We start from the raw sequence: 57671 nt of genomic DNA on the forward strand, positions 1-57671 counted from the left end.
GCGGGAAGCGTAGCCCTCTCGCGCCAGGCACAGGCGACCCGGAAGCAGGAGCTTGAACTGATCAAGTCCTCGGACACCACGTTCGTCGTGAGCGACTACGAACGAGCCCTGCTGGCCGACATCCTTCCCGCGGCCCGCATCGAATTACTGTCGAATATCCACGAGGTCCACGGGCGCCACGGTGGATACGCGGGGCGCCGCGACCTGGTCTTCGTCGGTGGATACGGCCACCCACCCAACGCCGATGCCATGCGCTGGATGGCCGAAGCCATCCTGCCAGCGTTGCGCGAACGCTGGCCCGACGTACGCATCCTCGTTGCCGGCGACGTGCCGACGGCGGAGCGCGAAGCGCTGGCGGCGCTTGGTCTGGACATGCTTGGGCGCGTGGAAGACCTCGCGCCACTCATGGCGTCGTCGCTGGCGTCCATTGCACCGTTGCGCTTCGGCGCAGGCGTCAAAGGCAAGGTGAACATGGCGATGAGCCACGGCTTGCCCGTCATTGGTACGCCCGTGGCCACCGAAGGCATGCAACTTGTCGATGGGGAGGACGTGCTGGTCGCCGAATCGCCGGCTGGCTTCGTCGCCGCGTACGCACGACTGGTTGGCGACGAGGCGCTTTGGCTGACGCTGTCCGACGGCGGCCTGTCCAACGTCAAGGCACATTTCTCGGCCGACGCGGCCCGTGATGCGCTGCGGCGCGCGCTATCCTGAGCCATGCCCAACATACGCTTCCAATCCCTTGTATTCCGGGCGCTTCGCACGGCTTTCCGCATGACGCCGATGACGGCCGCCACGCGCGATCGCTTGCGCCAGTCGTTCCTCGATCGCCACGCGTCGATGGTGCCTGCCGGGCCCGAAGGGCAGCCGGCCACGGCCGGCCTGGCGCGCCGCGCCTACCACCATGCCGGCCAGCGTTTGCTTGGCTACAAGGCGCTTGCGCAGAAGCCGCTGCCGGCCACGCTACCCGCCACGATCGTCGCCTTCTACCTGCCCCAGTTCCATCCCACGCCGGAAAACGACGCATGGTGGGGCACGGGCTTCACCGAATGGCGCAATGTGACGCGAGCGCTGCCACAGTTCGAAGGCCACGCTCAGCCGCGCCTGCCCGGCGACCTCGGCTTCTACGACCTGCGGATCGCCGATGTCATGCGCGAGCAGGCACGCCTGGCGCGCATGCATGGCGTCGGGGCGTTCTGCACCTATTTTTACTGGTTTGCGGGAAAGACGCTGCTCGAATCGCCGCTTCGCCAGTGGCTTGCCGATCCATCCATCGATATACCCATCGCGCTGTGCTGGGCCAACGAGAACTGGTCGAGGCGATGGGATGGCCGTGCCGACGACGTCCTTATCGCGCAGGACCACAGCGCGGACGACGATCTTGCCTTCATTGCCTACGTCGCCCCCTACCTGCGCGATCCCCGCTACCTGCGGGTGGATGGAAAGCCGATGCTCATGGTCTACCGGCCGGGCCTCCTTCCCGATGCGCGCGCGACGGCGCGCCGATGGCGCGGGTGGTGTTCTGACAACGGCATCGGCGACATCCACCTCTGTTACGTGCAAAGTTTCGACAACGTCGACCCCGCGTCGATCGGGTTCGACGCGGCGGCCGCATTCCCGCCGAACAACACCTCCCTGGCACCGGTGACCGCCGCGCACCGGCTGATCAACCCGGACTACAAGGGCGAAATCCTCGACTGGCGGGAACTGGCGCGACAGGCCATGGCTGCGCCGGAAGTCTCCTACACGCTTTATCCGGGCGTAAACCCGGGCTGGGACAACGAAGCGCGTCGCAGCGGACGGGGACGGACTTACCTGCATGCGACGCCGGCGGCCTTCGCCCACTGGACGCGCCACGCGATCGCAACGGCACGCCGGCGGTCGCCGAACGCGCCCCTCGTGTTCGTCAACGCGTGGAACGAGTGGGCGGAAGGTGCGGTGCTCGAACCGGACGCCCGGCTAGGCTACGCATGGCTGGACGCGATCCGCTCCGCCCTCACGCCACCCGTGCAGGTCCAGTCCCGTCCGTGCGCCGTCATCCACGTCTGGTATCCCGACCTGCTCGGCGAAGTCATCGGCGCCCTGCGTGCGACGGGACGTGAGTTCCGGATCGTACTCACCGTCCCTGCCGAGCGTGAATCCGCCGTGCGCGACGAGGTGGCCCGCCTGTCAGTGGATGCCGAGATCGTCGTGGCACCGAACCGCGGACGCGACATCCTGCCCTTCCTCCGGGTCGCGGCGCGCCTGCGCGATGAAGGCGAGGACGTCGTGCTGAAGCTTCATACCAAGCGATCCACCCATCGCGACGACGGCGCCACGTGGCGCGCCGAGCTGATCAGCCGGCTGGTAGCCCCTGATCGCGCCATCGTGGTGGAACAGGCGTTTGCCGATGACGCCACGCTTGGCCTGGTGGCGCCCGAAGGCCACGTGCAGCCCCTGGCGTATTACTGGGGCGCGAACGAGGCCAACGTGCAATACCTCTGCGCGCTGATGGGCGTGGCGCCGCCTGACGTGGACAACGACCACTTCATCGCCGGGAGCATGTTCTGGTGCCGGCTCGGCGCCATCGAGGCGTTGATCGACAGCCCCCTGGCCGAAACGGATTTCGAGCCTGAGTCGGGGCAGGTCGACGGCACACTCGCGCATGCGATCGAGCGGGTCGTCAGCAAGGCAGCGCTCGACCGGGGCTTCCGCGTCACGACCGCCGCCGCCGTCGCAGGGGATGCTGAGCCTCCCGCGACCCCCTACGCCTTCGCCCGCAAGGGATAAGACCACTTCCCGCGTAGTGCCCGCCGGATTTGGCTAGAATGGCAGGCCAACTTCGACGTCCGTTCAAGTGAACGGGCATTCACACAGGAACCGAGAATGAAGATTCTGGTCGGCTACAAGCGCGTCGTGGACTACAACGTCCGCATCCAGGTGAAACCAGACGGCACCGGCGTCGTCACCGACGGCGTAAAGCTTTCCGCCAATCCGTTCGACGATATCGCCCTGGAAGAGGCCCTGCGCCTGCGTGAGAAGGGCGTGGCCGAGGAAGTCATCGTGGTCGGCATCGGCCCGGCCGACCTCACCGCCCACCTGCGCAACGGCCTGGCCATGGGGGCCAACCGCGCCATCCACGTGCAGACCACCGACGCCGTCTCGCCGCTGACCGCGGCGCGCACCTTCCTCAAGCTGGTCGAGAAGGAACAGCCGGGCCTGGTGATCCTCGGCAAGCAGGCGATCGACGACGACGCCAACCAGACGGGCCAGATGCTGGCCGCGCTGTGGGACCGGCCGCAGGCCACGTTTGCCGGCAAGGTCGAGATCGCCGATGGCAAGGCCACGGTCACCCGTGAAGTGGACGCCGGCCTGGAGACCATCGAAGCCGACCTTCCTGCGGTCATCACCACCGACCTGCGCCTTAACGAGCCGCGCTTCATCAAGCTGCCGGACATCATGAAGGCCAAGTCCAAGCCGATCGACGTGGTCGAACTGGGCTCGCTCGGTGTCGATGCCGCCGACCACATCAAGACCACCCACTACGCCGCCCCGCCCAAGCGCAGCAAGGGCGTGATGGTGAAGGATGCCGCCGAGCTCGTCGCGGCCCTCAAGCAGAAGGGCCTGCTGTAAGGCAGCCGACCGGAGAATCGACATGACCAAGATCCTCGTTATCGCCGAGCACCTAGACGGCAAGCTCAACGGCGCCACCGCCCGCGCGGTCAGCGCCGCCTCCGCCGTCAAGGCCGAAGCCATCGACGTCATCGTGCTGTCCGACGCACCGGACGCCATCGCTGCCGAAGCCGCGAAGATCGACGGCGTCAGCAAGGTGCTGACCGTCGCCCGCGCCGAGAACGCCCATGCGCTGGCCGCCGTCCTGGCACCGCAGATCGCGAAGGCCGCGGCGGGCTACTCGCACGTGTTCGCGCCCTCGACCACCTTCGGCAAGGACCTCGCCCCGCGCGTGGCCGCCCTGCTGGGCGTGTCGCAGGTGAGCGACGTCATGACCGTGGAAGGCCCGCACAGCTTCAAGCGCCCGATCTACGCCGGCAATGCCATCGTCACGGTGGAAGTGGACGCGGCATCGACCGTCGTCGCCACGATCCGCACGGCCTCCTGGCCTGCCGCCGCGTCGAACGGCGCCGCGCCGGTCGAAGCACTGGCCATCGACGCCACCCTGCCCTCGCACACCCGATTCGTGAACCTGCAGCAGGGCAAGAGCGACCGCCCGGACCTGCAGGGTGCAAGCAAGGTCGTGTCCGGTGGCCGCGGCGTCGGTTCGAAGGAAAACTTCGAGATCATCTACAAGTTCGCCGACAAGATCGGTGCCGCCGTGGGCGCATCGCGCGCTGCCGTGGATGCCGGCTACGTCCCGAACGAGATGCAGGTCGGCCAGACCGGCAAGATCATCGCCCCCGAGCTGTACGTCGCCGTGGGTATCTCGGGCGCGATCCAGCACCTGACCGGCATCAAGGACGCGGGCACCATCGTCGCCATCAACAAGGACGGCGAGGCGCCGATCTTCGAGATCGCCGACATCGGCCTGGTGGGTGATCTGTTCAAGCTGCTGCCGGAGCTGGAAGCCGCGCTTGGCTGAATCCGTGACCGGGCGCGTTACGCCGCCCGGTCATGTCGTCGTGCCAACCTCACGCCGGTTGGTTAACACGGTTTACCTTGAGGGAACATATGGCCATTAGCGCGGACCACGCGACCAAGACCGGGGTTCCCCTCTGTGTCGACCTGGATGGCACGCTCATTCGTTCGGATCTCCTGATCGAATCGGCGCTTGCACTGTTGGCGAAGAATCCGCTGTCGATCATCTCGATGTTCGCCTGGCTGCTGCGCGGAAAGGCTTACCTCAAGAAGCAGATTGCCTTGCGCGTCGAGATCGATCCCGTCGCCCTGCCTTACAACACGGAGATCCTCGGCTGGCTTGTCGAACAGCGCAAGGAGCGCCTCGTCGTGCTTTGCACCGCGTCGGACGTCAAGCTGGCGGCCCCGGTGGCCGCGCATGCGGATGTCTTCGATGACCTGATCGCAAGCGACGGCGACGTCAACCTGTCCGGATCCAACAAGGCAAACGTATTGGTCGAGCGTTTCGGCGAAAAGGCGTTTGACTACATCGGCAACGCACCGGTCGACCTTGCCGTGTGGAAACACGCGCGAGCCGCCCTCGTCGTCGAAAGCGGGCACGCGCTTTCCGATGCAGCGGCCAAGGTAGCCACGGTCGAGCGTCGATTCGAAGTGCGCCGGGGCGGCCTGCGCGTCTGGGCAAAGGCCCTGCGCGTGCATCAGTGGATCAAGAACGTTCTCGTCTTCTTGCCACTACTGGCATCGCACCGCATTTTCGACGTCGACGCCGTCGTAGCTACTGCGCTCGCCTTCTTCTGCTTCGGCCTGTGCGCTTCGAGCGTCTACCTGACGAACGACCTGCTCGACCTCGCCGCCGACCGCCAGCACCACCGTAAACGGAACCGTCCGTTCGCGGCGGGAACCCTGCCGCTCATCGCCGGCCCCATCCTGACGGTCGTGCTGCTGGTCGCAGGCTTCAGCCTGGCTTTCGCCGTGTCGCACCAGTTCGTCGCGGTCCTGCTTGGGTACTACGTGCTGACGACGGCATACTCGTTCCAGCTCAAGCGGATGATGATGCTGGACGTCGTCGTACTGGCCACGCTGTACACCACGCGCATCCTCGCCGGCACGGCCGCCATCCACAGCAAGCCATCGTTCTGGCTGCTGGCTTTTTCCATGTTCATCTTCCTCAGCCTGGCCATGGTCAAGCGATACGTGGAGCTGCTTGCCCTGCAGGCCAGCGGCAAGGTGAAGGCAAGCGGCCGTGGCTACGACGTCGAAGACATCCCGCTGGTCCAGTCGCTCGGCGCATCCAGTGGCTACCTCGCCGTGCTCGTCCTCGCGCTCTACGTCGACAGCACGGCCAGCATGAAGCTTTACGAGCATCCGCATTACCTGTGGATGCTCTGCCCACTGCTCCTCTACTGGATCAGTCGCACCTGGGCCATTGCACATCGTGGCGTCATGCACGACGACCCGGTGGTCTTCGCCGTGATGGACCGCACCAGCCGGATCATCGGCCTGATCGCCGCGGTGATCGTCGGGCTGGCCGTCTGATGGGAGTCACGGGGCGCTCGTGGGGTCGTTACCCCGTGACACACGAGACGGTGCTGCCACTGTCGGACAGGCATGCACCGTTGCCTGCCAGCGAGCGAAAAATGCTCCCGCTGGGCAATGCCCGTAGCTACGGCGACAGCTGCCTGAACGATGGCGGGGTCCTGCTCGCCACCCGGGGCCTGGACCACTTCATCGCGTTTGACCCGGCGACCGGCGTCGTCACGTGTGAAGCGGGCGTCCTTTTCTCGGACATCCTCGACCTGGCGGTGCCGCAGGGTTGGTTCCTGCCGGTCACGCCCGGCACGCGCTTCGTGACCGTGGGCGGTGCGATCGCCAACGATGTCCACGGCAAGAACCACCATCGCCTGGGGACCATCGGCCATCACGTCCTGGCATTTGAATTGCTGCGCACGGACGGAAGCCGGCGCCTGTGTTCTCCCAGTGAGAACGTGGACTGGTTCCATGCCACGCTGGGCGGCCTGGGCCTGACGGGTGTCGTGACGTGGGCGTCGATACAACTGCGGCGCATCCCTGGGCCGTGGATTGCCACTGAGTCGCACAAGTTCGGCGATCTCAACGGATTCTTCGAACTATCCGGTGCGTCCGACCGCGACTATGAATATACCGTGGCGTGGATCGACTGCCTTGCGCGCGGAACGGCATTGGGCCGCGGCCTTTTCAGCCGCGCGAACCATGCGCCGTCGTTCCCGGATGCGCGCCCGTCGGCACCCGCGGGCCACCTGGCGATGCCGGTGACGCCTCCGTTTTCGCTCGTCAACAACCTCTCGCTGCGTGCCTTCAACCAGCTGTATTTCCACAAGCAGCGCAGGAAGCTGGTGCATGCGACCACGCACTACCAGCCATTCTTCTACCCGCTCGATGGCATCTCCCAGTGGAACCGCATGTACGGCCCTCGCGGGTTCCTCCAGTATCAATGCGTCGTGCCACCCGCCGTCGCACGCGATGCCGTCCGGAACCTGATCGCGGCGATAGCACGCGCGGGCGCGGGCTCGTTCCTCGCGGTCCTCAAGCAGTTCGGCGACAGGCCATCGGTGGGCATGCTGTCATTCGCGCGGCCGGGTGCCACGCTTGCGCTGGACTTCCCGTTCCAGGGGAAAAAGACGCTCGACCTGCTCGACCGTCTCGATGCCATCACGGCCGAAGCCGGTGGCGCCGTCTATCCCGCGAAAGACGCACGCATGTCCGCCGACCATTTCCGGGCCTACTTCCCGGCCTGGGAGTCGTTCCAGGCATTCATCGATCCAGGCATGTCGTCTTCGTTCTGGCGACGCGTCGCAGGATGATTCCAGCGATCGGCGACAAGGCGGCGCGCGCCGTCGCCGTCATCGTGGCCGCCGGCATTTTGACCCTGCTGCTGGCAGGCATGGTTCGCCACTACGATCCGGTGCCATTCTTCGATGCGTGGGATGGTGACGTCGGGTTTTACCTTCGGCTCGGACAGGGCGATGGATCGGCGTGGTGGGGCTTCCATAACGAGCACCGCATCGTCCTGACGCGCTTGTTGTTCTACGCCGATAACGCATGGGCAGGCGGCGTCGGCATCGTACCGCTGTGTGCGAACGTCGTGCTCGCCGCCGCCATGGCCGGCGTCTTCATGGTATGCATCGGAACGCTCACGCGCCGATGGGCGCGTTGCGAACGCCTTCCCTGGATGGCGCTCGTCGTGGGCCTGGGCGCCTTCTGGTCGCAGGCACAGAATTTCACCTGGGCCTTCCAGCCGCAGTTTTTCCTCGCTTGCCTGTTGCCGCTGGCGGCGTGCCATGCCATCGCGCAGGCGTCCGCCAGCGCGCATCGCCTCGGCTGGTTCACGGCAGCGTGCGGTTTCGGCGTGCTTGCCCTGGGCAGCATGGCCAATGGCGTGCTGGCGTTGCCGATGGTTGCCGTGCTTGCCACATGCTTCGGCTTCGAACGCCGGTACATCATGGTGGCCGCCCTGCTCGCCGTGATGGGGCTCGCGACGGCGAGGCTGGGATACCCTCCGGGCGGCAGCATGCCGGCTTTTCCCTGGCGACATCCCGTGGGCCTGGCGGAGTTCGTTGCGCTGTACCTGGGCAGCCCACTGGGCGCGATGTTCGAAGTCAGCCACGCATCGCTCCTGATAGCGGCGCTCGCCGGCACATCGCTGGTGGCGGCCGTACTGGTCGCGTCAGCCCGGGCATGGCGCACCCGCGCGACCGAGCCGATGCGACTGGCGCTGGTCGTTTTCACCGCCTACGTGCTTGCTTCGGCCCTTGCCACGGCAATCGGCCGATTCGATCTCGGGCCCGTCAGCGCGATGTCGGGCAGGTACTCGACACCCGTGCTCGCGGCGTGGAGCGCCGTGACCATCGCGCTGCTACCGGCCGCCGCGCCGGGGCGTGCCGTGGCATGGCTTCCCGCTTCGTGCCTCGTCGCGCTGCTTCCGATGCAGGCCACCTCCCTGCACCGCGACGGCGCCTCGCTCCACGCCAGGTCCCTTGCCGCGCTGGCCATCGAACTGCAGGTGGATGACCCCACGACGCTCCAGTCGGTGTATCCGCGACCAGCCGATGTCCTAGCCACGGGACAGGCGGCCAGCAAGGCGCGCCTTGGTGTTTTCGGCCGTTGGCCGCTCGATGGGCTCTCGGCGACGATGGGTGCCCACGTGCCTCGCGACGCCTGCCTGGGGCGGGTAATGGCCATGCACGGCCTGCCCGGCACCCTGTTGACCCGTTTCTCCGTCGCTGGTGACGGCGCTACCGCTGCGCTTCCCGCCGCCGTGGTGCTGGCGGATAGTCAAGGTACAATCGTGGGTGCGGCCTTGCGCGTGCCTGAAGGCACCACGTCGACCGTCGATTACGACGGGTATCTACCAGGGCCTTCCACCCTTGCCCAGGGGCCGGCAAACGCCTGCCAGCCCCCCACCGATCGTTAATTATTGTCCGGAGCGACTATGCAGCGTGTCCTCATCATAGGCGCCACTTCCGCCATCGCGGAAGCCACCGCCCGCATCTACGCGGAGCGTGGTTCGCGCCTTCACCTCGTGGCGCGCACGCCCGCCCGCCTGGACACGGTCGTGGAAGACCTGCGGATCCGCGGCGCGGCCGACGTGGGGCGTGACGCGCTCGACATCAACGATCTCGGCCGCCACGCCGCAGTGCTGGACTCGGCATGGGCGGCGCTCGGCGATGTCGACGTCGTGCTCGTTGCCCACGGCACGCTGCCGGACCAGAAGGCCTGCGAGACATCCGTCGACACCGCGATGGCTGAATTCGCCACCAATGCCACCTCGACCATCGCCCTGCTTACGCTGCTCGCCCAGCGAATGGAGGGCGCGGGCCACGGCAGCATCGCCGTGATTTCTTCGGTGGCAGGCGATCGCGGCCGTGCGAGCAATTACCTTTACGGCTCTGCCAAGGCTGCCGTCAGCACGTTCTGCAGCGGCCTTCGCCAGCGCCTCTCCAGGCGCGGCGTCGACGTGGTCACGATCAAGCCTGGGTTCGTCGACACCCCGATGACGCGGGAATTCAAGAAGGGCGCACTGTGGGCAAAGCCCGATGCGGTCGCCGCCGGGATCGTCAAGGCCATCGACAAGCGCAAACCGGTCGCCTACCTGCCCTGGTTCTGGTTCGTCATCATGACGATCATCCGCTCGGTTCCCGAATTCATCTTCAAGCGAGTCAGTCTTTAAGCCATGCCAGCCAAGCACGAAAAAATCGTCCTGACCGGTGCGGCCGGCCTCGTCGGCCAGAACCTCATCGTCGAGCTGAAAAGCCAGGGGTTCACCAACCTGGTGGCGATCGACAAGCATGCCTACAACATGGGCATCCTCCGTGAACTGCACCCGGATGTCGTCGCGATCGACGCGGACGTCGCCGAGCGCGGGCCCTGGGAAGAGGCATTCGACGGGGCGGCTTGCGTGGTCCAGCTGCACGCACAGATCACCAGCAAGTACCCCGAGGAATTCGTCCGCAACAACATCGACGCCACGGTGATCGTGCTCGACGCCATCAAGCGCCATGCCGTGCCTTACCTCGTGCATATCAGCTCGTCGGTCGTGGTGTCGGTCGCCAACGACGATTACACCAACACGAAGAAGGCCCAGGAGAAACTGGTCGTGGAGTCGGGCATCCGCCATTGCGCGCTGCGCCCCACGCTGATGTTCGGCTGGTTCGATCCGAAGCACTTCGGCTGGCTTTCCCGCTTCATGGCGAAGACGCCGGTGTTTCCGATCCCGGGCGACGGCCGCTACATGCGCCAGCCGCTCTATGAGCGCGACTTCTGCCGCTGCATCGCCGACTGCATCGTGCGCGAACGCAATGGCGAGATCTACGATGTCGTGGGCGACACGCGCATCGACTACGTCGACATCATCCACACGATCAAGAAGGCGAAAGGCCTGCGTACCTGGATCCTGCACATTCCCTATGGTCTGTTCGGATTCCTGCTTCGCGTCTACGCCCTGTTCAGCGGCAAACCGCCGTTCACCGCAGACCAGCTCAAGGCGCTCAGCGCAGGCGACGATTTCAAGGGCGTGGATACCGAGGCCACGTTTGGCGTCCGGCAGACGCCGTTTGCCGACGCCGTCCGGGAAAGCTACTGCGACCCACGCTATTCCAGCATCGTATTGAAGCGCTGAGGCGCTCCTGACCGGATCATCGACATGACCCAGCCACAACGCATCGCCGTCCTCGGCGCCGGCCCGATGGGCCTCGCCGTCGCTTATCAGCTAGCCCGCGACGGACACCACCCCGTGGTCTTCGAGGCGGATGACCGCGTCGGCGGCATGACGGCGTGCTTCGACTTCAACGGCCTCAGCATCGAGCGCTACTACCACTTCCATTGCATCTCCGACGCAGGGTTCCTCACCATGCTCGACGAGCTTGGCCTCGCCGACCGCATGCGCTGGACCGAGACGAAGATGGGTTATTGGTACGGCAAGCAGCTCCAGCCGTGGGGCAACCCCATCGCCCTGCTGAAGTTCAGGGGCCTGGGCATGGTGGCCAAGGTGCGCTATGGCCTGCACGCCTTCCTGTCCACCAAGCGCAGGCGTGAAGACTGGCGTCCGCTCGACCACGTCGAAGCGACCAGCTGGATCCACCGCTGGGTGGGCGACGAAGCGTGGCGCGTCCTCTGGAAGCGCCTGTTCGACTACAAGTTCTACGACTACAGCGATAACCTCTCCGCCGCGTGGATCTGGAGCCGGATCCGGCGCATCGGCACGTCCCGCTACAGCATGTTCCGCGAGAAGCTGGGCTACCTCGAAGGCGGTTCCGACACGCTGCTGAACGGCATGAAGCAGTGGATCGAAGCCCATGGCGGCGAGATCCGCCTGTCGACGCCCGTCCGGAAGGTCGTGCTTGCAGGTGGACGCGTCCAGGGCGTCGAGACCGCCGCCGGCATCGAAACGTTCGACAAGGTCGTCAGCACCGTGCCGCTACCCTTCGTCCCCCGCCTGATCCCCGATCTCCCGGCCGACATCAGCAGTCAATTCGCCGCGCTAAAGAACGTCGCCGTGGTTTGCGTGATCGCCAAGCTAAGGAAGCGGGTCACGGAAAACTTCTGGCTGAACACCAACGACGACGACATGGATATCCCGGGCCTGGTGGAATACACCAACCTGCGCCCGCTCGATCACCATGTGGTGTACGTCCCTTTCTACATGCCTGGCGAACATCCCAAGTACGGCGACTCGGACGACGTGTTCACCGACAAGGTCCGCCGCTACCTCAAGATGATCAACCCCTCGCTGGCGGATGACGATTTCATCGACATCCGGGCCAATCGCTATCGTTACGCGCAACCGATCTGCCCGCCTGGCTACCTGGAAAGTATTCCGCCGCGGAAGCTGCCCATCGATGGGCTCTGGGTCGCAGACACGTCGCATTACTACCCCGAAGACCGCGGCATCTCGGAAAGCATCGATTTCGGCCGGATGATGGCGAAAGAGGTTTCGGCGTGACGTCCGCATCGCCATCACCTTCCAGGAACGGCAGCCCGTTCAGGTCACAGTTCGTGCTGTTTATCCTGGTCGGTGGTACGGCGGCGGCGGTCAATTTCTTCTCGCGCATCATGTTCAGCTTGTGGCTGGACTATGCGACTGCCATCGTCCTCGCCTATCTGCTCGGCATGACGACCGCATTCATCCTGAATCGGCTTTTCGTATTCCGTGCCACCACGACGGCCCTGCATCACCAGATGATGTGGTTTGCCATCGTCAACCTATTGGCGATTGCGCAGACACTCGCCATCAGCCTGTTGCTGGCGCGCTGGCTACTTCCCGCCATCGGCTGGACATGGGAGCCTGAACTATGCGCACATGCCGTTGGCGTCGCCGTCCCGGTCGTTACCAGCTACATCGGGCACAAACGACTTTCTTTTCGTTGACCAAGACAGACGCCCCAAGACGATGAGCCATCCCGCAATCCAGCCCTCGAACCACCGAAGCGCGTTCCCCGCGTTCGTGCTGCTATTCCTGGTGATGGCCTACAAGGCGAACGATGCCTTGACCATCCCCCAGTTCTTTGCGGAAGACGTCTCGATCTTCTTCAAGGGCCAGCTGGGTCACGTCTTGCCCCAGGTTTGGGTGCCATACGCGGGATATCTTCACTTCATCCCACGCGTCGTCGCCTGGATAGGCTCATGGTTTGGATCGGCCAAGGCACCGCTGGTCTATAACCTGGCCGCCGTTGCGCTGTCCGCGGGCGCCATCTCGTACACCTGCCACCGGTTTCGGGATATCGTGCCGCTCCCGCTGGCGATGCTTACCTTCATCGCCGTCCCTGTCAGTGGCGAAATCCTGGGCACGATTACGAATGCCCAATGGTTTTTACAGTTCGTGATCGCCGCTGCATGCCTCACCGAACCCAGCACCGCGGCAAGCGGACGGAGACGATGGCTGCGAGACGCTTGTCTCCTGGCCATCGCGCTTACGGGCCCATTCTCGATCATGCTCGTCATCCTGTTGGGCGGCATCGCGCTGGCCTCCCTGGTCGATCGGCGAGCCGGGTGGTCCATGTTCGGTGGGCAGCTCGCCAACTGGACGGCACGGGTGGACCGACGCGCTGTGGCGGCCGTGGCCGTGGGTGCCGTTGTCCAGGTTGGCTTCGTGCTCGGGCACGCGCCTGAGAAATCAGAAGCGCAGAGAGGTGTTCTCGAGCTTCTGCGGATCACCCTGACCGATCTCGCCCCGATCCACACGTTTGGCAAGGATTTCCTCACCGGCAACGGCTGGCTGGTGGTCTACGCGATCGGCGTGGTGGCCCTCGTGCGCGGGGGACGCATGGAGGGAAGGAAGCGGCTGGCGGTACTTGCGATGCTCGCCTTCGCGTGTGCGGAGATGTTCGCGCCTGTCCGACTCAAAGAGGTCGAGCCGCTGTATCAGTTCCTGCTATCCGATCGATATTTCTACGTATTCAAGGTCGTATTCTGGTGGGCCGTTTATGCCGCCATAGTGACCCAGGGCAGCCTCTCGCGTGCGGACGCGGCGCGCATCGTTACCTTGTTCGTCGCACTCGTCGCTGCGGGAAATATCGACCATCTTCGTCGACCGCCTTTCGCGGACCTGCATTGGAAGCAGACTGCCCGCGAGCTCCGGTCACCAGGGCCGCATACCGTGTTCACCAATCCTCCGGGCTGGGGAGTCATCATCGACGGACCGCCGGCCGATCCCTCCAAGACCCAGCCCTGACGCTCACCCACTACCCGGATACCTCCATGTCGCAACGGCACAACAACTTCGACGCTCTCCGCCTTGGAGGGGCTCTCCTCGTTGCGCTCGGACATACGATGGATATCGTGCTGGGCTACGACGGATTAGGCGCCGCCACCAACAACCAGAGCTTCGGTGGCCTGGGCCTGAACATTTTTTGCACGATCAGCGGATACCTGATCATGCGCAGCCGTCTTCGCAACGATGTGCGCCCCTTCTTTACATCGCGCGCACTGCGCATTTTCCCCGCGCTATTGATCGCCGTACCCTTGATGGCTCTCGTGCTGGGGCCAATCTATACGGCACTGCCGTTGCGCGATTACTTCGCCGCCGGCGGCACGTGGCGCTTCCTCGCGTCGATCTTCGTTTACCCACTGAACCCGGGTCTCCCCGGGGTTTTCGGAGGGGCCGGCATCATTGGACAGCTCTATTCACTCACGGCCGAGCTCACTTTCTACGTATTCATCGGCCTGTTGGGCAGGTGGCGACACTTCCCTGCGTTGCTAATCGCGCTCCTGGTCGTGACGTGGTGGATCTTCCTGCGCACGGACTACAACTCGCTGCCCTTCTCGCATGTTTTCAGCGTCCAGGTCGGCGGCACGACGACGTTCTTCTATCCGGTCCGCCTTGCCACCCTGTGCGTCTTCTATCTCTTCACGGGTGCGGCAGTGGCCCTGGCAGCCCCCTCGCCCACGGCGTTGACCAGGCTCGCGTGCTGCCTGTTACCGGTATGGATCATTGCGCTCTACGGGCCGGACCGTCGCGTTTACGACATGATCGAGATGACGATGCTGCCTCTTATCGTCCTCGGCGTGGGCCTGGCCAGTCGCTACACCATCCGGATCCCGGAGCGGTTCGGCGACATCTCGTACGGCGTCTACGTCTACCACTTTGCGATCGCCGAAGCGGTATTCACATCGTGGCCGAGTGCTCACAAGGGCTGGCTTACGATTGGCGTGGCCTTGCTGGTGTCCATCCTGGTGGGCTGGCTTTCGTTCCACCTGATTGAAAAGCGAGCGCTGGCGCGAAAAGCCGCGACATCGAATGCGGCAGTCGAAGACGTCTCCGTCGCAGCACAGGCCGCCACGCACGCGTCCCACCATGCCACACAGGAGAGCACCCCATGATCCACGGCACGACCCGATTGGTTGCCCTATCCATGCTCAGCTCCTTCGCCCTTGCGGCATGCCAGGTATCCAACAGCGGAACCGGGCAGGCCCAGGCACCGGGCCCCGCCCCGAAGGTCCAGGCGGCTCCCGCATCGTTGCCGGCCGACGTACCTGCCGCCGGGGCGAAGTGCAAACTCGACCTCGTGTCCGGCAAGGCTGCCACGCAGCAGGTTTCGATCGCGCACGGGGCAGGCGCGGCATTCGAAGGTTGGGCCTACACCGAAGGAAAGGGGCCCTTCCAAAAGCTGGCGCTAACCTTCCAGGGAACAGACGGCCATCGCTTCACCGTGCCGCTGGTGACAGGCGTCCAGCGCGACGACGTTGCCCAGGGCATGGGCAACAGTGCATTGGCGACGGCGGGCTTCGCGGTGACGGCGGATATCGGAGAGCTTCCGTCCGGCACCTACCAACTCGGGCTCAGGTCCGACGCACCGGATGAGCCCGCGTTCTGTGACCTCGCGACGCGCGTCGAGGTCCGCTAAACCGAACTCGTACGTTCACGCCGACTGGCGTGAACGTACGAGTGCTTTCAATGCCTCGAACCGGCCATCCACGCCGACCTTGAAGTCGCCATGGAAATCCCGGGCGTGGCCCGCAGACGCAACGCGTCGGCGAAGTGACGCATCGGTGACCAGGCTCTCCAGCGTATCCAGCCAGGTGCTGGCGTCGTCTTGCACGAGGAAACCGTCCACGCCAGGGCTGACCGCGTCCTGGTAGGGCTCAAGGTCGGACACGACCGCGGCGATGCCAAGCGCGGCATAGTCGAGCACCTTGATCTCGCTCTTGCATCGATTGAAAGGCGTCGCGCGAAGAGGCGACAGGCCGATGTCGAAGCGTGGCTGCTGGGTTAGCCAGGTCACGAACGCAGGATAGGACGCGCCCACCGAGGCGGGCGGTACGAGGACGCGGACGTGGCCATCGTCGACGTCGTCCGCACTGACGCCAATCAGCGTAATGTCCACCTTATCCGTGTATTTCCGCTTGAGCGCTTGCAACGCTGGAGAAATCATCGCGAGGTCATCGCCATGGGTACGCGTGCCCATGTAAACGATTCGCACAGGGCCCCGGCCGTCGTGCTCGACGAGCGCGGGCCCCATGGCATCACCCCAAAGCGCAGGGTCTAGCTGGTTGCGATGCACCTGCACGTCGCGCGCGCCGACGTCGCGAAGCCGGGTGGCCAGCACAGGCGTCGAAACCCAGATTTCCGCTGCCTGCTCGACAAAGGCATGCACGATGTCGAGGAGCGTCCGATACTTGCCGCCCTCCGCATTGGGATCCAGGTCGTAGAGGTTATCGTCCAGGTCATAGACGAGGGGGATTCCCCTGGCTGCCGCCATGGTAATCAGGGCCTGCGCGTCAGCGAGGGTTTCGACAGGGACACGGTGCGTGATGATGACGTCCGCGTCATAGAGATCGATCTCGGCGGCCGTGACGTACCTGACCACGGCATCGCCCCTGGCCTGCATCGCTTCGAGGAACGGAACCAGCCGGATATGCGCGCAAGGGCTTGGCACGTCGCCTTGCGATTCAAGCACCGCAAGGACACGCATCTGCCGGCCCGTGGAGGTCACCGCAAGTGCCTGGACACCAGGCGCATAGCCGTCCTCGGGCAGCAGGGCAGCCTGGAGGTCGGCACCCGCTACGAAAGGATGGACGGTCTCGCCGGCAACGAAGTACTTGTCGCGCAAGCCGACGATATGCTCCGCAAGCGCCTTTCCGGCCATCGCGAAGTCAAACATGAACGACCAGGGGCGGCCGTGGATGCGTTCACCGAACGCACCCACATCGGGCACCAGCACGGGTAACCCAGCCTCGAAGGCGGCGCTCAACGTGTAGCTATAGGTTTCGGGCCACTGTGAGGCAAACAGGACAAGGTCAGGCTGTTCGGACGCAAGCAAGGCCTGCAGATCTGCTTCCTTGTACCTGCCAGTCGTACGGATCGATGCAATCGAACCCGCCGGCAGTGGACCAAACGGGTCGCCGATGACAATGAACTCGATGTCCATGCCCATGGCACGTGCGTGGGTCGCTGCATCAATGACGAGGTCGCGTCCTTTGTGTGGCGCCAGCACCCCGATCACGGCAACCCTCAACACATCGCGATCGTGCAGGCGACGGGGTGCGCTGGCCTCACGCCAGAGTGACGGCACGGACTCGTGCAGGATGGCCTGCGTGTTCGCCCCCGGTGCATAACGCTCGATACGCACGGAAGCATCGACACTCGGCGTAATCACACGTTGAGCATCGCGAAGCGCCCACGCGTGCTGGCTGCGCCACGAACGAATATCGCGTGCACCCATTTTCGGATTGGCGAGGATGCAGGCGTTGCAGCCATCCTCGGCCGGCTCGCCGCAGTAGTGTGCCCCGTCTCGCGCGAGATTAATCTGAGGGCAAACCGTGAAGTAGTCGTGGACCGTGAAGTCGAACGGAATGCCCGACCGCCGTATCGCGGCACCCAGCTCCGGTCCGAAGCCGAACAGGTGATGCACGTGGATTCGGTCGATCGGGAACGCGCCCAGCAACGCCAGCAACGACGCGTCGTCGGTAGCATCGACGTTCACGGAGAACGAATCGTAGTCGTCGACGGCATGCAAGGCGACGCCGGCAGTCGAGAACGTGCCCGAGGGGCGAAGCACCAGCACGCGGGAATGCTTTGCATATCGGGCCGCGAGATCCTGGACGTGGCGCTCGGTGCCGCCGCCCAGGCTATGGGTTACCAGCAAGACCACCGGCTTGTCGCCACCACGCCAGATCTGCGAGGTAATCGCCGCACGATACGCGCGGCCGGGGTCTTCGGAAACATGCGCCGCCACCTCCAGCAGGTAGCGTGGATGCTTGGCCAGCAGCGCATCCATGCCGCGAGCCTTGCCTGCGGAACTATCGGCAGCGAAGCTCACCTCGCCCGCGTGGTAGACGAACGTATCGAGGATGAGGATGTTTTCCCAACCCTCCTCCGCCGCGCGCATGCAGAAGTCGTTTTCCTCGCCGTAGCCCTTGCCGAACGCCTCGGCGTCGAACAGGCCCAGCTGGCCCAGGGCCGCACGCCGGATGAGCATGCAGAAGCCAACACCCGTCGGTACGTCGACGTAGCGTCCTGCGTTGGCAGCTGCGCACGCCTTGTCCATCCGGTCCAGCGAGACCCCCGGCGACAATGTCCTGCGTCCCTGGAAATCGGGATAGCTGCAAATCGTGGCGTTGTTCGAAAGCGGAGTGACGGTGGCGATACGCGGCCGCGCATACGCCTGCGCCATCATGCGGTCGAGCCAGTCGTTCGCCACCTCGGTGTCGCTGTTGAGCAACAGCACGTCGTTGGACTCCGACAGGGCCATTCCCCTGTTCACCGTGCCGACGAATCCGAGGTTCTGCTCGTTGACCAGGAGCATGAACCCGTGGCGCGCTGCCGCCTCTTCGAGGTAGCCGTACATCTCCGGCTCCGGCGAACAGTCATTGATGACAATCAAACGGAACGGTGTCGACGAGCGGGAAGCGTAGACGCTTTCGATACAGCGAGACGTCTCTTCGATGCCTCGGTAAACAGGAATAATGACGTCGACCATCGGCACGCCGGACGGCACGGCCAGTCGAACCGTCGACGGAAGGAGCTCAGCGACCGCGTGCCGGCTGACCGGCTGGGCGCGCTGCTCAGCGGCGCCAGCGCGGAGGAAATGCTCCAGCGGATCGATGTTCGCCTGCGCGATATCCGGATGCTCGGCCAGGTAGCGTTCGGCGTCGAAATTCGGGCCGGGCTTGAAACCCATGCGCCAGCCCTCGTTGGCGTAATGCTGGAGGGGGTTCATGCCGGCCTTGGCGACCTGTGGATATCGCGACAGATACCACGCGCTGCTGAAGTACGGATTCGGGTCGCGGCCTTCGTATGCTCCAGAACCGATGTAATGGACCAGCGGATTCAGCCCCGCCGTGGCCACGTCCTGGTATTGGGTCAGGTAGAAGAGGCTCGAAAACAGAGCGCACGGATCCCGGCGCTCCGCCACGCCGTAGCGAAGGAAGTGGGCAAGCGGATTGGCGCCGCTGGCCGCTACGTCCGGATAGACGTTCAGGTACCACGAAGAATCGAACAAGGCCGTCGGGCGGCGACCCTCGCGAGCACCGAAGCGAATGTAATGAGCGAGCGGATTCAGGCCCATCGCGGCAACGTCGGGCGCGCTCTTCAGATACCAGGCGGTATCGAAAAGCGCGTTGGGCCAATAGCCGAGCCGGTAGCCATCCTTCATGTAATGCGTCAGGGGATCCATTGACGCGGGCACGGAACTGCCGTATCGGCCCATGTAAAAAGCCGGATCGAAACAGTCACTATCTCGTACCATACGCAGGTCGCGCGCAGTCGATCGCATGAATCCCGCGCCGAGATGCAATGCGGCCATCAGGTGCCATCGCGCCTGCCGCAGCCCGAAATAAACCTTTCTCGCAAGCGGCGATCGCGCCGCACGTCGGCGCAATGCCATTCGCAGAATCGCTGCGCGGCGCTCCAGCGCCGTCCTATCCAATCTCATAACACCTCTGCCCGGTACACGCCTTTCCACCCCTTTAGCGCCCAACCATTACCAGAACCGGCGCCTTCGCTTGAGCGAACCCAGTACTTCGGATATCTCGCTGCGCACGCCCTGAAGCGCCGCGTCGTCACTTACCAGGGAGTCACCCACGCCACCCAACTCAGCCTGGATACTCGCCAGCGATTCACGGATGCCCGCGAAGTCTCCGGCCTCGATTCGCTCTTCCAGTCTCACAAGGCGGTCGCGAAGGTCAACCAGGCCGAAAATCGACTCTCGCTGTCCGTCGCTCACATGGAAGCGGATCTCGAATGCGGCCGATCTCTCGTCGCCATCGATATCGGCGAAAAGATCGGCGACCGAAAGCTCGACGAACGGATCGTCGCCACTCGCAAGCACCTTCACAGGCATCTTGCCGGGCTCGGAGAAAAGCCTCTCGCCACATCCCACCACGCGGCCGCCTACATCATAAAGTCGAGTCAGCGCATGGTGTTGCGTAAGTGTCTCACCTGCGGCCACGGAACCCCAGCTTGAAGATGTGAAGACATACGCCCCCTCGACCGACGCAGGGTCGAACCTCAGCGCCGCTGGCCGAACGCCGGCAGGCAGCTTGAAACGGGCAACGCGTGTATCGCCATCGCGGGTGGCCATGCAGAGGATGGTTCGTTCTTCGGCAAAAAATTCACCGTCGCAACGATAATAGAGCTTCGAGACCGCATCTTGCTCGGCGCTGGCGTGGCGGAACCTGTGCAGGAGCGCGCCAACGACGTTGGCTTCGCGGATGAATGAGCGAATCGCATCCATTCCGTCGGCCAGGACGGGCGTTCGCGCGTAGGCCGCGACGTGGCGAGCCATGATATCTGACTCCGACGGATTACCCAGGCGGAATCGAATATAGCTTGCGGTGAACACATCGTCGAACGGCGCGAGATAGCCGAAGAGATAGAACATCAGTCGGCGCAATGCCTCGCGATCGTCAGCTGCGCCAGCGATAAAGGCATAAGAGCTGTCGCCAAGCACCTCCACTGGGACGCCGTAGAGGAGCGCTTCGAGCCCGACGCTGGAATTGATGGTGACGACGCGCGAACAGTGCTGCACAAACACCGCGCTATTTGGCGACGTGTCAACGAGAAGCGCCGGGTCGGCCAGTGCGAAGCGACTACCAGGGTGCGTCCTGACGCGGATATCGCCGCTACCCGACTCATAAAGGACCCGGGCGATAAGGGATGTATTATCAAAGCCATTGCCATAACACAGCAGGTTGGAATCATCTTCCACCTGGAGTACGACACCCACGTTGCAATGGTGGCGATTAGGATCCATCGGTACGTCGTCAAGCGACATGCTGCGACGGACGGCTTCCAGCGACAGGTCGGCGGGAATGGCTTCCAGCGGCAGCGCCTCGTAGCGGGCACGCGCCTCGGTGTTCCCGTTGACGCCGCGGAAATCGAAATACGCGGTGCTGCGGTAGAGCGGGTCTCGCAACGGCCCCATCTCGAGATAGGCGACACGCACGCCACACGCGGCGGCGGCTGCCGCCAGCGAGGGACAGTTCGTCCATGAAAGGACCACTTCAGGTAACGACGGCAGGCTTCGCAGGTGCCCTTCCAGCTCGGCGCGTAGCTGGGGAATCTCCTCTTCCAGGAACGCCCTGAAGAACGACAAGGGATTGCCCTGGTAATGGGGAAGCAGCGAGTCCATCAGTCCCGTGTCCATCAGCCGGTACACGTGCCTCTCCAGGGAGGCTGGGTCGGGCGTGACATAGCCCAGGGCGCGTTGACGTGCCAGGTCCAGTTCCGGTCGCCCCTTTGCATCCAGTGCGAGCCCTGACTCGAGGTAATCCGACGAGAGAAGGAACGCCATCGGCTCGCCGATCGAATGCAACAACCGGTAGAACACCCAGAGGTACGGTGCCGGGAGGCCGCGAAACGCGTAAGGAGGAAGGAACGCGGCGATCATGGTCGCCCCTCCGTCACGGTCACGGGCGCGTAGACCACGCCAACCTGCTCGCGCGCCGACCAGAACTTGAGGGACTGGATCGGGCGGCGCTGGTCGAGCTCTTCGCGGACGCCATTCTGGATACACGACAACCCGCAATGGACGAGGTAGTCGCCCGCGCTGACGGGCAGCTTGGCCGCGTACTCGAAGACCTGGCGACCCGGACGCAACGCCATGGGGAAGCCCGCCCGGATATTGTTATCGCCCCAGACATCGCCACCCTGGGTCTTCGAGATCGAGATCCCCAGGGCAACCTCGTCGATTGGCTCGGCGGCTGTGATCGTAAAGCGGAAAAGGACCTCCTCACCCGAGCGCAGCACCGGCCGCTCTTCCAGCGTCGTCCCGTCCGGCCGCAGGACCTCCATCGACTCGATGATTGCCCGCGCAGACCCGAAGCGCTTCTCGGAAATCTCGGCATTGATCGAGCTTGCCTGCATGTCACGAAGCTGCTCGACATCGATCGCATCGCCCAGTGCATCCGGCTGAATCGCCGGGGGCCTGGCACGCGAGGCCATCATGCCCTTCTCGTAGGTCAGCACGGCCGCAAGGACGTCGCGCGTATCCGTCGTGATGCGCCCTCCGTCGATCACGATGCATCGATCGGCATAGTCGAGGATGTTGCCCGTGGAGTGGGTGACCATGAGGATGGTGACACCGCGGCGGCGAAGCTCCTCCATGCGCTTGAAGCACTTGTACTGGAACCCGATGTCACCGACCGACAAGGCTTCGTCGACGATGAGGATCTCGGGGTCGACGCAGGCCTGCACGGCGAAGGCCAGGCGTACGTACATACCGCTGGAGTAGGTTTTCACCGGCTGGTCGATGAATTCGCCAATGCCTGCAAACTCCTCGATCTCCGCGAACCGGGCTTTCATTTCCTCGCGGGAAAGCCCGAGCAGCTCGCCGTTCAGGAACACATTTTCCCGACCCGTGAAGTCAGAATTGAAACCGGCACCGAGCTCCAGGAGCGCAGCAACCCGGCCATTGACTTCAACCGTGCCATTGGATGCAGCCAGCGTGCCGCAGATGATCTGCAGAAGCGTCGATTTCCCCGCGCCGTTGCGGCCGATGATGCCGACCGTCTCACCCTTTGCAAGGGTGAACGATACGCCACCGAGGGCATTGAACTCACGGTAATAGCGTCGAGGGGTCAAGTGGAGCAGCCGCTGGAGGCGCGGGAGAAAGAACTGCTTCAGACGGTCCCGCGGCGACTCGTATATCTCGAACGCCTTGGTAACGCCGTCGACCCGGATGGCGATTTCAGAGGACATCGGCGAATCCCTTCCTGGTCTTCTGGAACCATGAATAACCCAGCCATGCGATGAGCACTCCACCCAACAGCTGCAGCAGGTAGGTCTGCCAGTCAGGGACCACTCCACTGATCAGCACGCCACGGACCTGTTCGATGACCGGCGTCACGGGATTGAGCTTCATCACCGATTGGTATTGCGCGGGCAAAGCTGAAACGGGATAGAAAATCGGCGAAAGAAACATCATCGCCGTCACCAGCAAGCCGACGAACTGAGCCACGTCGCGGAGGTAGACGCCCAGCGAGGCCAGAAGCCAACCCAGCCCCAGCAGCATGAACATCAGCGGCAGCAGCACCACGGGGAACAGCCACGCCGTAAGCGGCGGCAGGCCGAAGAACGCCACGTAGAAAACGAACCACACCACGAAGCTGATCAAGCCGTGGAACAGCGCCGCGCCTTGCGACACGACGGGCAGGATCTCGAGCGGAAAGACCACCTTCTTGACGTAGTTCACGTTCATCACGATGAGCGTGGGCGCGCGATTGAGGCATTCGGAAAACACGTTGAAAACGAGCAGCCCGGCAAACAGCACCATGGCGAATTCGGTTTTCGAACCGCTGCCACCCTTCCAACGGGCCTGGAACACCACGCTGAACACGAACGTGTAGATCAGGAGCATGAGCAGCGGATTGAAGAACGACCACAGCGTGCCGAGCATCGAGCCGCGGTAGCGGCCGATGACTTCGCGCCGGATTAGCGACACGGCGAGCCGCCGGTGCTGGACCAGCGACTTGAACATGGAAACAGGAGAGATACTGAAACTTTTCATCATCGCAAACGCATGGGACGCGCCAGGGCCACGGCGCGCAGGATGGTCAGGCCGCCAGGGCGGCGTCGAGTTCGCGGCGCAGGTCTTCGATATCCTCAACGCCTACCGACAGGCGGATCAGGCCGTCGCTGATACCGAGGCGGGCCCGCGTATCGGCTGGCACGGAGGCATGCGTCATGATCGCCGGGTGCTCGATCAGGCTCTCCACGCCACCAAGCGACTCCGCCAGGGCAAACAGCGAGCACCGCTCGAGCATGCGCGTCGCGGGGGCGAGGCCACCGCGGACCACGGCGCTGATGATGCCGCCGAAGCCCGCCATCTGCCGGCCCGCCAGCTCATGCTGCGGATGGGACGCGAGGCCCGGGTAGATGACCCGCTCGATCGCGGGGTGCGCTTCCAGCCAGCCGGCCAGTTCGAGCGCACTGTCGCAATGGGCGCGCATGCGCAGGTGCAGGGTCTTCAGGCCACGCATGGCCAGGAAGCTGTCGAACGGACCGGCGACGGCTCCCACCGAGTTCTGCAGGAAGGCCATCCGCTCCGCCATGTCCTGGTTCGCCGCGACGACCACGCCGCCGACGATGTCTGAATGGCCATTCAGGTATTTCGTGGCGGAGTGCAGGACCAGGTCGGCACCGTGCTCGATGGGTCGCTGCAGCATGGGCGAACAGAACGTGTTGTCGACGACCAGCAGGACGCCGTGCTTTCGCGCGATGCGACCCAGTCGCTCCAGGTCCACCAGCTTGAGCATCGGGTTGGTGGGCGTCTCTGCCCAGATCATCCGGGTCCTGGGCGTGATGGCTGCCTCGAGCGCCGCCTCGTCGTTCAGGTCGAGGAAGGTGAAGTCCAGCCCGGCCGAGCGGCGTCGCACCTTGTCGAACAGGCGGAAGGTGCCTCCGTAGAGGTCGTCCATCGCTATGACATGGCTACCGGCATCCAGCATGTCGAGCACGGTGGCTGCCGCCGCCAGGCCCGATGCGAACGCGAAGCCCGCCACGCCACCTTCCAGGTCGGCTACGCAGCGCTCGTAGGCCATCCGCGTCGGATTCTGCGTGCGCGAGTACTCGTAGCCCTGATGCACACCGGGGCTCGATTGGACGTAGGTCGAGGTGGCATAGATCGGCGTCATGATGGCGCCGGTGGAGGGGTCGGGTTGCTGTCCCGCGTGAATGGCCCGGGTCCCCAACCCAAACTTATCCACATTATCGTTGTTAATCATCGACTTAAAAACTCCAGTCAGTTTATCTGGGGACCCGCCTGCCCGCGGGATAGGCGACCGTACATCATACACGGGAGCCCTTGGCCTACTGGGGCGCAGGATCGGGCCCTACACTGCCTTTTCGTTCAGGTTGGAGGCGCGGCAAAGGCGCTACATAGACCGCTGCCGTGACACAATCTAGGTTTCGTCGAAGGGATTTCCCCCACATGCAGACCTTGTTAGTGACCGGCGGTGCCGGCTTCATCGGTGCGAACTTCGTCCTCCAGGCCGTAGCCGACGGAGTGAAGGTCATTAATCTCGACTTGCTCACCTACGCGGGCAACCTGCAGACCCTTCAGTCGCTCGCAGGGAACCCGAACCACGTGTTCGTCCAGGGCGATATCGGCGACCAGGCGCTGGTAAGCCGGCTCCTCGCCGAGCACCGCCCGTCCGCCGTCGTCAACTTCGCCGCGGAAAGCCATGTCGACCGCTCGATCGACGGCCCCGGCGCCTTCATCCAGACCAACGTCGTAGGCACGCTGAACCTGCTTGAGGCCACCCGTGACTACTGGCGTTCACTGGAGGGCGACGCCGCCAGCGCGTTCCGCTTCCTGCACGTATCCACCGACGAGGTGTATGGGTCGCTGGGCGACGAAGGCTTCTTCACCGAAACCACGCCTTACGCGCCCAACTCGCCGTATTCCGCTTCCAAGGCGGCCTCCGACCACCTGGTCCGCGCTTTCCACCATACCTATGGGCTACCGGTCCTCACGACCAACTGCTCGAATAACTATGGCCCGTTCCAGTTTCCGGAAAAGCTGATCCCGCTCGTCATCCAGAAGGCGCTTGATGGCGAACCCCTGCCGATCTACGGCGACGGCCTCAACGTGCGCGACTGGCTTTACGTCGAAGACCACTGCAGCGCGATCCGGCGCGTGCTCGATGACGGTCGCGTGGGCGAGACCTACAACGTGGGCGGCAACTCCGAGCGCGCGAACATCGTGGTGGTGAAAACCATCTGCGCGATCCTCGACGAGGTGTCGCCGCTGTCGACGGGCGAAAAGCATGAATCACTCATCACCTTCGTGCGCGATCGCCCGGGCCACGACCGCCGCTACGCCATCGACGCGAGCAAGCTGAAGGACGAACTCGGCTGGACCCCGGCGCATACGTTCGAGAGCGGTATCCGTGCAACCGTGCTCTGGTACCTCGACAACGACGCGTGGGTGAAGGGCATCCTCGACGGCAGCTACAAACTGGAGCGACTCGGCGCATGACGACGAAGGGCATCATCCTGGCCGGCGGGTCCGGCACGCGGCTGTATCCGATCACCAAGGCGGTCAGCAAGCAGCTGCTGCCGGTGTACGACAAGCCCATGATCTATTACCCGCTGGCGACGCTGATGCTCGCCGGCATCCGCGACGTGCTGGTGATCAACACCCCTCACGAACAGGCATTGTTCGAGCGCCTCCTCGGCGACGGCAGCCAGTGGGGCATCAACATCACCTACGCCGTGCAGCCGTCGCCCGATGGCCTCGCGCAGGCGTTCCTGATCGGCAAGGAGTTCATCGGCAACGATCCGAGCTGCCTGGTGCTCGGCGACAACATCTTCTATGGCGTGGGCCTGACCGAACGCATGAAGCGCGCAGCGGCTCGCCAGCATGGCGCGACCGTGTTCGGTTACTGGGTACGGGATCCGGAACGCTACGGCGTTGCTGAGTTCGACGCAGCGGGCAAGGTCGTCGGCCTCGAAGAAAAGCCGGTGGCACCGAAGTCCAACTACGCGGTCACGGGCATGTACTTCTACGACAACCGTGCCGTGGACTACGCGTCGTCGCTGAAGCCGTCCCCGCGCGGGGAGCTTGAGATCACCGACCTCAACCGTTGCTACCTGGACGACGAATCGCTCCACCTGGAACAGCTTGGCCGCGGTTACGCATGGCTGGATACCGGGACGCATGAATCGCTGATGGAAGCGGGCGAGTACATCCAGACGATCGAAAACCGCCAGGGCCTGAAGGTGTGTTGCCCCGAGGAGATCGCTTACGTCAACAAGTGGATCGACGCCGAGCAACTCCTCCGCCTCGCCGAGCCGCTCGCCAAGACCGGTTACGGCCAATACCTCCAGAACCTGATCAAGCAAGGCTACGTCGGATGAAGTTCATCGAAACCTCCCTGCCTGGCTGCATGGTCATCGAGCCCCAGGTATTCGGCGATTCGCGGGGCTTTTTCTACGAGAGCTACAACGAAGCGAAATACAGGGATGCCGGCATCGACCGCACGTTCGTACAGTCGAACGTGTCGCGTTCGGCGCGTGGCGTGCTGCGCGGCCTGCACTACCAGTGGCCGCACCCGCAGGGCAAGCTCGTCAGCGTGCTCGAAGGCGAAGTGTTCGACGTAGCGGTCGACATCCGCCGCGGTTCGCCCACCTTCGGCCAGTGGGCCGGCGTCATGCTCACGGCGGAGAACCATCGGCACTTCTGGATCCCGGAGGGCTTCGCCCACGGTTTCTGCGTGGTCTCGGAGTTCGCCACGTTCTCCTACCAGTGCACCGACCTCTACGACGCAAAGGCTGATGGTGGCATTCGCTGGGACGATCCGGCCATTGGCATCGACTGGCCCGTGTCGTCGCCGCTGCTGTCCGACAAGGACGGCAAGGCCCCGCTGCTGGCCGATGTGCCCCACGCGCGCCTGCCGGAGTTCAAGGCGTGAAGATCCTTCTCCTCGGCGCAAACGGGCAACTCGGCCAGACGTTCATCACGGACGGCGGCCTGGCCCGGCGGGGAACGCTTGTCGTGGCCTCGCGGGACGGTAGCGCGCCCATGGGTGCACGCGGCGTCGCTGTGGACCTGACCGATGCCGCGGCACTCACGGCGACGCTCGATGCGGAAGCGCCTGACATCATCGTCAATGCGGCCGCGTATACCGCCGTCGACAAGGCCGAGGAGGATGAAGCCACGGCCACCCTCGTCAACGGCGAGGCACCCGCGGCGCTTGGCCGCTGGGCGGCCAGCCACGGCGCGCTGGTGGTCCATTTCTCGACCGATTACGTCTTCCCTGGCGACGCTACGGCACCCTACGCCGTGGATGCAGCCACCGGACCGCAGGGCGCCTACGGTCGGAGCAAGCTCGCGGGCGAACTAGCCCTGGAAGCGAGCGGCGCGCGCCACCTCACCCTGCGTACGGCGTGGGTGTATTCCGACGTCGGACACAACTTCCTCAAGACCATGCTGCGCCTCGGCGCCGACCGCGACGAATTGCGCGTCGTTGCCGACCAGCGCGGCACGCCCACCACCACGACGCTTATCGTCGCCGGCACGCTGGCGGCGCTCGACCGCTACATCGCGTCACCCGCTACGTTCACCGCCGGTACCTTTCATCTTACGGCCGGGGGCGAGACGTCATGGCATGGCTTCGCCGACGCGATCTTCGACGAGGCGGTGGCGGCAGGGTTGCTGTCACGACGCCCGACGGTGACGGCGATTGGCACGGAGGCGTTCCCGACGCCGGCACGTCGCCCGGCCTATTCCGTCCTCGACAACCGCACCTTCACGGAGACGTTTGGCCATCCGCTCCCCGACTGGCGCGAGGGCCTGCGCGACGTCGTTCGAATGCTCGCTGGAAGGTAAAGCTCCCATGCTGATTCCCCTGATCCTCAGTGGTGGCAGTGGCACCCGGCTTTGGCCGATATCGCGCCGCAACCTGCCCAAGCAGTTCCTCTCGCTCGCTGGCAGCGACACGCTGTTCCAGCAAACCGCGCGTCGCGCGATGGCCTTGCCCGATGCCGCAGCGCCTATCGTCGTGGCCGCCGATGACCACCGCTTCCTCGCCGCCGAGCAGTTGCAGGAACTGGGGATCGAAGGCACCGAGATCCTGCTTGAGCCCGTGGCACGCAACACGGCGCCCGCCATCGCGGTCGGCGCCTTGCAAGCGGTCAAGCGTGACCCGGACGCCATCGTGCTGGTGCTCCCGGCGGATCACCTCATCGGCGACACCGAGCGCTTTTCCCAGGCCGTGGCGCAAGCGCTCCCCGCCGCCAGCGCGGGCTCCCTCGTGACGTTCGGTATTCGCCCCGATCGTCCGGAAACCGGCTTCGGCTACATCCGGCGCGGCGACGTCCTCGATGCATCGACATTCAAGGTGGCCGAGTTCGTCGAAAAGCCTGCACGGGCCGTGGCGCAACGCTATCTGGACAGCGGGCAGTACGACTGGAACTCCGGCATGTTCCTGTTCCGGGCCGATCGATACCTTTCCGAACTTGGCCAGCACGCCCCAGCCATGCTCGATGCCGCGCGTGCCGCGCTAGACAAGGCCAACTCCGACCTCGATTTCATCAGGCTCGACGCCGACGCCTTCGCCGCTGCCCCAAACGATTCGATCGATTACGCCGTGATGGAGAAAACGGCCCTCGCCGCCGTGGTGCCTGTGGCGTGCGGATGGTCTGACATCGGCTCCTGGGATGCCCTCTGGCTCGCCGCCGAAAAGGACAGCCATGGCAATCATCTCGAAGGTGACGTGATCGCCATCGATACGCGGGGCTCGCTGGTCCGTTCGCACGACCGCCATCTCGTGGCCACCATCGGGCTTGAAGACGTCGTCGTGGTCACCACGCCCGATGCCACGCTGGTTGCACGACGCGATCGCTCGCAGGATGTGAAGAAGATCGTCGACCAACTGAAGGCCGCGGGCCGTACCGAGCATGACCTCCACCGCGTGGTACGTCGCCCATGGGGCATGTACGACTCGCTGGAATCGGGCGACCGCTTCCAGGTGAAGCGCATCGTGGTCAAGCCGGGCGCTGCGCTTAGCTTGCAGATGCACCACCACCGTGCCGAACACTGGATCGTGGTAAAGGGCGTGGCGGAAGTCACCTGCGACGACCGTGTCTTCCTGCTGGCCGAAAACCAGAGTACTTACCTGCCATTGGGAAGCCGGCATCGCCTGCGTAACCCGGGCAAAGTGCCGGTGGAGCTCATCGAGGTACAGTCGGGAAGCTATCTCGGCGAGGATGATATCGTGCGGTACGACGACGTATACGGTCGCACCTGAGGCTGCCAGCCAATGCGTAATCCGTGGCTGGATGTTTGCCGCGCGACGGCGATCGGCCTGGTCATGCTTTCGCATGGCAGGTTCTTCGTCCTTCCGCTCGCGCCGAGCCTGAACTGGCTGAAGTTCGGCGGGTTCCTCGGTGTGGAACTGTTTTTCGTCCTTTCCGGCTTCCTCATCGGCGGCATCATGCTGCGCGAGCTTGGCCGCGCACCCGATGCCGCCAGTTGGGTACCGCGATTCTGGGCACGCCGGTGGCTGCGCACTCTTCCGAACTACCTTCTTTTCCTGGCGATCAACGCCGTGCTCTACCGGGCACTGCGTAGCGACTGGCCGCCCTCGGGATGGTCATACATCACATTCACGCAAAACATCCTGCATGCGCCAAGGCTGTTTTTTGTCGAGTCATGGTCGCTGGCCGTCGAAGAAGCGTTTTACCTGATCACGCCGGTCCTTGTCGTTCTCGCCTGCGCGCTGGGCGCATCGCGACGCACGGCCGTCTACGTAGGCGCCACGGCCATCATCCTGTTTTCGGTAGCCTTCCGCTGGTATGCGGCGGCACGCTGGAACCTGTCGTTCAACGACATTCGTGGGGGCGTAGCGTTCCGACTCGATGCCATCATGATCGGCGTGCTAGTGGCCGTGCAGGCCGACAAGGCCCCCGCACCCACATGGCTGCGCCGGCTCGCGCCATGGATCGCGATTTTCTTCGTGGGTGCTGCCATCGCCGCCGCCGTACCGGACAGCTGGCTTGACCAGGGCCTGGCTGCGCGCCTCGCCTTGTTTCCCCTGACGTCGATCGGATGTGCCGGTGTCATCATGTGGCGGTTCACGAGCCCGGTTCGCGAGCCCGTCGCTTCCGTCGCGAATGCCATGGCGAAGGTGTCTTATTCCGCTTACCTCACCAACCTACCTGTCCTTTCTTTGCTCCATTTAGCTTTTCCACAGCCCACGGCCCTCGGCTGCGTCGCGCTCTGGTTCGCCTACGTTGCGGGGACGTTTGCAACGGCGACGGTATTTTATCGACTCGTCGAGAAGCCCATTCTCGCGTGGCGCGACAGGCGCATTGGCATGGACGCTTCACCGCTGCCGCGGCCAGTCCAGTCCTCGACATAGAATCGACCCGAGGCCAACCTTAGCCAGCCGCCCTTGCGTGCGCCTACTCTCGACGGCCGCTCGGACGGAATACCCAGAGCTTCGCACTGGCGAAGTTGACGACCATGCCAGCCGCCGAACCCGCCGCCACTGCAAGCAGTGGCGTCATGCGCGCATGCGGCGCGAGCAGGACGACCGCACTGTACGCCGCGTAATTCACCACTCCCCCGACAGCCATCGCCGCCAGGTAGTGCCACCATTCCTGCCAGGCCGAGCGACGCCGGCCGTCGACGAAAGCGAAGCGTCGATTCACTTGCCATGTGGCGAAAACCGCGCACAGGAAAGAAATGGCGCGGCCGAGAAAGTAGCCAAGCCCTAGCCAGAGCATGCCGTAAAGCACGCCGGTGTCCACGAGGAAGCCCAGGACTCCTGCCGCGGCAAACTGGAGAACCTGGCGTTTCATGCTGCCGGAACGGCCTGGACCAGGGCGGACAGTTCAGCCGTGCGCCGTGTCATGAGCTCGCGGTCCGCGCGCGTCTCGACGTTGAGGCGGAGCAGAGGCTCGGTGTTCGATGAGCGAAGGTTGAAGCGCCACGAACCGAAATCCGCGCTCACGCCGTCTACGTAGTCGAGCGACGGATCCTGCGCCACATAGAACGCCAGCACGCGCGCCACGGTCGCCGGTGCGTCGTCCACCACGAAATTGATTTCCCCGCTGCACGGATACGCCGCCATCCGCTCCGCCAGCATATCTGCCAGGCCCACGCCCGTCTTCGAGATCCGTTCGGCGATCAGCAGCCACGGAATCATCCCCGAGTCGCAGTAGGCGAAATCGCGGAAGTAATGGTGCGCGCTCATCTCCCCGCCGTAGATCGCATCCTCGGCCCGCATGCGTTCCTTGATGAACGCGTGTCCGGTCTTGCTTTCGATCGGGACGCCACCCGCCGCCTTCACCATCTCGATGGTGTTCCAGGTCAACCGCGGGTCATGGATGACCTTCGCGCCCGGATGCTTCTCGAGCAGTTGCGCCGCAAGCAGGCCGACGATGTAGTAGCCCTCGATGAAGTCGCCCTGTGCATCGAAAAGGAAACAGCGGTCGAAATCACCGTCCCACGCGATGCCGAAGTCGGCAGCGTGGGCGCGCACGGCATCTGCCGTCGCGGCACGGTTGCCTGGAAGCAGTGGATTCGGGATGCCGTTCGGGAACAGGCCATCCGGCTCGTGGTTGATCCGGACGAAGTCGATGGGCAGGTGCTGCGCCAGCAGGTCGACCACGGCGCCGGCACCGCCATTGCCTGCGTTAACCACGACCTTCAATGGACGGATGGCGGTCGGGTCGATGTATCCCAGCAGGTGCGCGATGTACGCCGACTTGTCGTGATCGCGCACGACGCCGCCGCGCACGGCCGCGGGTTCACCGAAAGCGTTTTCCTCAACCATCCGCTCGATATCGCGCAGGCCGGTATCGCCACTGATCGGCCGCGATCCTTCGCGGACCAGCTTCATGCCGTTGTAGTCGATCGGGTTGTGGCTGGCGGTAACCATGATGCCGCCGGCGACGCCACGGTGGAACGTCTGGAAATACACCTCTTCGGTGCCACCCAGGCCGATGTCGATGGCATCGCGGCCTTCGTCGTTCAGGCCACGGATGATCGCCTCGGCGAATGCGGGGCTGTCCCGGCGGATGTCATGGCCCACGACCACGGGGCCCTCGCCGACGGTGCGGGCGAATGCGCGGCCCAGCCGGTAGGCGATGTCCTCGTTGAGTTCGTCGGGAACGCGGCCGCGGATGTCATAGGCCTTGAAACACTTCATGCGGGCGATCCCTGGAGGCTGGTCGGTCATTTTCGTCCGGATCGGCCAGGGGCTCAAGGAACGGTCGCGCCAGGCTGGAACGCTGCCGCGACGTGGTCGACGAATGCCCTCACTTTCGCCGAGTGTCGACGCTCCTGCGGGCTGACCAGGTGGATCGGCGATGGCACGGACCAGTCTGGCAGCAACCGGACGACATCCCCGGACGCCAGCTCCTCTTCGAAGAGCCAGGTCGGCGTGTAGCAGACGCCCATGCCGGCGAGCACGGCCGCACGCACCACCTCGCTGCTATCGGTCTGCAAGGTGCCGTCGACAGGGACATTGCGTACCGTGCCCGGCGGCTCGTTCGCCCCCGCCCCGGCGACGAAATGCCAACTGCTGCGCATCAGCGCACCCGTGTAGACGATGCAGTTATGCGCTGCGAGATCGTCGGGCGAGCGCGGCGGCTTCAGCCCCTTGGGCAAGCCGCGCAGATAGCTGCGGTGGGCCATCAATTCGCGGGTGGACTGGCCGATCTGGCGCCCGATCAGGCTGCTGTCCGGGAGGTCACCGATACGCACGGCGACATCGATGCCGCGCTCGACCAGGTCGATGAAACCGTCGCTGAGCTTCAGGTCGATGCGCACCCGCGGGTGCGCGGCAAGGAAGCTCTGCACGTGTGGCATCAGGCGCAGGCGTCCAAACCCCACCGACGCCGCCACGCGCAACAGGCCGCGCAACTCCTGGCGTCCGCGGTGCAATGACGTTTCGGCCTCCGCCACCTCGGCGACGATGCGACGCGCCTGTTCGAAATAGCGCTCACCCTCTTCCGTCAGCGCGAGCGAACGCGTCGTCCGGACCAGCAGCTTCGCTTCCAGTTCCCGCTCCAGGGCTGCGATCTGCTTGCTCACGGCGCTCTGCGTTGCGCCGGATTCCCTGGCGACGGCAGAAAAGCTTCCCGCTTCGACAACGCGCACGAAGGCTTGCATGGCTTGCAGCTTGTCCACGGGTCGGTCCTATTGATTCCCTTAGGGACTCAATCATATGCCAACGCCGTGGCTAGTTCACCAAGGTGGAATTAATGAGACTACATCCATCCCATCACCTACCCAAGTCTGGAGCACACCATGAGCAACCAAGTCGTCCTGATCACTGGCGCCCTGACCGGCATCGGCCGCGCCACCGCCCTCGCCTTCGCCTCGGAAGGCGCACGCCTCGTCGTCAGCGGCCGTCGCGACGAAGCCGGCCATGCCCTCGCCGCGGAACTGCGCAGCATGGGTAACGAGGCCGAATTCATCCGCGCCGACGTCCGCCACGAGGCCGACATCCGCCAGCTGGTCGACCAGGCGGTCGCGCGCTTCGGTCGTCTCGATGTCGCCGTGAACAATGCCGGCACCGAGGGCCAGTCCGGCCCCGTAAGCGAAGCCACGATCGAGACGTACCAGGCCACGTTCGATACCAACGTGCTCGGCACGCTGCTCTCGATGAAGCATGAAATGCGTGCGATGCAGGCGCAGGGCAGTGGCGCCATCGTCAACGTGTCGTCGATCGCCGGCCACGTCGGCATGGCCGGTGCGTCGATCTACGTCGCCAGCAAGCACGCCGTGGAAGGCTTGACCCGGGCCGTCGCGCTCGAAGGTGCCCCCATCGGCATCCGCGTCAACGCCGTGGCACCGGGCCCGGTCGCCACCGACATGCTCGACCGTTTCGTTGGACGCGACGAATACGCGAAGAGTGGGTTCCTCGCCACCATTCCGGCACGCCGTGCGGCCACGGCGGATGAAATCGCGCAGGCGATCGTCTTTGCGGCCAGCGATAAGGCTGGGTACCTGATCGGGCAGGTGATTTCGGTGGATGGGGGATATACGGCGCAGTAATGGGTCGATCGCGCGCAGGCGCGCTCCTACAGGGGCGCGCCTGCGTGTGAGGGGTTACTCGACCGTTACGGACTTGGCCAGGTTACGCGGCTGGTCGACGTCCGTGCCGCGCTGCACGGCGACGTGATAGGCAAGCAGCTGCATCGGTACGGTGAACACGGCCGGCGCGATCAGGTCGCCGCCACCGTCGACCAGCACGGTGGCCAGTCGCTCGGTATCGGTATCCATGTCCACGCGCTCGTCCGCGAAGACGATCAGCTCGCCACCGCGTGCACGCACCTCCTGCAGGTTCGACTTCAGCTTGTCGAGCAGCGGGCCGTTCGGCGCCACCGCCACGATCGGCATGTTCTCGTCGACCAGCGCAAGCGGACCATGCTTGAGCTCACCCGCCGGATACGCTTCGGCGTGGATGTACGAGATTTCCTTGAGCTTGAGCGAGCCTTCCAGCGCCACCGGATACTGCGCACCACGGCCAAGGAACAGGGCGTGCTGTTTGGTGATGAAGTGATCGGCGATCCTGACGATCTCTTCCTCGCTCTTCAGCGCGTTCTCGATGTAGCGCGGCAGCGACTGCAGCTCCTGGCAATGCGCGAGGTACTTGCCATGGTCCATGCCACGGCGACGGCCCAGCTCCAGCGCCAGCAACGCGAAGGCGGCCAGCTGGGTGGTGAACGCCTTGGTCGAGGCCACGCCGATTTCCGGGCCCGCGCGGGTCATCAGGCGCAGGTCGGATTCGCGCACGACCGAGGATTCCGGCACGTTGCAGATCGCAAACGTCGCCAGGTAACCGCGGCGACGCGATTCACGCATGGCCGCCAGCGTGTCGGCGGTTTCGCCCGACTGCGACACGGCGACGAACAGCGTGCCTTCGGGCACCACGACGTCGCGATAACGGTATTCGCTGGCGACTTCGACCACGACCGGGATGCGTGCGTATTCTTCGATCCAGTACTTCGCGACCATGCCCGCGTGGTAGCTGGTACCGCAGGCCACGATGTGGATGCCGCGAGTCTGTTCGAGGATCGGATCCGCGTCGATGCCAAAGATGTTCGGCAACACGCCATGCGGCCCGATCCGCCCTTCCAGCGTATCGGCGACGGCGCGCGGCTGCTCGAAGATTTCCTTCTGCATGTAGTGTCGGTATTCGCCGCGCTCGACCGAATCGGCGCTGATCTCGCTTTCGTGTGCCGCGCGATCGACCGGGTTGCCCTGGATATCGAACACCTCGACACCGTTGCGGGTGATCTCGACGATGTCGTCTTCTTCCAGGTACATCATCCGGTTGGTGACCTTGATGAGCGCCTGCGCGTCGGAACCGAGGAAGTGCTCGCCGATGCCGATGCCGACCAGCAGGGGGCAGCCGCGACGCGCACCGACGATGCGGCCAGGCTCGTCCAGGCTCATCACGGCGATGGCGTACGCACCCTCGAGCTCACGCACCGCCGCGGTGACGGCGTCACGCAGCGACTTGCCCGCCTGGACGTGCTCGTCGATCACAGCGCCCATCACTTCGGTGTCGGTCTGCGAGTGGAACGTGCGGCCCTTCGCCTGCAGGCCTTCGCGCAGGCTGGCGTAGTTCTCGATGATGCCGTTATGCACGATGGCGATCCGGCCCTGCACGTGCGGGTGGGCATTCACCTCGCTCGGCACGCCGTGGGTCGCCCAACGCGTGTGGGCGATGCCGGTGCCGCCAGGGATCGGGTCGGCGTCGTAGAGGGCTTCCATTTCCCGGACCTTGCCCTTCGCACGCACGCGGCGGATTTCGCCTTCGTCGGCGATGGCCATGCCGGCCGAGTCGTACCCGCGATACTCCAGCGCCTTGAGGCCTGCGATGAGGATCGGGGCGATGTCACGCTGCGCAACGGCGGCGACGATTCCACACATGGGACGGCTTCCTTATCAGTTAACTTTGCGACGCAGGTAATTGAGCAGGTCGATGCGCGTGATCAGGCCGAGGAACTGCTCACCGTCGACGACGATGGCGACGTGGCCCTTTTCGAACACCGGCAACAGTGATTCGATCGGCGAGGTGACCTGGAGCATCTCCGGCGAGGCGATCATCGCAGTCGACACCGGGTCGCGGAATTTCGTTTCGTCCGACACCACGTGCAGCAGCACGTCGGATTCGTCGAGGATGCCGACGATGCGGTCGCCTTCCATCACCGGCAGCTGCGAGACGTCGTACAGCTTCATGCGGTTGTAAGCGGTGACCAGCATGTCGTCGGGCTTGACGACCACCGTATCGCGCTGCGCGTACGGGCGCAGGATCAGGTCGCGCAGGTCGTTGTAGCGCTCGCGCTCGATGAAGCCGTTGTCGAGCATCCAGTAGTCGTTGTACATCTTCGACAGGTACTTGTTGCCGGTGTCGCAGACCAGGGTCACCACGCGCTTGGGCGTGGTCTGCTCGCGGCAATACTTCAGGGCGGCGGCCAGCAGGGTACCGGTGGAGGAACCACCGAGCACGCCCTCTTTCGACAGCAGCTCACGCGCGGCCAGGAAGCTTTCCTTGTCCGAGATCGCGAAGGCTTTTTCGACCATGGAGAAATCGCTGATCGACGGCAGGAAGTCCTCGCCGATGCCTTCGACCATCCAGCTGCCGGATTTTTCCGACAAGGTGCCCTCGTTGATGTACTGGGCGAGGATCGAGCCGATCGGGTCGGCCAGGACGATCTTCGTATCCGGCGAATGCTCGCGCAGGTAGGCGGTGAGGCCGCTCATGGTGCCGGAAGAGCCGCAGCCCACGACGATGGCGTCGACCTTGCCGTCGAGCTGGTCGAGGATTTCCGGGCCGGTGGTCTGCACATGCGCCGCCGGGTTGTCCGGATTGCCGAACTGATTGATGAAGTAGGCGCCCGGGGTTTCGCGGGCGATCCGCTCGGCCATGTCCTGGTAGTACTCGGGATGGCCCTTGGCCACGTCCGAACGGGTGAGCACCACTTCGGCGCCCATGGCCTTGAGGTTGAAGATCTTCTCGCGGCTCATCTTGTCCGGGACGACGAGGATCAGGCGGTAGCCCTTCTGCTGCGCGACCAGGGCCAGGCCGAGGCCGGTGTTGCCGGCCGTGCCCTCGACGAGGGTGTCGCCGGGCTTGATCCTGCCGGCGCGCTCCGCGCCTTCGATCATCGACATGCCGATGCGATCTTTGACCGAACCGCCGGGGTTGGCGCTCTCGAGCTTCAGGAACAGCTCGCAACAGCCTGTGTCCAGGTGCTGGGCGCGGACCATGGGGGTGCGGCCGATCAGATCGAGGACGCTGTCAAGAACCTTCATTCGAACTCCATGTTGTGCGGCGCGGCCCCTTCGACCCCGCCCGTTGGGCGCCCATGATAGTGGGTGGCGCGCCTGTTCGATCCCCCGCCATTCCAGCTACGGCGAAACGATGTATCCATGACCCCTCGTTTGGCCGGTGGTTCCGCCCACGAAAAAGGGCGCGACATGCGCGCCCTTTCCTGTACCGTCACGTCGCCTCAGTGTGGACCCGAGGCTCGCCAGCTCTCCCACATTCGCTGGAGTTTTTCCTTCGCATGCAGCTTATCCATCTTCATCCGGGTCAGCTCCTGGTCGCTTAGCGGAAGACATCCGCGGCCGGCTTCCTCGAGCTTGTCGTTCAGTTCCTGGTGGTGGAAGTAAAGACGACGGGTATCGGGATTGTTGCCGATGAACTTCTCGACGTCGTCACGCTGCTGGTTTTCGAACATTGCGGTTCTCCTCGCGGTGGGGCCGACCCGCGGCGCGGGCGGTCGTGAGGGGAGCCATGCGGGCTCGCAACGGAATGGGCGTGCCTGGTGAACTTCAACGCATGCTCCGGCAGGATCCCGCCACGCGTTTTTCACGTGACGGGGGATCGAAGCTACTCCCCTGCCATAGGGTCTGCAAGAGCGAAAATTCGCAAAAACGCACGCAAAAACGGTTGCAGAGGCAACGGTTTACGCGGCAGGCATTGAGTGGGGCGAGACGGGGGGCGAGGCGGGAGCGTGTGGGTTTTCGCGAACGGGATCGCGCGCAGGCGCGCTCCTACAGGGGGTGTAGGAGCGCGCCTGCGCGCGATGGGGCCGCCTTCAGGCGGCTGGGCTCAGTTACCGCCCGACGAGACCTTCTTCTTCCGCGCGGTCGACGGCGTGTCCGCCGGCGCACCGCCATCCGACGAGTTCATGTCGCGCATCGCGCGTGCGGCCTGCTCGGCCAGTGCGGCCTGCTTCTTTGCCGCGTTGGCCACCTTGGCCTGGGCGGCGGCGACCTGGCGAGCCTTCTCGCCCTCGGCCTTGGCCTGGTCCAGCGCCTGGGAGTACTCCACGCCCTGCTGCTGCAGGCGGGCGGCCTCTTCCTGGATCATCTGGTTCTGCTGGCGCTGCTGCTCGAGCTGGCGACGGGCCATTTCCGTGTCGAGGCGGCTCGCCTCGAGCAGGATGGCGTCGTGCTCACGGTCCAGCTGGGCGCCCTTGGCCTGGGCGTCCTGGAACTGGGCCATGGCCTTGGCGATGTCGACGCGGCGTTCGGCGATGTACAGGTAATGGCCGTGCTGCTTGTCCTTCGGCTTGAACTGGGCGACCTGGCCGATGGCTTCACGGGCACGGGCCTGTTCGGCCTGTGCGTAGTTGCCGAGGGTCGGATCCGACGAGAGCTGGTCCAGGCTGGAGTTCAGCCGGCGCACGTCGAGGTCGTCCGTGGCGGCCATGGCCGTGCCGGCGCCGATCGCCAGCGCCAGGGCGGAAAGGAGGATGGTGGAACGCTTCATCACTGGCCTCCCTGGTTGTCGGTCTGCGGCTGGGGTTGTGGCTGCTGGGGCTGCGACTGGATGTAGCTGCCGGAATTGTCGTTCAGCGGCTGGGTTTCACCGCCGGCCGGGGGCGGCGTGGTGCCCTGGGCCTCGGGCAGGACGGTTTCCGTCTCCTGCACGTTGTTCGGAATCGGCACGGTATCGTTCGCGTGGTTGTCGATCATCTCGACGCGCATCCGCGAATTCTCCTTGCTCTTTGCCGAATTCTGGGCACGCGCGGCGCCCAGGCGGGCCTTGGCACGCGCCAGTTCGCTGTCGGCACGCGACTCGTCGGCCAGCACGGAGGCGTCGTCGTACTTGCGCGAGGCCATGGCGGCCTGGGCCTGGCGGAACTTGCTCTGGGCGTAATCCAGGTCCACCGGCGCATAATCGGCGGCACCGGCATCGCGGGCGGCCTGGAGCTGGGCCAGGGCCTGGTTCATGGATCCATCGGGCGGCGGGGTGCTGGCGCAGCCCGCCAGTGAGGCAATCGCCAGTGCCAGCACGGCCTGGAGAAGGAGCCGGCGGCCCTTGGGCAGGGCGTTCGACGGCAAGATGTGCACCATCACTCGTTCCTCTTAAGGCTTTGCGAGATATTGTCGATATAGAAGGTCGGGAGACCGTCGTCTCGATTGTAATGCGAACCAACGGGGGTTTAGGTGGATATCGGTTATTTCCTGAAGCTGATGGTGGACAAGGGCGCGTCGGACATGTTCCTGACGACCGGTGCCCCCGTGAACATCAAGGTGGAAGGCAAGCTCTACCCCCTTGGTAATACCGGCCTGCCGAGCGGCATGGTCAAGAAAATCGCCTATTCGCTCATGGACGAGGGCCAGGTACCGCAGTTCGAACGCGACCTGGAGCTGAACATGGCCCTGGCGGTCAAGGAAGCCGGCCGATTCCGCATCAACGTGTTCAAGCAGCGTGGCGAGATCGGCATGGTCATCCGTGCGATCAAGAGCGAGATCCCCTCGCTGGACGAACTGCAGCTGCCGGGCATCTTCCGCGAGCTGATCATGGAGCCGCGCGGCCTGATCCTCGTCGTGGGCGCCACGGGCTCGGGCAAGTCCACCACCCTCGCCGCCATGCTCGACCACCGCAACACCAACAGCTCCGGGCACATCCTCACCATCGAGGATCCGATCGAATACCTGCACCGGCACAAGCGCTCCATCGTCAACCAGCGCGAAGTGGGCCTGGATACCCACAGCTATCACGAGGCGCTGAAGAACGCGATGCGCGAAGCGCCCGACGTGATCATGATCGGCGAGATCCGCGACACCGAGACCATGGAAGCGGCGATCTCCTTCTCGGAAACCGGCCACCTCTGCCTGGCGACGCTGCACTCCAACAACGCCGACCAGACCCTCGAGCGCATCCTCAACTTCTTCCCGGAGTCGGCGCACAAGAACGTGCTGATGAACCTGGCCCTGAACCTGCGCGCGGTGATCAGCCAGCGCCTGGTGATCGGCAAGGACGGCCGCCGCATGCCGGCCACCGAAGTGCTGCTTAACACCCCGCTGATCCGCGACATGATCCGTCGCGGCCAGATCCACGAGGTGAAGGACGCCATGGACCGCAGCCTGCAGGAAGGCATGCAGACCTTCGACCAGTCGCTCTACCGCCTGTACAAGGACGGCAAGATCACCCTCGAGGAGTGCCTGAACAAGGCCGATTCGCGCGATGGACTGGCGTTGAAGATCCGCTTGTCCGAAGGCGCGACCGGGAACGAATTCGCCTCGAGCGATCCGTACGGTATCGGCGTCTAGTCCTCGCCGCCCGGGGCTAGACCCGTCCCGGGTCGAGGCACGGTGCGCGGCAAGGCACTGGAAGTACCGGTCGTCATTTGGCAGGATGCCGCGATAACGGGGGAAACAGGCCATGGAAGCATTTGACGATGCGGCTGCACTTGCTCGAAGGGTCATCGACGCCCGGCATAAGCCGCGCAGTGTCGCGTTGCTCGTGGCGCTTTCGCTGGGACTTTCCGCTTGTGGCGGCGGGGGCGGTAGCCGGCCTACCCCGCCACCGTCGGGCCCATCGGGTGGCGGGGAAATCGATGTGGGCGCTGGCGCTGTCACGGTCGTGCCCGACAGCCTCAGCGGCTCGAATACCCTGGTCAAAGGCGGCGCCGGAACGCTCGTGCTCACGGGTACCAACACGTACTCGGGTGGAACACTGATCAAGCAGGGCATCCTGCAGATCGGCAACGGAGACACGGCCGGCTCCATTACCGGCGACGTGACCGACAACGGCACCCTGGCATTCAATCGTACGGACGATATTGTCTTCGATGGCCTGGTCAGCGGAACGGGTGGCCTGACCCTGTCCGGACGGGGTGCCGTAACGTTGACCCGATCGAATACCTACACGGGCCTTACGCAGATCGACCACGGAGAGCTCTTCGTCAACGGCGACCAATCCGCCGCCACCGGCGCCACGAACGTCGGCGCCCTGGGCACCCTGGCCGGAAAGGGCACGCTGGGTGGGGATGTGAACGTCATCGGCGGGCTGGCCGTCTCCGCAAGCACCTCGGGCGCGAAGGACGGCGTCGTCGGAAACCTGACGGTCAACGGCAACCTCACCTTCGGCTCTGGTTCCGTCTTCGAAACCGACGCAGGATTGGTCAACGGCCTGCCCTTGAGCGGTGTGGTGAACGTAAAAGGCAACTTGAGTCTTTTCACGACGATCTACGCGACCAATGCAACGGTCAAACCCACTCTTCAGGGCGTGCAGCGACTCCTGAATTACGACGGCAACCTCACCCTCACATCGTTGGAACTTGGCACACGCGGGCCTGGCTTCGGTCTGCAGACAGCCGTCAATCACCAGATCAACCTGGTCTACGGGCAACCGGGCGTCGTCTACGATTTCTGGGATGGCGCTGGCGCGGTAGGAAACCACGCGATCGAAGGTGGCAATGGCACCTGGGAGGCAGGCGGTACGAGCCAGGCTTGGACGGACGTCGTCGGCGGCGTCAACAGCTCATTCGGCAACGGCGCATTTGCCGTGTTCGAGGGGCCAGCCGGCACGATCGACGTAAGTCGTACTACCGGGGACATCAAGGTCGGAGGCATGCAATTCGCCACCGATGGCTACGTCATCCGCGGCGATGCCCTCAATCTTACGGGAGACCCCTACGACCCGGCGCACACCACGATTCGCGTCGGCGACAGCACGCTTGCGGCGCCGAACATGACGGCAACCATCGACAGTGCGCTGACGGGCACATCGGGCCTGGTCAAGGTCGACGCCGGCACCCTGGTGCTCGGCGGCACGAACACGTACGCCGGCGGGACGACCGTCGATGGTGGCACGTTAATGACGCGATATACGTTGCCCGGCAACGCTACCGTAAGCCCACTTGGCAGGCTCGATGGCGTGATCACCCCCGGAAGCCAGGGCTCGGGGCTTCCAGGCGTGACTGGGAACCTCACCAACGCTGGCAGGACCGCCGTGCATGGGGGCGACAGCGTGGTCGGGGGCGACTATGCGCAGCCCTCGACGGGTACGCTCGCCGTCAGCCTTGGCAGCAAACTGTCGGTCGGCGGCACCGCTACGCTCGACGGCGGTACGCTGGAGGTCACTGGCGCCGACACAGGCTATGCCAGCAATACGCATACCCAGATACTGACGGCGACGAACGGCCTCACGGGTACCTTTGGCAACCTCGTCAAAGACGCTGGCGTTGTTTTCAAGTCCAGCACCATCAACTACGACGGGCACAGCGCATGGCTGGATACGACGGGCCTGAATGTCACGACGGCTGCGGCAGGCAACGGGGTCTCATACACCGCTGCATCACTCAGTAGCGCGGAGCGCGTGCAAGGGGCCCTCACGCAGTTGAACACGTCGATCGCGAGTGGAAATCCTTCCGGCGTATCCAGCGACTTCCTGCGTGCAGCCGGCGAGTTCCAGCAGGCGCCGACCCTCCAGGCGGCGCAGGCTTCGCTGCAGAGCCTGTCGGGCCAGTTACATGCGGCCGGCGCTGCCATGACGTTCCAGGCAATCGACGCGTCCGGCCGCGCCCTCGCAGACCACTTCGACAGCGTACTAGGCAATACCGCATCAGCGGGCACGTGGACGCAGAACTTCAACCTGGGCGGCGATATGGGCCGCACCGGATATGACGGTGTTGGCTTCCAGCTCAACGGTTGGCTGGTTGGCAGCGATCGCCAGATCGGCCCTGGCGGCATCGCGGGTTTCGCGTTCGGCCAGAGCGTGGGACAGCAACAACTGGACCAGAGCTACGATCACAACCGTAGCCGCAGCACGGAAGGCATGCTGTACGCGGGGTGGCTCAACGGCCAGTGGTACACGCAGGGACGTGTCGCCGTCGGGCAGTTCCGGCAGGACGTGAGTCGCCAGCTCTTGCTCGGCAATGACACCGACGGCGTCTCGACGAGTTACGACGGGACTTACAACGTCGCTTATGGCGAAACAGGCCTGCATCTGGACGTAGCAGGCACGCGTGTCATGCCTTACGTCAACGCCGAATATACGAGCATTCACCGCGACGGCTTTACGGAATCGGGTGCCGGCGGCTTCGGCTTGCGCGCCGGTGGACAGGTGATCGACCGCTGGCAAGGTGGCGCCGGCCTTCGTGCGAACCACCACTGGGCGCTGGATGGCGGGCGGGGTGTCGACTTCTCGGCTGGGGCACAATTCCGTCGCACGCTGGCTTCGCATGGCGACGTGTTCGATGCCAGCTTCGTCGGCCTGCCTCAGTGGCAGCCACTGGCGGGAATTGGACTTTCCCGTTACAGCAGCATCGTCAACCTGGGCCTCAACGCAACGCTATCGGCCCGGACCAGGCTGGATTTTGCCTACGACTACGAGAAAGGGCAGCGTGACCAGGCTCAGGCGGTGTCTGCGCGATTGAACGTCGCGCTCTGACGACATCGCCATGCGATGGCGCGGACACAGCCAGGATCAAGCCGCATCTGGCTGGACTTCTGGCGCGGCAGCCTGGAATGCCGGCAACGCCTGGCATTGGTCGACGACTCGCCGGATCAACGGATATGGCCCCAGGTCCAGCTCCCAGCGCACCGCGTTGTAGAACTGCGGCACCAGGCAAGCGTCGGCGAGGGTCGGCGCATCGCCCCAGCAGAAACGCCCACGCGGGCCCTGGGCGAGCAATGCCTCGATGCCGTCGAAACCGTTGCCGATCCAGCGCCGGCACCATGCCGCCTTCGCCGCCGGATCCGCCCCGAAGCGCGTCTCGATCTCCTTGAGCACCCGCAGGTTGCCCAGCGGATGGATGTCGGTACCGACGGCCAGGGCCAGTTCGCGGACCCGGGCGCGGCCGATCCGGTCGGCGGGGAGCAGGGCCGGCGTCGGATAGGCTTCTTCGAGGTACTCCAGGATCGCCATGGACTGGCGAACCACCACGTCGCCGTCGACCAGGGTCGGCAGCTGCGCCTGGGGTGACACCTCGCGGTAAGCGGCCTTCAGGTGTTCCCCACCCTCGTTCAGCAAGTGCACGAGCCGCGGCTCCCAGGCCAGGCCCTTCAGGTTCAGGGCGATGCGAACGCGGTAGGCAGCGCTGGAGCGCCAATAGGTGTAGAGGGCGAGGGTCATGGATTTTCCTCCGGTGGACGGCCGATTCTAGCTGGCCCGGATTTGCGCCGGTCTACCCTTGGCAAGGACAATCGGGGTTTCTCCTTCCCAAGCTGGAGTCCCACCGTGTCCGTCATCCGCATGCAAGACCTCGACCTGCGCGGCAAGCGCGTGCTTATCCGCGAAGACCTGAATGTCCCGGTCGAGAACGGCAGGATCACGTCCACCCAGCGCCTCGACGCCTCGCTGCCGACCATCGTCGCCGCCCGCGACGCCGGGGCGAAGGTGATGGTCATCTCGCACCTGGGCCGTCCGAAGGAAGGTGAGTTCGATGAAGCGTCGTCGCTGAAGCCGGTGGCCGAATGGCTGGGCAAGAAGCTGGGCAAGGACGTGCGCCTCGTGCGCGACTACCTGGACGGCGTCGACGTCGCCGACGGCGAAGTGGTGGTGCTGGAGAACTGCCGCATGAACGTCGGCGAGGGCAAGGACGACGAGGCGCTGTCGAAGAAGTATGCCGCCCTGTGCGACGTCTTCGTCATGGACGCCTTCGGCACCGCGCATCGCGCCCAGGCTTCGACCCATGGCGTGATCCGCTTCGCCCCGGTCGCCGCAGCGGGCCCCCTCCTCGCGAAGGAGCTGGACGCGCTGGGCCAGGCGCTGGAAAAGCCGGCCAAGCCGCTGCTCGCCATCGTCGCCGGCTCCAAGGTGTCGACCAAGCTGGAGTTGCTGCAGAACCTCGTCGGTCGCGTCGAACAGCTGATCGTCGGCGGCGGCATCGCCAACACCTTCATCCTCGCGTCGGGCCACAAGGTGGGCAAGTCACTGGTCGAAGCCGATCTGCTCGATACGGCGAAGAAGATCATGGCCGATGCGAAGGCGCGCGGTGCCGACGTGCCGGTCCCGACCGACGTGGTCGTGGCGACCGAGTTCTCGGCGTCGGCGAAGGCCACCGTGAAGGCGGTTGGCGACGTCGCCGACGACGAGATGATCCTGGACATCGGTCCGGATACGGCAAGGCGCTACGCCGACCTGATCGCGAAGGCCGGCACCGTCGTGTGGAACGGCCCGGTCGGCGTGTTCGAGTTCGACGCCTTCGGCAAGGGTACCGAGACGCTGGCCCGCGCCATCGCCGCCTCGAAGGCCTTCTCGATCGCCGGCGGCGGCGACACGCTGGCCGCGGTGGACAAGTACGGCATCGAAGACGGCGTCTCTTACATCTCCACCGGCGGCGGCGCGTTCCTCGAATTCCTCGAAGGCAAGGAGCTGCCAGCCGTGGCCGCACTCAAGGCACGCAAGGACGCGAAGTAATGCTTTTTCTCTTCGATCTCGATGGCACGCTCATCGATTCCGAAATCGGCATCTTCGCCGGCATCCGCCATTCCATGGCGGCGGTCGGCGCGGAGCCGCCGGATGATGCGGCCCTTCGGTCGTGGATCGGGCCACCGTTGCGGGTCAGCTTTGGCGCCGTGCTGGATGGCGACGCGGATCGCGTCGAAGCCGCGGTCGCGGCTTACTCGCAGCGGTTCCACGACGTGGGCTGGTCCGAGCACAAGGTGTACGACGGCATTCCCGAACTGATCGCCGGCCTCGCCGCGCGTGGCCACCACCTCGCCGTCGTCACGAGCAAGGTGCGTCCGCACGCGGAACCGATCATCAGGCACCTGCCGTTCGGCGAAGCGTTCGATCGCGTCTACGCCCCTGCCCCGTCGACGGCGCACAGCGAAAAGGCCGAGATGGTGGCGGCTGCCCTCGCGGACTTCGAGCACCTCGAGTCCGATGCCTTCATGATCGGCGACCGCCGCTACGACATGGAAGGCGCCGTCGCCAACGGCGTGCGCGGCATCGGCGTGCTGTGGGGCTTCGGCGACCGCGAGGAACTGGAAGAAGCGGGTGCATGGAAAATCGTTGCGAGTCCTGCCGAGATCCTCGCGCTCGGCTGATGCGTCATCGCTGTTATCCACACCCTGTGTGGATACACCTTGCATAAGGGTGTGGATAACTTGCCCGGTGCCAGCGCTTTCAAGGACTTGGCTTTCGATGGTTATTTGTTGGCCAACGCGCGCACGGCCTCGGTAAAGGACGGCGCGAGTGATCGGCTCCCAAAAGCGCTGAGATGGTCGCCGTCGAAGAACAGTGGTCGCCCATTCGCGTAGCCGCCACACACCGGGCCAACCGGACAGATCGCGCCGACCGGATCAAAGACCGCAACACCCTCGTCCGCAGCGGCGAGTGACTCCAGCGCCCGGACCATCGGCGCACGTCGTCGCTCGAATTCATCCCTGCGCACGCTAGAGCCTGGCTGGCATATCGACTGGTGCGCCGTCCAGGTGTCGGCACAACGGAACAAGGGTATGTCGAGTACGAGATTGGGTGCAAAAAGAACGACCCGTGCTCCCTTGCTCCGAAGTTTGACCAACAAGGCTCTCGCCTCCGGAAGCCCCGCAGGGACCGCCTCCGAAGCCTTCTCCACAGGCCCCCACTGATCGACCTTACGAGCCATTCGCAATGACGGAAGCGCGACGACATCGCCCTCGCCGAGGGTGGCCGACATGTGCTCCCACGCGGCCTGGAAGCTCTGCCGGCAATGATCGGAGTCTTCGCGCTCAGGCATGAGGCTCATCGTGGGGCAGCCGCCGTTGTTGTACAGGAACGTCGTGGCCCCGGTTCTTGCAGTGTAGGTCGCGAACGCCGGGCCGAGCGCCAGCGCGTGCGAGTCACCGATGACGAAAAGCCGGGGCGCCGGCGAATCATCCGCGCATGCGGCGCGTGCGAGCGTTGTCACCCTTCCCGTGCCGACCGATGCGTTCGTGCGAGTGATGTCGCCGCACGGTGATTCGCCGCGCGCCCTGGTCGTTGGATACCAGTCACCGGCATTGCGCATGACCGTCGATTGCGACCAATGGCTCGCCTGGCGCGCGATCTGCCCGTGCAGTGTTGCACCGACGATCATCGCAAGGACACCACACGCAATGATCGATCGAGGCCGCCATGCCGTGAACCGCCGTTCCATGACCGGCTCCACTAAGCGATACGAAAGGTAACCCAGCGTGACGGCGATGCACGCCGCAAGGACGCGGAAGCCGATCGTGTCGAGGCCCAGCGTCCAACGGAACACGACGAACACCGGCCAATGCCAAAGGTAAAGCGAGTACGACATGCGGCCCACGGCCGCCAGCGGCCTACAGCCAAGCAAGGCGTGAGCCCCTCCCCCTTCGCGCAAGGACAGGGCGATGAGGATCGCCGTGGTACCGCCTACAGCGAGTAGCGCGCCGGGGAAAGGAAAGGTGCTCGCACGTGCATGAAGGAATGAACCGAGCACCGCGGCGACGCCGATGAGTGCCAGCACGTCCCAACACAGGCCATGAGGTCGGCTGCGTGCTTGCGTCGCAGCGAATTGCAGGGCTTGCCAGGCGACAACGCCTGCGAGGAACTCCCACGCACGCGAAGGCAGCCAGTGGAAATGCTCCTGGAACGTCGCCCCGCCGATGGCGGCGTAGGCGACCGACAGACCGAGTGTCGAGATGCTGATGGCGCAGGCGATGCCGCGCCCACGCCTCCCACGCGACCAGGCGGCGAAGACGAGCGGGAAAAGCAGATAGAACTGCTCCTCGAGACCCAACGACCAGGTGTGCGCGTAAGGATTGAAATCGATGATGGGCGAGAAGTAGTCATCGCCTCGCGCCACGATCAGCCAGTTACTCAATCCAAAGAACGCCATGCGCGCCGTGTTGGCATTGCCTTCGCCCAACCAGGCGTCCGGCACCCATAGGGAACACGCTGTGGCCGTCGCCAGAAGGCATAACGCGAGTGCCGGGAAGAGACGCTTCACGCGCCTGGCGAAGAATCGCGCAATCCATTGGGACTCGCCTTGTGTTCGCGCCACGGATGCACTGACGACGAAACCGGATACGACGAGAAACACATCGACACCCGAGAACCCGCCGGGAAGCGAACGATGGTCAAGGTGGTACCAGACGACACCGGCCACGGCCAATGCGCGAAGCCCGTCGATAAACGGGAGCCGGTGTCCTGGCCGAGCATCCATGCGTCAAAACCTTCCAACGAAACGAAGAGGCTAGCAGCGGCTGTTCGTGTGTCCGATAGGACAAGTCTGAAAGTTGTGTGCGAGTTCACCGACAGCATCCGCTGACAGCGATTGCCGTGCTCGCGTAGGCTCCTGCACCGACATGGATTGGCGGATTGTCCCGATGAGAGGATTTCCTTCTTCCACCTACGGTATCCCGGCACCAATAACGGTGCTCCAAAGGGATGACGTTTTGAAGAGTTCCACCACGAAAAAAATCATGATTGCCGCGCTTGGCTTCATGAGCACCGGCGCCGTATGCAAAGCAGAGGTATTGCACCCTGGCCAGAATCTGCTCCCGGGCAGAGCGCTTCATTCAACCAACGGTCGCTACCATGCCATCCTCCAGGCCGATGGGAATTTCGTCGTCTACCGAAACGACGGCGCTGTCATGTGGGCGACCTGGACGCAAGGTTCCGGTGCGGTCACGGCGAACATGCAGGCGGATGGCAACTTCGTTCTCTACGCACCAGGGGTCCGACCCGTCTGGTCGACGGCGACGCGCGGCCGGGACCGGGTATTCACGGTCAGCGACCTCGGACAGGCGATGGTGATCAAGGTAGGCAAATGGGACCCAAGCGGAGACGTTCCCACGTTGATGAAACGCGGCGCCACCTATGCCTGGGTCGCCCCTCAATGGGATTCGGCGCATCTTGGCGGCGGCCCGCGCGGACCGCACTGCGTTGGTGATCCCCGCGCTTGTGGACATGCGGGCAGTTCGCGGGTCAAGAGGCACGGGGGTATCAACTGGTCATGGTGACTTCCATCGCCACCACCATCGCCGCGCTGCTTGCCGCACCGCAGGTCATGCAGGTCGAAGATGCCAGGAATGAGTCCGCCCTCGGCTGGCATTCCACCCTCAGGGTAAACGAACACACGCGCGAGACTCCGCGACCGCCTGCCGTAAGGAGCCCTGGCCGCAGCGAGAAAGTTCTTCGTGACGTGTCCCAATCGATTCTTCCCTCGCTGACCCACGGGTACGCGTGCTCGGAGGTCCATGGCGTCGCCCTTGCATCGACTAACCAAGCTGCCGAAGCATCGGTCGCGACATCACCCTGCGCGACGTTCGGCCGATAAGGGCCACGCATTGCCTGCGGTAGGCATGCGCAAAAGAAGAGGGCCCCTCGCGGGGCCCTCTTTGCGACAGCGCTATCGCAACTGTCTTACTTGATCACGCTCTTGACCGCATCGATCACGGCCGTCGTGGTGATGCCGAAGTGCTCGTACAGCTTGTCGATCGGCGCCGACGCACCGAAGGTGGTCATGCCGATGGTCTTGCCGTCCAGGCCGACGTACTTGGCCCAGAAGTCCACGCTGGCAGCCTCGACGGCCACGCGGGCGCGGCACCACGACGGCAGGACGCCTTCGCGATACTCGACCGGCTGCGCGTCGAACTCTTCCGTGCAGGGCATCGACACCACGCGGACCGGGATGCCCTGGTCGCCGAGTGCCTTGGCAGCTTCGACGGCCATGCCGACTTCCGAACCGGTGGAGATGATGATCGCCTTGAACTTCTCGGCCGGCTCGAGCAGGACGTAACCACCCTTCTCGATGTTGGCGACCTGCTCGTCCGTGCGCGGATTATGCTTCAGGTTCTGGCGCGAGAAGATCAGGCACGACGGGTTGCCGGTGCGCTCGATCGCCTTCTTCCACGACACGGCCGATTCCACGGCATCCGCCGGGCGCCACACGCGGTTGTTCGGGATCAGGCGCAGCGAGCCGAGGTGCTCCACCGGCTGGTGGGTCGGGCCGTCTTCGCCCAGGCCGATCGAATCGTGCGTGTACACGTGGATCGCGTGGGCCGGGATCAGGCACGACATGCGCACGGCATTGCGGGCGTAGTCGGAGAACACCAGGAAGGTCGCGTCGTACGGCACGAAGCCGCCGTGCAGCGCGATGCCGTTCGAGATGGCGGACATGCCGAACTCACGCACGCCGTAGTGGATGTAGTTGCCTTCCGCACCGCCCGTGGAAATGTTCTTCGAACCCTTCCAGATGGTGAGGTTGGACGGCGCGAGGTCGGCCGAGCCACCGATCAGTTCCGGCAACAGCGGGCCGTAGGCATCGAGCGACATCTGCGATGCCTTGCGCGACGCGACCACCGGGCCTTCCGCCTGCAGCTTCTTGATGAACGCATCGGCGCCCGCGTGGAAATCCTTCGGCAGGTCGCCGGCAAGGCGGCGCTTCAGCTCGGCCGCAAGCTCCGGGAATTCCTTGGCATAGGCATCGAACTTGTCGTTCCATGCCTTCTCGGACTTCGTACCGGCTTCCTTCGCATTCCACGAGCTGTAGATCGCTTCCGGAATCTCGAAGGCGGGGTAGTTCCAGCCAAGGCGCTCGCGGGTCAGCTTGACCTCTTCGACGCCGAGGGCGGCACCGTGCGACTCTTCCTTGCCTTCCTTGTTCGGCGAACCGAAGCCGATGATCGTCTTGCAGATCACCAGGCTCGGCTTCTCGCTCTGCGCGGTGGCCGATGCGATCGCCGCCTTGATCGCTTCCGGATCGTGGCCGTCGACCGGCTTGCCGTCCTTGCCCACCACCACGTTCCAGCCGTAGGCGCGGAAACGCTCGGCCGTGTCGTCGGTGAACCAGTCGTGCACTTCGCCGTCGATCGAGATGCCATTGTCGTCGTAGATCGCGACGAGCTTGCCCAGCTTCAGGGTGCCGGCCAGCGAGGACACTTCGTGCGAGATGCCTTCCATCAGGCAACCGTCGCCCACGAACACGTAGGTGTGGTGGTTGACGATGTCATGGCCCGGGCGGTTGAAGCGCTGCGCCAGCACTTCCTCGGCGATGGCGAAGCCCACGGCGTTCGCGAGGCCCTGGCCCAGCGGGCCGGTGGTGGTCTCGACGCCCGGCGTGTGGCCGAATTCCGGATGGCCGGCGGTGTGGTGATCCAGCTGGCGGAAATTCTTGATGTCTTCGATCGGCAGGTTGTAGCCGGTCAGGTGCAGCAGCGCGTACTGCAGCATCGAACCGTGGCCGTTGGAGAGGATGAAGCGATCGCGGTTGGGCCAATGCGGGTTGGCCGGATTGTGGTGGAGGAAATCTCCCCACAGCACCTCAGCGATGTCGGCCATGCCCATGGGCATGCCCGGGTGGCCCGAATTCGCAGCTTGCACGGCATCCATGGCCAAGGCGCGGATCGCATTGGCGCGTTCGCGGCGTGTCGTCATCGGCGTTCTCCAGTTCGGAAGGCGGGTGAAAGCGCTCATTGTGGCGCATCGCGTATCACGTTGTCGTGGACGTTCATGCCGCGCCCGCGAAGTTAACCTCGCCTTAATCTTTTGGAACCGATTTTTGAATCTCTTCAGGTACGGGCGGTTCTAATGAATCACGGTCATCGACATTCCCCCCTTCCCCACGGTCGGTGGCCTGCCCCGAAAATAAGAGGAATACCCCCATGAAAAAGGCAGCTCTTGCCCTTGCAGTTTCTTGCGCCTCGTTTGTGGCCATTCCGGCCTTTGCACAGGACAACCAGGCCGTTTCCGGTAACTTCCAGCCGAGCCAGGCTGTCGGTAGCGGTAACTGGTTCATCGGCGCCAACGTCGGCCGTACCAACGGCAGCGACACCGGCGGCTTCGGCAGCAACACCAGTGGTTTCGATTTCCTGCACGGCGAAAAGGGTCGCAAGACCGGCTACGGCGTGCTCGGCGGTTATCGTTGGAAGGTGGGCCCGGACCTTGGCCTCGGCCTTGAAGCCGGCTACACCGACCTCGGCAACTACCGCGTCAAGAACGTGTTCGAGTCCGGCCAGGACGTCGACCAGAAGAGCCGCCGCGACGCACTGCGTGGCTGGATGGTCGGCGTGAGCGGCAAGATCAACCTCGTGCCGCAGTGGTACATCAGCGCGCACGGCGGTTACTTCCGCGCCAACGATAACGGCGGCAGCTACAACAACTCGGTGGGCCAGGACCTTGGCTTCTCCAGCGGTGGCCGCCCGAACCGCGGCAGCTGGTACGCCGGCATCGGCACCGGTTGGGACGTCAACGAGCACTTCGGCATCGGCGTCACCTACGACTACTTCCACGCCAATGCGGGCAAGATCGTCGACAACACCACCGGCGAGACCCAGCCTGACCTGAAGCGCTCCACCGGCATCGTGTCGCTGGCCGGCGAGTACCGCTTCTAAGCAGCCCCCGCTGCGACATGTAGGAGCGCGCCCGCGCGCGAAAAATGTTGGCGAAAACCTTAAGTCGCGGTGCCCCAGGCACCGCGACTTAACTACGGCTTAATACTGAACTAACCGGTATTGAATTGCCCGAAGCACCCCACATCTTTGTTTCGTCGCACGACATCCCCGCCGTGCGCGGCCCTGGCCGATCCCCCTATGCGGCCCGGGCGACCAAAAATAAAAAGCAGGAGAGTTCCACCATGAAGAAGACCCTCATCGCCCTCGCCCTTGTTGCCGCTGGCGCCGTTGCCGCCCCGGCCTTTGCGCAGGACGTGAACCCGGCCGCAGGCTGGTTCGTGAATGGCAGCGTTGGCCGCACCTCGGTCGACAAGGGCCGTTACGACGGGCATGACACCGGCTATGCGCTCAATGGCGGTTACCGCTGGGGCGTCACGCCGTGGGCTGCCCTGGGTGTCGAAGTGGGCTACAACGACCTTGGCAACATCCACGCCAAGAACCTCTTCAACAGCGACCGCGTGGTCGACCGTCGCAAGTCCGAGCTGCATGGCTGGACGGCTGGCGTGAATGGCAAGTTCAACATCGATCCGCAGTGGTACATCAGCGCTCGCGGTGGCCTGTATGCATGGAAGGGCCACGGTACGAGCAACGACGACATCACCCGCCGTAACCTCGACAAGACGAGCTGGTATGCCGGCGTGGGCGTGGGCTATGACTTCACGAACAACTGGAGCCTCGGCCTGAACTACGACCACTACGATGCGAAGAAGGACAACCTCGACCTGTCGACGAACATGACGTCGGTGTCGCTGGAATATCGCTTCTGAGTGCCCGGGCCGGGCCCCGTTCGGGGCTCGGCCTTTTCGCTAGTTGGGCTGGTATTCCCAACGCTGGTGGTCATTCCCCAGGCATTGCCAGAGCTGCACGCGGTTTCCATTCGACGTCCCGCCGGCCGGATCATCCAGGCACAGGTTGCTTGCAACGCCCCGGACTTCTCCGCGTAGCCGCCACTTCTGATTGGCACCGCCATTACACGCCCACATCCGCACCTGCGTACCGTTCGCCTGGCCCCCGTTGGCCGCTTCCAGGCAGTTGCCGCCGTAGCCGACAAAGGTTCCGCCACCCGAAAGGACAAAGGTCTGGTTGGGCGTTCCGCTGCAGTCCCACACCTGTACAGGTGTACCGTTCGCCGTGCCGTAATTCTGCACATCGAGGCACCGGCCAGCGCTGTTCGTGATCCGCCCGTTTCGCGGGTCGAAGGTCCACCGCTGGTTTGCCGAGCCACCGTCATCCCATAACTGGATGGGCGTGCCATTGCCGGTACCGAATCCGACGGCGTCCAGGACACGGTTGCCGTTGGCAACCACGGCCGTGTTGGTGAATAGCCATGCCTGGTTACCTGCACCCGACGCGGAGAAAAGCTGTAGCGGCGTGCCGCTGCCGGTGCCAAAACCCACCGCATCCAGTGCGAGGGGCGTTTCTTTGTTCAAGAGCGCGGCAGTGCTCGCGTTCTCTCCCCACTGCTGCTGCCGCAGCCCATTGCAAGCCCACATCTGCACGGGGGTTCCATTGGCCGTGCCACCGCCCTGCCCATCCAGGCAGCGCCCGAGGCCATTGGCCAATACGAGTTGACCGGGCTGCACGTCATTGGTGGGTACCACCGTCGCGCGGAAGCCAGCTGCGATGGGCATGGTCTCGCGGAATGTGCGCGCCACGTCTGCGTCATTGGCGACACCGCACGGAAGGCCCTTGCAGATGGAGACGTCCGGCGACGAGTAGACCAACGTTTGTTCCTGGCCGGCGAGCCCATACGCCATGACGTCGAAGAAGCCGGCGCTATCGTTGCGATAGCCATAGGAATAGGGGTAGAGCCCACCTGTCGGGTTCTGCTGCTTGTTGTGCTGGGCGCCCAGGTTGTGTCCCATTTCGTGCGCCAGGGATACGTCTGGACAATAGGAATACGCCCCACTGCCCAGGTCATAGGAGCCGTCGCCGACGACCGACCATGTCTGGCCAGGTCCGCTGGATGCGTATGGTTGCTGAGGGATGTAGGCAAGGCCGCAGCCGTTCTGGCCAGCCACGTAGCGGCGAACGAACGAGACCAGATCCGCCCCGTACTGTCCCCGCGCATTTCGGACAGCAGCGAACGCCGAGCCCGACGCGAGATCGCTCAGCGCCGTGCCGTTGTCCGAATTATCGGCGTAATTCACTTCCATGGTCCCGACGAGACGGAACCCCACGTTCGTGATGTTCGTATTGGAGAGCGCGCGGTTTGCTACGTCCATGAGGTTGGTGAGCGCTGTCGTAGCGGCCGAAGCGCTGCCCCGGTATGCGCGATAACCGCTGCTGTAGGCCACCAGAACGTCAACGGTAGTCGACGCGGAACTCGCTGCGGCCGCCGTGACGGTGCCCTGCGATGTCATGGCAGTGAGTGACCCATCCGCTGCCTTCACCACGGTGTCGCCCCCGGCGCGAAGCCCGCGTTGCAACTGGCTGAAAGCCGCAGTGGACAGGTAGGTGCGGCCGTTCACGGTCGTGATTTGCAGCAGTTGCCCATTGGCTGCCGGCAAGGTTCCCACCGTCGCGTCCGGGCCAAACGTGATGACGGCATCCTGCCCGATGTCACCATCGTGTTTGCGGCCAATCCAGGTCCAGTTACCGTCGTCGTGATTGACGTGGCGGTCGTAGTCGAGGTCGATGCGCGAACCGTCCGGCGCCGTCAAGGTAAGCCGCCCCGATAAGGTCGACGCAAGCGCGCTATCGGCCGAGACATCTACCGGGTAGTACGTGTAGGGCCCTTCCCGATGGGGAGATTCGGTGGACGTGTACGCAAGCAGCTCTTCATTGCTGCCAGGGGACGGGGCGGCGTTGTTACGCTGCGTCGAATCGGCAACGGCCTGGATACCCGGCAAAGGGGTCGAAACGACCGCCGACGGAGCGGGCCCCGGGGAGTGGACGGACGAACTGCCCTGCGCTGTATCGCGGCGCCCGCCGGATGGGCCATCTACCCGCGCCCAGCCCCACGCCATCGTCATCGCAACGATGACGCCAACCATCAAGACCGGCCGGAATCTCATGCATCACCCCCATGCGCGCCGCGAAAGACGCGTTCGGGAATGAAACCGTGGCGACATCCGTCGCGCAAGGGCCTAAACGTGAAAATCGGGCATGCCGCACAATCACGTCACGAGCCGAGGGGCTGAACGCCTGGCGTTCAGCCCCCGGATACGCTCCTTACTTCTTTTTCCAGGTGCCGTTGGCGGCGTCGCTGTTTTCCTTCGCGCGCTCGACGACGGTCTTCTGGGCTGCGTCGTAGTTGTTCTTCTGGTCCTTGGCCCAGGTTTCCAGGGCTTTGGACACCAGCGCGCGGCCGTACGAGAAGCTGATCGGCCACGGGTGCGGGCCGAGCTTGTTGATCTCGTTGAGGTTCTCGGTCGCCTGCAGGTCCGACTGGCCGCCGGAAAGGAACACGATGCCCGCCACGGCGGCCGGCACGGCGTACTGGAACACCGAAACGGTGGCGTTGGCGATGTCTTCGGCGTCGGCCTGGTCTTCCTTCGGCGCGAACTTGCCGGGGATGACCATGCTGACCTTCAGGATCAGCGCCTTCAGTTCGACGTTGTTGAGTTCGAGCTGGCCGAACAGGCTCTGCAGGACTTCCTTGTGCACGGCGAAGCTGGTGTCCAGGTCCTGCACGCTGGACGGATCGTCCATCAGGATTTCCGGCTCGACCATCGGCACGAGGCCGGCTTCCTGGCAGAGGGCGGCATAGCGGGCGAGTGCATGGGTGTTGGCTTCCACGGCGGCCGAGGTCGGCGTGTCGTCGGTGATCTTGATCACGGCACGCCACTTGGCGAACTTCGCGCCGAGCTTCGCGTATTCCTGCAGGCGCTCGCGCAGGCCGTCGAGGCCCTCGGTGACGACTTCATCCGGGAACCCGGCCAGCGGGTGCGTGCCCTTGTCGACCTTGATGCCCGGGAGGATGCCGGCGGCGTTCATGGCTTCGACCATGGTGCGGCCGTCGTCGGTCTTCTGGCGGATCGTCTCGTCGAACAGGATGGCGCCGGAGATGTATTCACCCAGGCCCGGCGCCGTCAGCAGCAGCTGGCGATACTTGCGGCGGTTTTCCTCGGTGTTCTCCAGGCCGACGGCCTCGATGCGCTTCTTGATGGTCGTAGCCGATTCGTCGACGGCGATGATGCCCTTACCCGGGGCCACCATCGCCTGCGCGATCTGTTCGAGGTTTTCGATGCTCATGAGAACTCCATGGAAGTAGTGGTATTGCCCCGCCACGCGGGAAGGGCTAGTGCGAAAACCGGCGGAGTATAGGCGAATACCCCGCGAATGCCGTTGTGCGGCGCGGTCAGCCGATCAAGTGGTCTGGTAACCCGGCAGCGCACACTGCGTCATGATCGCCGCCTTGCGGGCCGGATCTTCGGGCAGGTTGAAGCCGACGACGTAGTAGGTCTGGACCGGCTCGGCCGCCCGGTTCACGCCCGACGGTGCGTAGCGGAAATCCTTCACGGCGCTTACGCCGACCTGGGCGAGGTCGCCCGCGGGGACGGTCTTGGCCGCGACGACGTTCTGCGG

At 64.4% G+C, this 57671-nt stretch carries 47 protein-coding genes (2 of these 47 only partly in view); 28 read left to right on the forward strand and 19 right to left on the reverse strand.

What is annotated here, in order from left to right; all coding sequences use genetic code 11:
* From KPL74_13195 to KPL74_13260, 14 genes are all read left to right on the forward strand, one after another.
* Positions 1–711, forward strand: the 3' end of a protein-coding gene (locus KPL74_13195; GenBank protein QWT18696.1) for a glycosyltransferase. It extends 1371 nt beyond the left edge of the window; only the last 711 of its 2082 coding nucleotides appear in the window; its start codon lies beyond the left edge, outside the window; the stop codon is at positions 709–711.
* A gap of 60 nt (positions 712–771) precedes the next feature.
* Positions 772–2766: a glycoside hydrolase family 99-like domain-containing protein gene (locus KPL74_13200; GenBank protein ID QWT18697.1), complete on the forward strand. Its 1995-nt coding sequence runs from the start codon at positions 772–774 to the stop codon at positions 2764–2766.
* A 96-nt stretch (positions 2767–2862) separates the two neighbouring features.
* On the forward strand, positions 2863–3609 hold the full coding sequence (locus KPL74_13205) for an electron transfer flavoprotein subunit beta/FixA family protein (protein QWT18698.1): 747 nt from the start codon (positions 2863–2865) through the stop codon (positions 3607–3609).
* 22 nt (positions 3610–3631) lie between these two features.
* A complete protein-coding gene (locus KPL74_13210; protein ID QWT18699.1) occupies positions 3632–4573 on the forward strand; it encodes an FAD-binding protein in 942 nt (313 codons plus the stop codon).
* An 89-nt stretch (positions 4574–4662) separates the two neighbouring features.
* Positions 4663–6105, forward strand: coding sequence for a UbiA family prenyltransferase (locus tag KPL74_13215; protein ID QWT18700.1), 1443 nt, complete (start codon positions 4663–4665; stop codon positions 6103–6105).
* Positions 6106–6140: 35 nt separating this feature from the next.
* On the forward strand, positions 6141–7409 hold the full coding sequence (locus KPL74_13220) for an FAD-binding oxidoreductase (GenBank protein QWT18701.1): 1269 nt from the start codon (positions 6141–6143) through the stop codon (positions 7407–7409).
* Positions 7406–9019, forward strand: coding sequence for a hypothetical protein (locus KPL74_13225; GenBank protein ID QWT18702.1), 1614 nt, complete (start codon positions 7406–7408; stop codon positions 9017–9019). Before KPL74_13220 ends, KPL74_13225 begins: the two co-directional genes overlap by 4 nt.
* A gap of 18 nt (positions 9020–9037) precedes the next feature.
* The gene (locus KPL74_13230; protein ID QWT18703.1) at positions 9038–9775 is read left to right on the forward strand and encodes an SDR family oxidoreductase; all 738 of its coding nucleotides are present in this window, start codon (positions 9038–9040) and stop codon (positions 9773–9775) included.
* Between the two features lie 3 nt (positions 9776–9778).
* Complete coding sequence (locus KPL74_13235) at positions 9779–10723, forward strand: NAD-dependent epimerase/dehydratase family protein (GenBank protein ID QWT18704.1); 945 nt, start codon at positions 9779–9781, stop codon at positions 10721–10723.
* Positions 10724–10747: 24 nt separating this feature from the next.
* On the forward strand, positions 10748–12046 hold the full coding sequence (locus KPL74_13240) for an NAD(P)/FAD-dependent oxidoreductase (GenBank protein QWT18705.1): 1299 nt from the start codon (positions 10748–10750) through the stop codon (positions 12044–12046).
* Positions 12047–12099: 53 nt separating this feature from the next.
* On the forward strand, positions 12100–12471 hold the full coding sequence (locus KPL74_13245; GenBank protein ID QWT18706.1) for a GtrA family protein: 372 nt from the start codon (positions 12100–12102) through the stop codon (positions 12469–12471).
* Positions 12472–12493: 22 nt separating this feature from the next.
* Positions 12494–13774 (forward strand): hypothetical protein, encoded by a 1281-nt coding sequence (locus KPL74_13250; GenBank protein ID QWT18707.1) that lies wholly within the window; start codon positions 12494–12496, stop codon positions 13772–13774.
* Positions 13775–13800: 26 nt separating this feature from the next.
* Positions 13801–14922 carry an acyltransferase gene (locus KPL74_13255; GenBank protein ID QWT18708.1) on the forward strand — a complete coding sequence of 374 codons (1122 nt, stop codon included), beginning with the start codon at positions 13801–13803 and terminating at the stop codon, positions 14920–14922.
* Positions 14919–15446, forward strand: coding sequence for a hypothetical protein (locus KPL74_13260; protein ID QWT18709.1), 528 nt, complete (start codon positions 14919–14921; stop codon positions 15444–15446). The genes KPL74_13255 and KPL74_13260 overlap by 4 nt, the downstream gene beginning before the upstream one ends.
* 15 nt (positions 15447–15461) lie before the next feature.
* Here KPL74_13260 and KPL74_13265 read toward each other — a convergent pair whose 3' ends face one another.
* The 5 genes from KPL74_13265 to KPL74_13285 all read right to left on the reverse strand — a co-directional run bounded on the left by KPL74_13265 (position 15462) and on the right by KPL74_13285 (position 24765).
* Positions 15462–19427, reverse strand: coding sequence for a glycosyltransferase (locus KPL74_13265; protein QWT18710.1), 3966 nt, complete (start codon positions 19425–19427; stop codon positions 15462–15464).
* A gap of 96 nt (positions 19428–19523) precedes the next feature.
* Positions 19524–21431 (reverse strand): hypothetical protein, encoded by a 1908-nt coding sequence (locus KPL74_13270; GenBank protein QWT18711.1) that lies wholly within the window; start codon positions 21429–21431, stop codon positions 19524–19526.
* Positions 21428–22741 carry an ABC transporter ATP-binding protein gene (locus KPL74_13275; protein QWT18712.1) on the reverse strand — a complete coding sequence of 438 codons (1314 nt, stop codon included), beginning with the start codon at positions 22739–22741 and terminating at the stop codon, positions 21428–21430. Before KPL74_13275 ends, KPL74_13270 begins: the two co-directional genes overlap by 4 nt.
* A complete protein-coding gene (locus tag KPL74_13280; protein ID QWT18713.1) occupies positions 22731–23519 on the reverse strand; it encodes an ABC transporter permease in 789 nt (262 codons plus the stop codon). The genes KPL74_13275 and KPL74_13280 overlap by 11 nt, the downstream gene beginning before the upstream one ends.
* A 76-nt stretch (positions 23520–23595) precedes the next feature.
* Complete coding sequence (locus KPL74_13285; protein QWT18714.1) at positions 23596–24765, reverse strand: PLP-dependent aspartate aminotransferase family protein; 1170 nt, start codon at positions 24763–24765, stop codon at positions 23596–23598.
* 206 nt (positions 24766–24971) lie between these two features.
* Between KPL74_13285 and rfbB the strand changes: the two genes are divergently transcribed.
* The 6 genes from rfbB to KPL74_13315 are packed head-to-tail and all read left to right on the forward strand — an operon-like array spanning position 24972 to position 30906.
* Entirely contained in the window at positions 24972–26021 is a 1050-nt protein-coding gene (rfbB, locus tag KPL74_13290) for a dTDP-glucose 4,6-dehydratase (protein ID QWT18715.1), read from the forward strand.
* The gene (gene rfbA, locus KPL74_13295; protein ID QWT18716.1) at positions 26018–26902 is read left to right on the forward strand and encodes a glucose-1-phosphate thymidylyltransferase RfbA; all 885 of its coding nucleotides are present in this window, start codon (positions 26018–26020) and stop codon (positions 26900–26902) included. The genes rfbB and rfbA overlap by 4 nt, the downstream gene beginning before the upstream one ends.
* Complete coding sequence (rfbC, locus tag KPL74_13300) at positions 26899–27456, forward strand: dTDP-4-dehydrorhamnose 3,5-epimerase (GenBank protein ID QWT18717.1); 558 nt, start codon at positions 26899–26901, stop codon at positions 27454–27456. The genes rfbA and rfbC overlap by 4 nt, the downstream gene beginning before the upstream one ends.
* Positions 27453–28373, forward strand: coding sequence for a dTDP-4-dehydrorhamnose reductase (gene rfbD, locus KPL74_13305; protein ID QWT18718.1), 921 nt, complete (start codon positions 27453–27455; stop codon positions 28371–28373). The genes rfbC and rfbD overlap by 4 nt, the downstream gene beginning before the upstream one ends.
* A gap of 7 nt (positions 28374–28380) precedes the next feature.
* Positions 28381–29793 (forward strand): mannose-1-phosphate guanylyltransferase/mannose-6-phosphate isomerase, encoded by a 1413-nt coding sequence (locus KPL74_13310; protein ID QWT18719.1) that lies wholly within the window; start codon positions 28381–28383, stop codon positions 29791–29793.
* Positions 29794–29805: 12 nt separating this feature from the next.
* Positions 29806–30906: an acyltransferase gene (locus KPL74_13315; GenBank protein QWT18720.1), complete on the forward strand. Its 1101-nt coding sequence runs from the start codon at positions 29806–29808 to the stop codon at positions 30904–30906.
* A 43-nt stretch (positions 30907–30949) separates the two neighbouring features.
* On the opposite strand, the gene KPL74_13320 is transcribed toward KPL74_13315, so the two are convergent.
* From KPL74_13320 to KPL74_13330, 3 genes are read right to left on the reverse strand one after another with little or no spacing between them, the layout of a single operon-like run.
* Positions 30950–31348: a GtrA family protein gene (locus KPL74_13320; protein QWT18721.1), complete on the reverse strand. Its 399-nt coding sequence runs from the start codon at positions 31346–31348 to the stop codon at positions 30950–30952.
* Positions 31345–32709, reverse strand: a complete 1365-nt coding sequence (locus KPL74_13325; GenBank protein ID QWT22615.1) for a phosphomannomutase CpsG — start codon at positions 32707–32709, stop codon at positions 31345–31347. The genes KPL74_13320 and KPL74_13325 overlap by 4 nt, the downstream gene beginning before the upstream one ends.
* 44 nt (positions 32710–32753) lie before the next feature.
* Positions 32754–33683 carry a LysR family transcriptional regulator gene (locus tag KPL74_13330; protein QWT18722.1) on the reverse strand — a complete coding sequence of 310 codons (930 nt, stop codon included), beginning with the start codon at positions 33681–33683 and terminating at the stop codon, positions 32754–32756.
* Positions 33684–33803: 120 nt separating this feature from the next.
* On the opposite strand from KPL74_13330, the gene KPL74_13335 reads away from it, so the two are divergent.
* The gene (locus KPL74_13335; protein QWT18723.1) at positions 33804–34553 is read left to right on the forward strand and encodes a glucose 1-dehydrogenase; all 750 of its coding nucleotides are present in this window, start codon (positions 33804–33806) and stop codon (positions 34551–34553) included.
* A gap of 54 nt (positions 34554–34607) precedes the next feature.
* Here KPL74_13335 and glmS read toward each other — a convergent pair whose 3' ends face one another.
* The 5 genes from glmS to KPL74_13360 form a co-directional block, all read right to left on the reverse strand.
* On the reverse strand, positions 34608–36437 hold the full coding sequence (gene glmS, locus KPL74_13340; GenBank protein QWT18724.1) for a glutamine--fructose-6-phosphate transaminase (isomerizing): 1830 nt from the start codon (positions 36435–36437) through the stop codon (positions 34608–34610).
* Positions 36438–36452: 15 nt separating this feature from the next.
* Positions 36453–37823 (reverse strand): pyridoxal-phosphate dependent enzyme, encoded by a 1371-nt coding sequence (locus KPL74_13345; protein ID QWT18725.1) that lies wholly within the window; start codon positions 37821–37823, stop codon positions 36453–36455.
* Positions 37824–38020: 197 nt separating this feature from the next.
* Positions 38021–38251 carry a DUF465 domain-containing protein gene (locus tag KPL74_13350; protein QWT18726.1) on the reverse strand — a complete coding sequence of 77 codons (231 nt, stop codon included), beginning with the start codon at positions 38249–38251 and terminating at the stop codon, positions 38021–38023.
* 374 nt (positions 38252–38625) lie between these two features.
* The gene (locus KPL74_13355; GenBank protein ID QWT18727.1) at positions 38626–39288 is read right to left on the reverse strand and encodes a DUF4398 domain-containing protein; all 663 of its coding nucleotides are present in this window, start codon (positions 39286–39288) and stop codon (positions 38626–38628) included.
* Positions 39288–39875 (reverse strand): DUF4398 domain-containing protein, encoded by a 588-nt coding sequence (locus KPL74_13360; GenBank protein ID QWT18728.1) that lies wholly within the window; start codon positions 39873–39875, stop codon positions 39288–39290. Before KPL74_13360 ends, KPL74_13355 begins: the two co-directional genes overlap by 1 nt.
* A gap of 120 nt (positions 39876–39995) precedes the next feature.
* Here KPL74_13360 and KPL74_13365 point away from each other — a divergent pair, with 120 nt between their 5' ends.
* Positions 39996–41078 carry a PilT/PilU family type 4a pilus ATPase gene (locus KPL74_13365; protein ID QWT22616.1) on the forward strand — a complete coding sequence of 361 codons (1083 nt, stop codon included), beginning with the start codon at positions 39996–39998 and terminating at the stop codon, positions 41076–41078.
* Positions 41079–41190: 112 nt separating this feature from the next.
* Positions 41191–44202 carry an autotransporter domain-containing protein gene (locus KPL74_13370; protein ID QWT18729.1) on the forward strand — a complete coding sequence of 1004 codons (3012 nt, stop codon included), beginning with the start codon at positions 41191–41193 and terminating at the stop codon, positions 44200–44202.
* 36 nt (positions 44203–44238) lie between these two features.
* Here KPL74_13370 and maiA read toward each other — a convergent pair whose 3' ends face one another.
* Entirely contained in the window at positions 44239–44886 is a 648-nt protein-coding gene (maiA, locus tag KPL74_13375) for a maleylacetoacetate isomerase (protein ID QWT18730.1), read from the reverse strand.
* Positions 44887–44991: 105 nt separating this feature from the next.
* Between maiA and KPL74_13380 the strand changes: the two genes are divergently transcribed.
* Both KPL74_13380 and KPL74_13385 read left to right on the forward strand, forming a co-directional pair.
* The gene (locus KPL74_13380; protein QWT18731.1) at positions 44992–46173 is read left to right on the forward strand and encodes a phosphoglycerate kinase; all 1182 of its coding nucleotides are present in this window, start codon (positions 44992–44994) and stop codon (positions 46171–46173) included.
* A complete protein-coding gene (locus KPL74_13385; protein ID QWT18732.1) occupies positions 46173–46805 on the forward strand; it encodes an HAD hydrolase-like protein in 633 nt (210 codons plus the stop codon). Before KPL74_13380 ends, KPL74_13385 begins: the two co-directional genes overlap by 1 nt.
* Before the next feature lie 101 nt (positions 46806–46906).
* Here KPL74_13385 and KPL74_13390 read toward each other — a convergent pair whose 3' ends face one another.
* The gene (locus tag KPL74_13390) at positions 46907–48910 is read right to left on the reverse strand and encodes an acyltransferase (protein ID QWT18733.1); all 2004 of its coding nucleotides are present in this window, start codon (positions 48908–48910) and stop codon (positions 46907–46909) included.
* A gap of 232 nt (positions 48911–49142) precedes the next feature.
* Between KPL74_13390 and KPL74_13395 the strand changes: the two genes are divergently transcribed.
* Positions 49143–49709 (forward strand): hypothetical protein, encoded by a 567-nt coding sequence (locus tag KPL74_13395; protein QWT18734.1) that lies wholly within the window; start codon positions 49143–49145, stop codon positions 49707–49709.
* Positions 49710–50112: 403 nt separating this feature from the next.
* On the opposite strand, the gene tkt is transcribed toward KPL74_13395, so the two are convergent.
* A complete protein-coding gene (gene tkt / locus KPL74_13400; protein ID QWT18735.1) occupies positions 50113–52125 on the reverse strand; it encodes a transketolase in 2013 nt (670 codons plus the stop codon).
* Positions 52126–52352: 227 nt separating this feature from the next.
* On the opposite strand from tkt, the gene KPL74_13405 reads away from it, so the two are divergent.
* Together KPL74_13405 and KPL74_13410 are read left to right on the forward strand one after the other, a co-directional pair.
* Entirely contained in the window at positions 52353–53081 is a 729-nt protein-coding gene (locus KPL74_13405; protein QWT18736.1) for a hypothetical protein, read from the forward strand.
* 242 nt (positions 53082–53323) lie between these two features.
* Positions 53324–53908, forward strand: coding sequence for a porin family protein (locus KPL74_13410; GenBank protein ID QWT18737.1), 585 nt, complete (start codon positions 53324–53326; stop codon positions 53906–53908).
* Positions 53909–53947: 39 nt separating this feature from the next.
* Here KPL74_13410 and KPL74_13415 read toward each other — a convergent pair whose 3' ends face one another.
* The 3 genes from KPL74_13415 to KPL74_13425 form a co-directional block, all read right to left on the reverse strand.
* On the reverse strand, positions 53948–56137 hold the full coding sequence (locus tag KPL74_13415; GenBank protein ID QWT18738.1) for a ricin-type beta-trefoil lectin domain protein: 2190 nt from the start codon (positions 56135–56137) through the stop codon (positions 53948–53950).
* A gap of 178 nt (positions 56138–56315) precedes the next feature.
* The gene (locus KPL74_13420) at positions 56316–57338 is read right to left on the reverse strand and encodes a fructose-bisphosphate aldolase class I (GenBank protein ID QWT18739.1); all 1023 of its coding nucleotides are present in this window, start codon (positions 57336–57338) and stop codon (positions 56316–56318) included.
* A 114-nt stretch (positions 57339–57452) separates the two neighbouring features.
* Positions 57453–57671 carry the 3' end of an energy transducer TonB gene (locus KPL74_13425; GenBank protein QWT18740.1) on the reverse strand. It continues 225 nt past the right edge of the window, so 219 of the gene's 444 nt are visible here — the last part of the coding sequence; the start codon falls outside the window, past its right edge; its stop codon occupies positions 57453–57455.

Source organism: Bacillus sp. NP157 (assembly GCA_018889975.1).
Classification (GTDB): Bacteria; Pseudomonadota; Gammaproteobacteria; order Xanthomonadales; family Rhodanobacteraceae; genus Luteibacter.

Bases quoted from the DNA above. Each gene is read 5' to 3' on its own strand.
- rfbB (QWT18715.1), top strand. From the start codon at position 24,972: ATGCAGACCTTGTTAGTGACCGGCGGTGCCGGCTTCATCGGTGCGAAC.
- KPL74_13385 (QWT18732.1), top strand. From the start codon at position 46,173: ATGCTTTTTCTCTTCGATCTCGATGGCACGCTCATCGATTCCGAAATC.
- tkt (QWT18735.1), bottom strand. From the start codon at position 52,125: ATGACGACACGCCGCGAACGCGCCAATGCGATCCGCGCCTTGGCCATG.
- KPL74_13405 (QWT18736.1), top strand. From the start codon at position 52,353: ATGAAAAAGGCAGCTCTTGCCCTTGCAGTTTCTTGCGCCTCGTTTGTG.
- KPL74_13345 (QWT18725.1), bottom strand. From the start codon at position 37,823: ATGAAGGTTCTTGACAGCGTCCTCGATCTGATCGGCCGCACCCCCATG.
- KPL74_13255 (QWT18708.1), top strand. From the start codon at position 13,801: ATGTCGCAACGGCACAACAACTTCGACGCTCTCCGCCTTGGAGGGGCT.
- KPL74_13360 (QWT18728.1), bottom strand. From the start codon at position 39,875: ATGGTGCACATCTTGCCGTCGAACGCCCTGCCCAAGGGCCGCCGGCTC.
- KPL74_13365 (QWT22616.1), top strand. From the start codon at position 39,996: ATGGTGGACAAGGGCGCGTCGGACATGTTCCTGACGACCGGTGCCCCC.
- KPL74_13285 (QWT18714.1), bottom strand. From the start codon at position 24,765: ATGATTAACAACGATAATGTGGATAAGTTTGGGTTGGGGACCCGGGCC.
- KPL74_13320 (QWT18721.1), bottom strand. From the start codon at position 31,348: ATGAAACGCCAGGTTCTCCAGTTTGCCGCGGCAGGAGTCCTGGGCTTC.
- KPL74_13415 (QWT18738.1), bottom strand. From the start codon at position 56,137: ATGGTTGGCGTCATCGTTGCGATGACGATGGCGTGGGGCTGGGCGCGG.
- KPL74_13205 (QWT18698.1), top strand. From the start codon at position 2,863: ATGAAGATTCTGGTCGGCTACAAGCGCGTCGTGGACTACAACGTCCGC.
- glmS (QWT18724.1), bottom strand. From the start codon at position 36,437: ATGTGTGGAATCGTCGCCGCCGTTGCGCAGCGTGACATCGCCCCGATC.
- KPL74_13265 (QWT18710.1), bottom strand. From the start codon at position 19,427: ATGGCATTGCGCCGACGTGCGGCGCGATCGCCGCTTGCGAGAAAGGTT.
- KPL74_13370 (QWT18729.1), top strand. From the start codon at position 41,191: ATGGAAGCATTTGACGATGCGGCTGCACTTGCTCGAAGGGTCATCGAC.
- maiA (QWT18730.1), bottom strand. From the start codon at position 44,886: ATGACCCTCGCCCTCTACACCTATTGGCGCTCCAGCGCTGCCTACCGC.
- KPL74_13350 (QWT18726.1), bottom strand. From the start codon at position 38,251: ATGTTCGAAAACCAGCAGCGTGACGACGTCGAGAAGTTCATCGGCAAC.
- KPL74_13215 (QWT18700.1), top strand. From the start codon at position 4,663: ATGGCCATTAGCGCGGACCACGCGACCAAGACCGGGGTTCCCCTCTGT.
- KPL74_13280 (QWT18713.1), bottom strand. From the start codon at position 23,519: ATGTTCAAGTCGCTGGTCCAGCACCGGCGGCTCGCCGTGTCGCTAATC.
- rfbC (QWT18717.1), top strand. From the start codon at position 26,899: ATGAAGTTCATCGAAACCTCCCTGCCTGGCTGCATGGTCATCGAGCCC.
- KPL74_13275 (QWT18712.1), bottom strand. From the start codon at position 22,741: ATGTCCTCTGAAATCGCCATCCGGGTCGACGGCGTTACCAAGGCGTTC.
- KPL74_13230 (QWT18703.1), top strand. From the start codon at position 9,038: ATGCAGCGTGTCCTCATCATAGGCGCCACTTCCGCCATCGCGGAAGCC.
- KPL74_13250 (QWT18707.1), top strand. From the start codon at position 12,494: ATGAGCCATCCCGCAATCCAGCCCTCGAACCACCGAAGCGCGTTCCCC.
- KPL74_13315 (QWT18720.1), top strand. From the start codon at position 29,806: ATGCGTAATCCGTGGCTGGATGTTTGCCGCGCGACGGCGATCGGCCTG.
- KPL74_13210 (QWT18699.1), top strand. From the start codon at position 3,632: ATGACCAAGATCCTCGTTATCGCCGAGCACCTAGACGGCAAGCTCAAC.
- rfbA (QWT18716.1), top strand. From the start codon at position 26,018: ATGACGACGAAGGGCATCATCCTGGCCGGCGGGTCCGGCACGCGGCTG.
- KPL74_13200 (QWT18697.1), top strand. From the start codon at position 772: ATGACGCCGATGACGGCCGCCACGCGCGATCGCTTGCGCCAGTCGTTC.
- KPL74_13420 (QWT18739.1), bottom strand. From the start codon at position 57,338: ATGAGCATCGAAAACCTCGAACAGATCGCGCAGGCGATGGTGGCCCCG.
- KPL74_13355 (QWT18727.1), bottom strand. From the start codon at position 39,288: ATGAAGCGTTCCACCATCCTCCTTTCCGCCCTGGCGCTGGCGATCGGC.
- KPL74_13225 (QWT18702.1), top strand. From the start codon at position 7,406: ATGATTCCAGCGATCGGCGACAAGGCGGCGCGCGCCGTCGCCGTCATC.
- KPL74_13410 (QWT18737.1), top strand. From the start codon at position 53,324: ATGAAGAAGACCCTCATCGCCCTCGCCCTTGTTGCCGCTGGCGCCGTT.
- KPL74_13240 (QWT18705.1), top strand. From the start codon at position 10,748: ATGACCCAGCCACAACGCATCGCCGTCCTCGGCGCCGGCCCGATGGGC.
- KPL74_13310 (QWT18719.1), top strand. From the start codon at position 28,381: ATGCTGATTCCCCTGATCCTCAGTGGTGGCAGTGGCACCCGGCTTTGG.
- KPL74_13390 (QWT18733.1), bottom strand. From the start codon at position 48,910: ATGGATGCTCGGCCAGGACACCGGCTCCCGTTTATCGACGGGCTTCGC.
- KPL74_13335 (QWT18723.1), top strand. From the start codon at position 33,804: ATGAGCAACCAAGTCGTCCTGATCACTGGCGCCCTGACCGGCATCGGC.
- KPL74_13270 (QWT18711.1), bottom strand. From the start codon at position 21,431: ATGATCGCCGCGTTCCTTCCTCCTTACGCGTTTCGCGGCCTCCCGGCA.
- KPL74_13260 (QWT18709.1), top strand. From the start codon at position 14,919: ATGATCCACGGCACGACCCGATTGGTTGCCCTATCCATGCTCAGCTCC.
- KPL74_13235 (QWT18704.1), top strand. From the start codon at position 9,779: ATGCCAGCCAAGCACGAAAAAATCGTCCTGACCGGTGCGGCCGGCCTC.